Source organism: Vagococcus salmoninarum (assembly GCF_003987495.1).
Taxonomy (GTDB): Bacteria; Bacillota; Bacilli; order Lactobacillales; family Vagococcaceae; genus Vagococcus_D; species Vagococcus_D salmoninarum.
This window is the reverse complement of sequence record NZ_NGJU01000003.1, coordinates 1-57,671: the sequence shown is the minus strand read 5'-3', so window position 1 is coordinate 57,671 and position 57,671 is coordinate 1. Positions and strand designations below refer to the sequence as shown.

Annotated in this window: 54 protein-coding genes and 2 pseudogenes; 50 read left to right on the top strand and 6 right to left on the bottom strand. The window is 37.2% G+C overall.

Going from position 1 to position 57,671, the window contains the following annotated elements; translation table 11 throughout:
• The first annotated feature begins 181 nt into the window (after window positions 1-181).
• The 6 genes from CBF35_RS02895 (at window position 182) to thrB (ending at window position 6,652) form a co-directional block, all read left to right on the top strand.
• Entirely contained in the window at window positions 182-562 is a 381-nt protein-coding gene (locus CBF35_RS02895; RefSeq protein ID WP_126778416.1) for a MerR family transcriptional regulator, read from the top strand.
• Window positions 563-632: 70 nt separating this feature from the next.
• Window positions 633-1,973, top strand: a complete 1,341-nt coding sequence (gene glnA / locus CBF35_RS02890) for a type I glutamate--ammonia ligase (RefSeq protein WP_126778414.1) — start codon at window positions 633-635, stop codon at window positions 1,971-1,973.
• A 199-nt stretch (window positions 1,974-2,172) separates the two neighbouring features.
• Window positions 2,173-3,894, top strand: coding sequence for a phospho-sugar mutase (locus CBF35_RS02885; RefSeq protein ID WP_126778412.1), 1,722 nt, complete (start codon window positions 2,173-2,175; stop codon window positions 3,892-3,894).
• A gap of 107 nt (window positions 3,895-4,001) precedes the next feature.
• The gene (locus CBF35_RS02880; protein WP_126778411.1) at window positions 4,002-4,310 is read left to right on the top strand and encodes an ArsR/SmtB family transcription factor; all 309 of its coding nucleotides are present in this window, start codon (window positions 4,002-4,004) and stop codon (window positions 4,308-4,310) included.
• A 170-nt stretch (window positions 4,311-4,480) separates the two neighbouring features.
• A complete protein-coding gene (locus CBF35_RS02875; protein WP_126778409.1) occupies window positions 4,481-5,767 on the top strand; it encodes a homoserine dehydrogenase in 1,287 nt (428 codons plus the stop codon).
• 24 nt (window positions 5,768-5,791) lie between these two features.
• Window positions 5,792-6,652, top strand: coding sequence for a homoserine kinase (thrB, locus tag CBF35_RS02870; protein ID WP_126778407.1), 861 nt, complete (start codon window positions 5,792-5,794; stop codon window positions 6,650-6,652).
• Between the two features lie 68 nt (window positions 6,653-6,720).
• Here thrB and CBF35_RS02865 read toward each other — a convergent pair whose 3' ends face one another.
• Window positions 6,721-7,548, bottom strand: a complete 828-nt coding sequence (locus tag CBF35_RS02865; RefSeq protein ID WP_126778405.1) for a pyruvate, water dikinase regulatory protein — start codon at window positions 7,546-7,548, stop codon at window positions 6,721-6,723.
• A gap of 72 nt (window positions 7,549-7,620) precedes the next feature.
• Here CBF35_RS02865 and CBF35_RS02860 point away from each other — a divergent pair, with 72 nt between their 5' ends.
• The 25 genes from CBF35_RS02860 (at window position 7,621) to clpB (ending at window position 34,536) form a co-directional block, all read left to right on the top strand.
• Complete coding sequence (locus CBF35_RS02860) at window positions 7,621-8,055, top strand: Fur family transcriptional regulator (RefSeq protein ID WP_126778403.1); 435 nt, start codon at window positions 7,621-7,623, stop codon at window positions 8,053-8,055.
• Window positions 8,056-8,208: 153 nt separating this feature from the next.
• A complete protein-coding gene (gene rpsU, locus CBF35_RS02855; protein ID WP_023605663.1) occupies window positions 8,209-8,385 on the top strand; it encodes a 30S ribosomal protein S21 in 177 nt (58 codons plus the stop codon).
• 25 nt (window positions 8,386-8,410) lie between these two features.
• Entirely contained in the window at window positions 8,411-8,860 is a 450-nt protein-coding gene (locus CBF35_RS02850) for a GatB/YqeY domain-containing protein (RefSeq protein WP_126778401.1), read from the top strand.
• Window positions 8,861-9,027: 167 nt separating this feature from the next.
• Window positions 9,028-9,990, top strand: coding sequence for a PhoH family protein (locus CBF35_RS02845; RefSeq protein ID WP_170174700.1), 963 nt, complete (start codon window positions 9,028-9,030; stop codon window positions 9,988-9,990).
• 75 nt (window positions 9,991-10,065) lie between these two features.
• Window positions 10,066-12,267, top strand: coding sequence for an HD family phosphohydrolase (locus tag CBF35_RS02840; protein WP_126778399.1), 2,202 nt, complete (start codon window positions 10,066-10,068; stop codon window positions 12,265-12,267).
• Between the two features lie 2 nt (window positions 12,268-12,269).
• Window positions 12,270-12,746: an rRNA maturation RNase YbeY gene (ybeY, locus tag CBF35_RS02835; protein WP_126778397.1), complete on the top strand. Its 477-nt coding sequence runs from the start codon at window positions 12,270-12,272 to the stop codon at window positions 12,744-12,746.
• A complete protein-coding gene (locus tag CBF35_RS02830; RefSeq protein WP_170174696.1) occupies window positions 12,724-13,134 on the top strand; it encodes a diacylglycerol kinase family protein in 411 nt (136 codons plus the stop codon). Before ybeY ends, CBF35_RS02830 begins: the two co-directional genes overlap by 23 nt.
• A gap of 37 nt (window positions 13,135-13,171) precedes the next feature.
• Window positions 13,172-14,077, top strand: a complete 906-nt coding sequence (gene era / locus CBF35_RS02825) for a GTPase Era (protein WP_126778395.1) — start codon at window positions 13,172-13,174, stop codon at window positions 14,075-14,077.
• A gap of 103 nt (window positions 14,078-14,180) precedes the next feature.
• A complete protein-coding gene (gene recO, locus CBF35_RS02820) occupies window positions 14,181-15,005 on the top strand; it encodes a DNA repair protein RecO (RefSeq protein ID WP_126778393.1) in 825 nt (274 codons plus the stop codon).
• Window positions 15,006-15,524: 519 nt separating this feature from the next.
• Window positions 15,525-16,427: a glycine--tRNA ligase subunit alpha gene (gene glyQ, locus CBF35_RS02815; protein ID WP_126778389.1), complete on the top strand. Its 903-nt coding sequence runs from the start codon at window positions 15,525-15,527 to the stop codon at window positions 16,425-16,427.
• A gap of 1 nt (window position 16,428) precedes the next feature.
• Entirely contained in the window at window positions 16,429-18,516 is a 2,088-nt protein-coding gene (glyS, locus tag CBF35_RS02810; protein ID WP_126778387.1) for a glycine--tRNA ligase subunit beta, read from the top strand.
• A gap of 22 nt (window positions 18,517-18,538) precedes the next feature.
• Window positions 18,539-18,919: a RidA family protein gene (locus CBF35_RS02805; protein ID WP_126778385.1), complete on the top strand. Its 381-nt coding sequence runs from the start codon at window positions 18,539-18,541 to the stop codon at window positions 18,917-18,919.
• Window positions 18,920-19,100: 181 nt separating this feature from the next.
• The gene (locus CBF35_RS02800; RefSeq protein WP_126778384.1) at window positions 19,101-20,663 is read left to right on the top strand and encodes an ABC transporter permease; all 1,563 of its coding nucleotides are present in this window, start codon (window positions 19,101-19,103) and stop codon (window positions 20,661-20,663) included.
• A 13-nt stretch (window positions 20,664-20,676) separates the two neighbouring features.
• On the top strand, window positions 20,677-21,351 hold the full coding sequence (locus CBF35_RS02795) for an ABC transporter ATP-binding protein (protein ID WP_126778382.1): 675 nt from the start codon (window positions 20,677-20,679) through the stop codon (window positions 21,349-21,351).
• The gene (locus tag CBF35_RS02790; RefSeq protein WP_126778380.1) at window positions 21,344-22,906 is read left to right on the top strand and encodes a PASTA domain-containing protein; all 1,563 of its coding nucleotides are present in this window, start codon (window positions 21,344-21,346) and stop codon (window positions 22,904-22,906) included. The genes CBF35_RS02795 and CBF35_RS02790 overlap by 8 nt, the downstream gene beginning before the upstream one ends.
• A 235-nt stretch (window positions 22,907-23,141) precedes the next feature.
• Window positions 23,142-25,001 carry a DNA primase gene (dnaG, locus tag CBF35_RS02785; protein ID WP_126778378.1) on the top strand — a complete coding sequence of 620 codons (1,860 nt, stop codon included), beginning with the start codon at window positions 23,142-23,144 and terminating at the stop codon, window positions 24,999-25,001.
• A 20-nt stretch (window positions 25,002-25,021) separates the two neighbouring features.
• Window positions 25,022-26,137: an RNA polymerase sigma factor RpoD gene (rpoD, locus tag CBF35_RS02780; RefSeq protein ID WP_126778377.1), complete on the top strand. Its 1,116-nt coding sequence runs from the start codon at window positions 25,022-25,024 to the stop codon at window positions 26,135-26,137.
• Window positions 26,138-26,293: 156 nt separating this feature from the next.
• A complete protein-coding gene (locus CBF35_RS02775; RefSeq protein WP_126778375.1) occupies window positions 26,294-26,752 on the top strand; it encodes a hypothetical protein in 459 nt (152 codons plus the stop codon).
• 63 nt (window positions 26,753-26,815) lie between these two features.
• Window positions 26,816-27,517, top strand: coding sequence for a tRNA (adenine(22)-N(1))-methyltransferase (locus tag CBF35_RS02770; protein WP_126778373.1), 702 nt, complete (start codon window positions 26,816-26,818; stop codon window positions 27,515-27,517).
• Window positions 27,514-28,635 (top strand): Nif3-like dinuclear metal center hexameric protein, encoded by a 1,122-nt coding sequence (locus tag CBF35_RS02765; protein WP_126778371.1) that lies wholly within the window; start codon window positions 27,514-27,516, stop codon window positions 28,633-28,635. Before CBF35_RS02770 ends, CBF35_RS02765 begins: the two co-directional genes overlap by 4 nt.
• Before the next feature lie 21 nt (window positions 28,636-28,656).
• The gene (gene pepT / locus CBF35_RS02760) at window positions 28,657-29,898 is read left to right on the top strand and encodes a peptidase T (protein ID WP_126778369.1); all 1,242 of its coding nucleotides are present in this window, start codon (window positions 28,657-28,659) and stop codon (window positions 29,896-29,898) included.
• Window positions 29,898-30,173 carry a DUF1294 domain-containing protein gene (locus tag CBF35_RS02755; protein ID WP_126778367.1) on the top strand — a complete coding sequence of 92 codons (276 nt, stop codon included), beginning with the start codon at window positions 29,898-29,900 and terminating at the stop codon, window positions 30,171-30,173. The genes pepT and CBF35_RS02755 overlap by 1 nt, the downstream gene beginning before the upstream one ends.
• 113 nt (window positions 30,174-30,286) lie before the next feature.
• The gene (locus CBF35_RS02750; protein WP_170174695.1) at window positions 30,287-31,306 is read left to right on the top strand and encodes a lysylphosphatidylglycerol synthase transmembrane domain-containing protein; all 1,020 of its coding nucleotides are present in this window, start codon (window positions 30,287-30,289) and stop codon (window positions 31,304-31,306) included.
• 24 nt (window positions 31,307-31,330) lie between these two features.
• A complete protein-coding gene (locus CBF35_RS02745; protein ID WP_126778363.1) occupies window positions 31,331-31,786 on the top strand; it encodes a hypothetical protein in 456 nt (151 codons plus the stop codon).
• A gap of 146 nt (window positions 31,787-31,932) precedes the next feature.
• Window positions 31,933-34,536 carry an ATP-dependent chaperone ClpB gene (gene clpB / locus CBF35_RS02740; RefSeq protein ID WP_126778361.1) on the top strand — a complete coding sequence of 868 codons (2,604 nt, stop codon included), beginning with the start codon at window positions 31,933-31,935 and terminating at the stop codon, window positions 34,534-34,536.
• Between the two features lie 38 nt (window positions 34,537-34,574).
• Here clpB and CBF35_RS02735 read toward each other — a convergent pair whose 3' ends face one another.
• The gene (locus CBF35_RS02735) at window positions 34,575-35,795 is read right to left on the bottom strand and encodes a GNAT family N-acetyltransferase (protein WP_126778360.1); all 1,221 of its coding nucleotides are present in this window, start codon (window positions 35,793-35,795) and stop codon (window positions 34,575-34,577) included.
• 159 nt (window positions 35,796-35,954) lie between these two features.
• On the opposite strand from CBF35_RS02735, the gene lepA reads away from it, so the two are divergent.
• Window positions 35,955-37,790 carry a translation elongation factor 4 gene (gene lepA, locus CBF35_RS02730; RefSeq protein WP_126778358.1) on the top strand — a complete coding sequence of 612 codons (1,836 nt, stop codon included), beginning with the start codon at window positions 35,955-35,957 and terminating at the stop codon, window positions 37,788-37,790.
• A 107-nt stretch (window positions 37,791-37,897) separates the two neighbouring features.
• On the opposite strand, the gene CBF35_RS02725 is transcribed toward lepA, so the two are convergent.
• Together CBF35_RS02725 and CBF35_RS02720 are read right to left on the bottom strand one after the other, a co-directional pair.
• Entirely contained in the window at window positions 37,898-39,040 is a 1,143-nt protein-coding gene (locus CBF35_RS02725) for a tyrosine-type recombinase/integrase (RefSeq protein ID WP_126778356.1), read from the bottom strand.
• 399 nt (window positions 39,041-39,439) lie between these two features.
• Window positions 39,440-39,784, bottom strand: a complete 345-nt coding sequence (locus CBF35_RS02720) for a helix-turn-helix domain-containing protein (RefSeq protein WP_126778354.1) — start codon at window positions 39,782-39,784, stop codon at window positions 39,440-39,442.
• A 133-nt stretch (window positions 39,785-39,917) separates the two neighbouring features.
• On the opposite strand from CBF35_RS02720, the gene CBF35_RS02715 reads away from it, so the two are divergent.
• The 12 genes from CBF35_RS02715 to CBF35_RS02660 all read left to right on the top strand — a co-directional run bounded on the left by CBF35_RS02715 (window position 39,918) and on the right by CBF35_RS02660 (window position 50,615).
• Window positions 39,918-40,157 carry a helix-turn-helix transcriptional regulator gene (locus CBF35_RS02715; protein ID WP_126778352.1) on the top strand — a complete coding sequence of 80 codons (240 nt, stop codon included), beginning with the start codon at window positions 39,918-39,920 and terminating at the stop codon, window positions 40,155-40,157.
• Window positions 40,157-40,414 carry a MerR family transcriptional regulator gene (locus tag CBF35_RS02710; protein WP_126778351.1) on the top strand — a complete coding sequence of 86 codons (258 nt, stop codon included), beginning with the start codon at window positions 40,157-40,159 and terminating at the stop codon, window positions 40,412-40,414. Before CBF35_RS02715 ends, CBF35_RS02710 begins: the two co-directional genes overlap by 1 nt.
• Window positions 40,415-40,418: 4 nt before the next feature.
• Window positions 40,419-40,988 (top strand): hypothetical protein, encoded by a 570-nt coding sequence (locus CBF35_RS02705; protein ID WP_126778350.1) that lies wholly within the window; start codon window positions 40,419-40,421, stop codon window positions 40,986-40,988.
• A gap of 139 nt (window positions 40,989-41,127) precedes the next feature.
• Window positions 41,128-41,331, top strand: coding sequence for a hypothetical protein (locus CBF35_RS02700; protein ID WP_126778349.1), 204 nt, complete (start codon window positions 41,128-41,130; stop codon window positions 41,329-41,331).
• Between the two features lie 70 nt (window positions 41,332-41,401).
• Complete coding sequence (locus tag CBF35_RS02695) at window positions 41,402-41,857, top strand: phage holin family protein (protein WP_126778348.1); 456 nt, start codon at window positions 41,402-41,404, stop codon at window positions 41,855-41,857.
• Window positions 41,850-42,785 carry a LysM peptidoglycan-binding domain-containing protein gene (locus CBF35_RS02690; protein ID WP_170174694.1) on the top strand — a complete coding sequence of 312 codons (936 nt, stop codon included), beginning with the start codon at window positions 41,850-41,852 and terminating at the stop codon, window positions 42,783-42,785. Before CBF35_RS02695 ends, CBF35_RS02690 begins: the two co-directional genes overlap by 8 nt.
• 110 nt (window positions 42,786-42,895) lie before the next feature.
• On the top strand, window positions 42,896-44,092 hold the full coding sequence (locus CBF35_RS02685; RefSeq protein ID WP_126778346.1) for an SIR2 family protein: 1,197 nt from the start codon (window positions 42,896-42,898) through the stop codon (window positions 44,090-44,092).
• Entirely contained in the window at window positions 44,085-45,932 is a 1,848-nt protein-coding gene (locus CBF35_RS02680; protein ID WP_126778345.1) for an ATP-binding protein, read from the top strand. The genes CBF35_RS02685 and CBF35_RS02680 overlap by 8 nt, the downstream gene beginning before the upstream one ends.
• Before the next feature lie 892 nt (window positions 45,933-46,824).
• On the top strand, window positions 46,825-46,929 hold the full coding sequence (locus CBF35_RS02675; protein WP_126778344.1) for a putative holin-like toxin: 105 nt from the start codon (window positions 46,825-46,827) through the stop codon (window positions 46,927-46,929).
• A 276-nt stretch (window positions 46,930-47,205) separates the two neighbouring features.
• Window positions 47,206-48,273: an ABC-three component system protein gene (locus tag CBF35_RS02670; protein ID WP_126778343.1), complete on the top strand. Its 1,068-nt coding sequence runs from the start codon at window positions 47,206-47,208 to the stop codon at window positions 48,271-48,273.
• The gene (locus CBF35_RS02665; RefSeq protein ID WP_126778342.1) at window positions 48,274-48,747 is read left to right on the top strand and encodes an ABC-three component system middle component 2; all 474 of its coding nucleotides are present in this window, start codon (window positions 48,274-48,276) and stop codon (window positions 48,745-48,747) included. It abuts the gene before it with no gap.
• Between the two features lie 11 nt (window positions 48,748-48,758).
• Window positions 48,759-50,615: an AAA family ATPase gene (locus CBF35_RS02660; protein WP_126778341.1), complete on the top strand. Its 1,857-nt coding sequence runs from the start codon at window positions 48,759-48,761 to the stop codon at window positions 50,613-50,615.
• A 336-nt stretch (window positions 50,616-50,951) separates the two neighbouring features.
• On the opposite strand, the pseudogene CBF35_RS02655 reads toward CBF35_RS02660, so the two are convergent.
• Window positions 50,952-51,149: pseudogene (locus CBF35_RS02655) on the bottom strand (tyrosine-type recombinase/integrase); the annotation flags it as partial.
• A gap of 75 nt (window positions 51,150-51,224) precedes the next feature.
• Window positions 51,225-51,887 (bottom strand): helix-turn-helix transcriptional regulator, encoded by a 663-nt coding sequence (locus CBF35_RS02650; RefSeq protein ID WP_126778339.1) that lies wholly within the window; start codon window positions 51,885-51,887, stop codon window positions 51,225-51,227.
• Between the two features lie 175 nt (window positions 51,888-52,062).
• On the opposite strand from CBF35_RS02650, the gene CBF35_RS02645 reads away from it, so the two are divergent.
• From CBF35_RS02645 to CBF35_RS02620, 6 genes and pseudogenes are all read left to right on the top strand, one after another.
• A complete protein-coding gene (locus CBF35_RS02645; RefSeq protein ID WP_126778338.1) occupies window positions 52,063-53,334 on the top strand; it encodes an MFS transporter in 1,272 nt (423 codons plus the stop codon).
• Window positions 53,335-53,340: 6 nt separating this feature from the next.
• Window positions 53,341-54,315: a sugar phosphate isomerase/epimerase family protein gene (locus tag CBF35_RS02640; protein WP_126778337.1), complete on the top strand. Its 975-nt coding sequence runs from the start codon at window positions 53,341-53,343 to the stop codon at window positions 54,313-54,315.
• On the top strand, window positions 54,315-54,689 hold the full coding sequence (locus CBF35_RS02635; RefSeq protein ID WP_126778336.1) for a RidA family protein: 375 nt from the start codon (window positions 54,315-54,317) through the stop codon (window positions 54,687-54,689). Before CBF35_RS02640 ends, CBF35_RS02635 begins: the two co-directional genes overlap by 1 nt.
• Window positions 54,690-54,913: 224 nt before the next feature.
• The gene (gene cysK / locus CBF35_RS02630; protein WP_126778335.1) at window positions 54,914-55,855 is read left to right on the top strand and encodes a cysteine synthase A; all 942 of its coding nucleotides are present in this window, start codon (window positions 54,914-54,916) and stop codon (window positions 55,853-55,855) included.
• Between the two features lie 101 nt (window positions 55,856-55,956).
• Window positions 55,957-56,499, top strand: a complete 543-nt coding sequence (locus CBF35_RS02625; RefSeq protein ID WP_126778334.1) for a GNAT family N-acetyltransferase — start codon at window positions 55,957-55,959, stop codon at window positions 56,497-56,499.
• Window positions 56,500-56,573: 74 nt separating this feature from the next.
• Window positions 56,574-57,002 (top strand): annotated as a pseudogene (locus CBF35_RS02620) (Fur family transcriptional regulator).
• Window positions 57,003-57,671: the final 669 nt, after the last annotated feature.

Here is a 57,671-nt window from a genome sequence, read left to right as displayed (position 1 = left end):
AGTTGTTACCTTAATAAATCAGGCTTCAAGCTTTTGATAATAATTATCAAAAGCTTTTTTTATTTAATTGGTCTACCTTAATAAAAACTTTATTTTTTGATGTTAGAAAAGCTAACATCAAAGGTTGACAGCTTTTTTAGTAACTGGTATTCTTTTATTATTAATTGAGCGGAGGGATGTTGTGAGTGAAAAAGAATTACGGAAGTCGATGTCAGTTTTCCCAATTGGAACAGTCATAAAATTAACTGATCTAACTGCTAGGCAAATTCGTTACTACGAAGAACAGGAACTAGTGAAACCGGAAAGAACCCAAGGCAATCAACGAATGTATTCTTTGAATGATGTGGATCGTTTGTTAGAAATTAAAGATTGGTTAGCTGCTGGTTATAATATGGCAGGTATTCAGGATATTTACGAACAAGCTCAAATCAAACAACGTCATTCTCAACAAACTCTCCACTTAACGGACAATGATGTGCGGAGGATTTTTTACGATGAATTGCTTTCTGAAAGTGGTTTAACGGGGGCCAATCCTTTCCAATCTGAAGGCCCACGCTTTTAAAGTAACTTTGTTTACTTTTGGAGATGTTTAATGTAAGGAATTAAAATCTAGCAAAAATGGGGACGACACAGTGGAAAAAAATGAAAAAAGAATCAATGAAATTGGAAAAATCGCGAAAGAAGAAAACGTCAGATTTTTACGCTTAATGTTTACTGACGTCATGGGAACAATTAAAAATGTGGAAGTCCCAATTAGCCAATTAGACAAAGTTTTAAGTAATAAGATGATGTTTGATGGGTCATCAATCGAAGGCTTCGTCCGCATTGAAGAAAGTGACATGTACTTATTTCCAGACTTAGATACGTGGTTAATCTTCCCCTGGGAAAACGGTGAAGGCAAAGTTGCTCGTTTAATTTGCGACATTTACACACCAGAAGGCTTGCCTTTTAAAGGTGACCCTCGTGGCAATTTAAAACGAGTCGTCAAAGAAATGGCTGATTTAGGCTTCACTTCATTTAACTTAGGGCCAGAACCAGAATTCTTCTTATTCAAATTAGATCAAGCTGGTAAACCAACCTTGGAATTAAATGACACTGGCGGTTACTTTGATTTCTCACCTCAAGATCTAGGGGAAGACTGTCGTCGTGATATCGTTCTGGAACTTGAAAACTTAGGCTTTGAAGTTGAAGCCTCTCATCATGAATGTGCTCCTGGCCAACATGAAATTGATTTTAAATACGCTGACGTCCTTGAGGCTTGTGACAATATCCAAACGTTTAAGCTCGTTGTTAAAACAATTGCTCGTAAACATGGCTTACATGCTACTTTCATGCCGAAACCCTTACATGGAATTGCTGGTTCAGGCATGCACTGTAATATGTCATTATTCACCGAAAAAGGCAATGCCTTCTTTGATGAAACTGGCGATCGTCAATTAAGCCAAACAGCCTATCACTTCTTAGGTGGCTTATTAGAGCATGCCCGTGCTTACACAGCAGTTTGTAACCCAACAGTCAATTCATACAAACGTTTAGTCCCAGGCTTTGAAGCCCCAGTCTACGTTGCTTGGAGTGGTCGCAACCGTTCACCGTTAGTTCGAGTTCCGGCAGCTCGCGGTGCTTCTACTCGGCTTGAATTACGTTCAGTTGACCCGACAGCTAATCCTTACTTAGCGATGGCGGTCTTACTAGAAGCAGGCTTAGATGGTATTCGTAAAGAAATTGAACCACCAGCAGAAGTGAATCGTAACATCTACGTGATGAACGAAGAGGAACGAGCAGCAGCTGAAATTACCGACTTACCATCAACGTTACACAATGCGTTAAAAGCGATGACTAAAGACGAAGTCGTCAAAGGGGCTTTAGGCGAGCATATCTACGCTAACTTCGTAGAAGCTAAACGTTTAGAGTGGCATGCCTTCCGTCAACAAGTGTCTGAGTGGGAAAGAGAACAATATTTAGAATTGTATTAAGAGTCGATAAATTTAAAAGACCTCTGAAGCTAATTTAGTTTCAGAGGTTTTTTTGCTAGTCTGAAAGACAAGCTGATTATTGTGAAAGACATAAAGTTGGAGAGTGAATTTTAGTACTAAATGCTGACAGGTGAGCTGTGCTTTTTTTGTAGTTAGTGCTATACTTTAAGAAACAATATGTGATGAAAGAGGTGCCTTAATGACTTGGAAGCAAGTAGTTAAACAATGGCAAGAATATGAAGCATTAGATGATAAATTAAAAATAGAATTAACTGAGTTAAGTCAACACCCCCAAGAACTTGAAGAGGCTTTTTACGCTCCTTTAGAATTCGGAACAGCTGGTATGCGGGGACTGATCGGACCAGGGATTAACCGAATGAACATTTATACCGTTCGCCAAGCAACAGAAGGACTGGCTTTGTTTATTGAAGAGGCTAAGTTAAAAGAGACATATAAAGTCGCAATCGCTTACGACAGCCGTCATCAGTCGGAAGTTTTTGCTTTGGAAGCCGCTCGTGTTCTAGGGGCTCATAATTTTGAAGTCTTTCTATTTGAAAGTTTACGACCAACACCGGAACTATCATTTGCCCTTAGAGAATTAAACTGTGATGGTGGAATTATGATCACAGCTAGTCATAATCCAGCCAGTTATAACGGATTTAAAGTTTATGGCTCAGACGGTGGTCAACTGCCACCAGCTGAGGCAGATCGTTTAACTGCCTACGTTCGCCAATTAGATTCACCATTGGAAATTCAAGTCATGGCGGCAGAAGCAGTGGCGAGCTCACCATTGATTCATTATTTAGGTGAAGAGATGGACCAGCGTTATTTAGCAGCCTTAACAAGTGTTAGTTTAAACAAAAAATTAATTGCAACACATGGTCAAGAGTTAAAGATTGTTTATACACCACTTCACGGGACTGGCGGTATGCTAGTTAGTCGCGCTTTAGCCCAAGCTGGTTTTACTGCAATGACGATGGAGCCTGCTCAGGCTAAAATTGATCCAGATTTTTCAACAGTGCCTTCGCCGAATCCGGAAGAGTTTTCCGCCTTTGAATACGCCATCCGTTTAGGTAAGACGACTCAAGCAGACTTGCTGTTAGCGACAGATCCAGACGCTGACCGTCTCGGAGCGGCAATTAAATTAAGTAACGGTGACTATGACATTTTATCAGGTAATCAAATCGCAGCCCTATTAGTTGATTACTTATTGAATTATTATCAAGAGCAGCAATGTCTTCCTGCTCAAGGAGTCGTTCTGAAGTCGATCGTCTCGACTGAATTAGTAACTGGAATTTGTGAGGCCTACGGTGTTAAGTTAGAAAATGTCTTAACGGGCTTTAAATTTATTGCCGAACGAATTAAAGGTTATGAAGAAAACCACAACCAAGAGTTTTTGTTTGGTTTTGAAGAAAGTTATGGTTACTTGATTAAACCTTTTGTCCGGGATAAAGATGCGATTCAAGGGCTCTTACTTTTATCGGAAGTGGCGTTGTTCCATAAAAAACAAGGACACAGCTTATTAGAAGCTTTAAATAATATTTATGAAAAGTATGGCTATTACGCTGAAAAGACTGTTTCGATTATGATGGCAGGTCAAACGGGGCAACAAAAAATTGCCGAACTAATGGCTACTATTAAAGCTCAACCGTTAACGGAAATCGCTAATCTGCCAGTTGAAATAATCGAAGATTACAGTCAACAACGACGAACCTTTGCAAATCAACAAGTCGAAGTAATCGATTTACCCCAAGCAGATGTCTTGAAATATTATTTAGTTGACGGAAGTTGGTTAGCCATCCGTCCTTCAGGAACTGAACCTAAAATCAAGTTTTATATTGGAGTTAAAGGTCAAAGTTCCCAAGAGGCGACAAACAAAATCGCGGCAATTGAACAGGCGATTCAGTCCTTAATTAAATAAAACGGAAAGATTTCACTTTGTAAGTTAAAATTCTAGACATTTTATTGAAAAAGGCTTAGCATAATAACAACTAGTCAACTTGTTTCAAGTGGAGGAGGAAAATAACCATGGCTGAGTTAACGGCAACACCAGAGATGATTGAAAAAGTCAGTCAATTATATAAAGCCCTCAGTGACCCAACCCGGATTAAAATCTTAACGTTGTTAAGTCAATCTGAATTAAATGTGAGTGCAATTGTTGAACGGATTGGTTTAGAACAATCGGCAGTCTCTCACCAATTAAAATTATTACGCTTAAATCATTTAGTTAAAGCTCGTAAAGAAGGAAAAACGGTTTTTTATTCATTAGACGACCAACATGTTGTTGATATTTTAGGTCAAAGTTTCAAACATATCACCCATCAAGGGGAGCGATAAAAAAATAAAACTTTTAGTCTAAGGGCTGGAAGTTTTATTTTTTTTAGTTAATTTAGTTGAAAGTCGAAAGAGTGCTAGCATTAGCTTGAAATTTTAGTTATACTGATAAATGAATATTTGATTAGAAGTCTGTGAAAATCATTTAATGTCTAATGAAATGAGGGTTATTAATGGAAAAGTTAAAAGTAGCAGTTTTAGGATTAGGAACAGTTGGGGCAAGTGTGCCACTCATTTTAAGGGAACATCAAGAAAAAATATCCCAAGTGACCGGAGTTGAAATTCTAGTCTCAAAAGCACTCGTTAGAAATATCCCAGCTAAAAAAGCCTTAGCAGAAGAATATGACATTGAACTTACTACGAATTATGAAGACATTTTGAATGATTCGGAAATTAAAATCGTCGTTGAGTTAATCGGTCAAATTGAACCGGCTAAAACGTATATCTTAGAAGCCTTAGCTAAGGGCAAACATGTTGTTACAGCTAATAAAGATTTGTTAGCGTTACACGGCAAAGAATTAATTAGTGCGGCTAAAAAAGCTAAAGTGGATCTATATTATGAAGCGAGTGTAGCAGGCGGGATTCCGATTTTGCGGACGATAGCTAATAGCTTAGCCGCGGACAATATTACGAGTGTTAAAGGGATTTTGAATGGGACAACTAACTACATGTTAAGTAAAATGGCAACGGAAGGAAGCACCTATGAGGAAGCCTTAGCAGAAGCTCAAAGTCTAGGCTTTGCTGAAAGTGATCCGACCAATGATGTTGACGGCATTGATGCAGCTTACAAAGTCGCAATCCTTAGCCAATTTGCTTTTGGCATGAGTTTAGAAGTAGGTGATATTGAACAACAAGGGATTCGCGGGATTGCTCAAGCTGACATTCAAATGGCTCAACAACTTGGCTATGAAGTTAAATTAATAGGCTCAGCGGAAAAAAATCAAGGCAGCGTTTCTGCTAATGTAGGGCCAGTCTTAGTTGCTAAGTCCCATCCGTTAGCCTCAGTTCAAAATGAGATGAATGGTGTTTACGTTAAAAGTTCTGGGGTACGAGAGTCGATGTACTATGGGCCGGGTGCAGGTGCTAAACCAACAGCAACGAGTGTCGTCAGTGACTTAATCACAGTAGCTAAAAACAGTCGTTTGGGCATTAATGGCTATTTATTTAATAGTTATGTGAGTGACACGAAGTTAACCTCAGCAACTGAAATCAAAGGGAAGTTTTATTTATCGATTCAAGTAGTAGATAAAGTTGGCCAATTTTTAAAATTAACTGAAATTATTACTGGGACAGGTGTTAGCATTGATCAATTAATTCAACAAAAATCAGCAAATGATTCAGCTCGAATTGTCGCGATTACGCATGAAATGACTAAAGCGCAATTAATGACAGTTATCGACCAGATTAACGACGTAACAGAATTTAAATTAATTGCCGCTTATGAAGTTTTAGACAAATAAATGAATGAAAGCATGTGATAATAGATGAAAATTAGAATACCAGCGACTAGTGCCAATTTAGGTTGTGGTTTTGACTCATGTGGCATAGGCTTATCTTTATACTTACATTTAGACACAGGTGATTTGGCTGAAACATGGCATATCGAACATAGTTTGGCAGGGATTCCTAGTGACGCCAGTAATTTAATTATTGAAACAGCCTTGAAATTAAAGCCAGACTTAGCCCCTCGATCAATGAAAATGCAAACGGATATCCCACCTTCCCGGGGCTTAGGTAGTAGCTCCAGTGCAATTATTGCCGGTATTGAACTAGCTAATCGAGAAGGCGGCTTAGGCTTGTCTCGCAGTGAAAAATTACGAATTGCGACAGAGTTAGAAGGTCATCCTGATAATGTCGCTCCAGCAATTTACGGCGGCTTTGTTGTAGCAAGTTATGATCAACGGGAAGTTAGCAGTGTCAAACATCATTTTCCAGATTGTGATTTAATTGTCTTTATTCCAAACCAAGAATTATTAACGAGTGAAAGTCGAGACGTCTTACCGAAAACTCTTGATTACCAAGAAGCGGTAACGGCTAGTAGTATCAGTAATGTGATGATTGGTGCGGTCTTAAATGGTAACTTACCTTTGGCAGGTAAAATGATGGAACGGGACTTGTGGCATGAAAAATATCGAGGACACTTAGTACCTTATTTAGCGCCAATTAGAAAAGTCAGCCAACAAGTCGGCGCTTACGCCACGGTCTTAAGTGGCGCAGGGCCAACGATTTTGACATTTTCACCTTATGAAAAAACTGAAGCCTTAGTTGCTCAGATTAGAGAATTAAAGCTTAAAGGACGAGTGGAAGTTTTAGCCATCGATAAAGAAGGCATTCAAGTTTATTAAGTAGCAAAAAAGCTGTGACTATTAGAAGTCACAGCTTTTTTTATGAATTAATATAGTTAGATGGTAACTTATCCGTAATAACTATGTTCTTGTAAATCTAAGCTGTCAAGAATGATAGAGGCTGTTTCTTCAATTGATAAGTCAGCCACATTGATGACGAGGCAATCAAGTTTCTGATAGAGGTCAGCTGCGAAAGTTAACTCTTCTTTAATTTTATCAATGTTTGAATAAGCAGTTTCAGGATTTAAACCGTAAGCTTTCATGCGTTCTTGGCGAATTTTGTTTAAAATACTCGGATTGTTTGTGAGACCAACAATTTTTTTAGGGTCAACTTCCCAAAGCTGTTTAGGAATATGGGCTTGAGGAATTAAAGGTAAGTTGGCAACTTTTAAATTTTTATTTGCTAAAAATAAGCTTAAAGGTGTTTTAGAAGTCCGAGAGACTCCTAATAAGACGATGTCAGCTTCTAAGAAACCTTTTGGGTCTTTCCCATCATCATACTTAACAGCAAATTCCATTGCATTAATGCGGCTGAAATAGTTTTGATCCAGGGAATGTACGGCACCAGCGACGCGATTAGGCTTAATATCTGAACGACGAGCAATCTCATTAACTAAAGGCGACAATAGATCCATGCAAAATAAATTATGTTCATGGCAAAAACTATTGGCGATTTTAACAAACTCTTCAGAAATCATCGTATGGACGACCATGGCGTTATCAGCTAGGGCATCTTCTAAAGATGTTAATAAATCGGCTTCTTCTTGAACGAAAGTGTTGCGGACTAAGGTAATATCTGATGTTTCATACTGGGCCACTGAAGCTTGAGCCAATTTTGAGGCTGTTTCCCCAGCAGAATCAGAAATAATATAAATAAAAATCGGTTTTTTAGTCATAAGTAAGTCCCTTCCTTGATTTTATTCAATTAATATTATAGCATAGTTGAGAGAGGGAAGGGCTGATTTCAAATGGAAGATAATCGAATTGTTGAAGCACTAGCCGTTATGAAAGAACAAGGCTATAAATACACAAAGAAACGTGAAGCAATGCTAACTTTTTTAATGAGTGAAGATAAGTACACGAGTGCTAAAGAAGTTTACGAGTTTATGAATCAGCAATATGCTGGAATTAGTTATGATACCATTTACCGTAACTTAAAAGATTTTTCTGATATCCACTTATTAGAAGAAACAGAGCTAAGTGGTGAAAAAAAGTTTAAATTTCATTGCAATCATCACGAACACGGCCATCATCATCATTTTATTTGTACGTCTTGTGGGGCGACCCGAGAAATTGCCATGTGTCCGATGGATTACTTTAAAGAGCAATTAGCCGGCTGTTTAATTGAAAGCCATCGCTTCGAAATTTTAGGGAAATGCGAAAAATGTTTAAAAAATAACTAAAAAAACTAGAAATAATTAAAAAGATCGCGAAAGATAGTTGACGTAAAAAAATAGATTCGCTATAATGTTAAGAGAACAGTTTTTTGTTGTCCGGTTTTATGACTTGTGACAGGAAAAACGGTTACTTTTTAAGCACGGGGGGAGGGAATTTGTATGTCAAAAACAGTTGTTAAGAAAAATGAATCTCTTGATGATGCTCTTCGTCGCTTCAAACGTTCCGTTTCAAAAACTGGTACTTTGCAAGAATACCGCAAACGTGAGTATTACGAAAAACCAAGTGTGAAGCGTAAGAAGAAATCTGAAGCCGCGAGAAAACGTAAGAAATTCTAGTTTTCAATGATTGGAGCTGATCCTAATGTCGCTTCTTACCCAATTGAATGAAGATATAAAAACAGCTATGAGAGCTAAAGATAAACCAGCTTTAGATGTTCTTAGATTGTTAAAAGCTTCTGTTCAAAACGAACAAATCGCTAAAGGCGAAGATTTAACGACCGATGAGGAAGTGACAGTCTTAGCTCGAGAGATGAAGCAACGCCGTGATTCAATAACTGAATACGGAAAAGCTGGTCGAGATGATTTGATTGAAACAGTAAAAGCGGGCATCACTATTGTCGAAAACTATTTACCAAAACAACTAGATGAATCTGAGGTTCGTCAAATTGTCAGTGAGGCGATTGCCGCGACTGGAGCAACCTCTCAAGCAGAGTTTGGGAAAGTCATGGGAGCCGTTATGCCGAAAGTTAAAGGCAAAGCTGATGGTAACTTAGTCAATGGGATGGTCAAGGAATTATTACAACAGAAATAACATAGAAACCAATGGGAGTAATCCTGTTGGTTTTTTTGATGCAATCATAGCTATTTCATGAGGAAAGCAAGCTAAAAAAAGAAAGATTCTTTTAGGATAATCGAAAGTGTGGTATTATTTGAGGTAGTATCGCGATTATTATAAAAAAAGGAGCTGTTCTTTTTTTGATAGAACAAACAAATGTGTCTTTAGAAATTAAATTAAATAGTCAGGATGAAGCTGCCCAACTTTTGGGGACTCATGATAAACATTTAAAATTGATTGAAGAGAATCAGCACGTTACTATTCTGACTCGTGGAGAAATTATTCAAGTGACCGGCTCTGAATTACCTGTTCAAATTGTGATTGATATTTTTAAAAAATTACAGCAGTTAATTTTACGAAAAATTCCAATCAGTACACCGGATGTTGTCACGGCATTAAAGATGGCTGATAAAGGAACCCTTGAGTACTTTACAGATATGTACGACGGTGAAATTATTAAAGATAAAGATGGTAAATCTATCCGGGTGAAAAATTATGGGCAAAAACAATATGTGGAAATGATTAAAGCCCGGGATGTGACTTTTGGTATCGGACCAGCTGGAACCGGCAAAACTTTTTTGGCAGTTGTTATGGCAGTTGCGGCTTTAAAGCGGGGCGAAGTTCAAAAGATTGTCTTAACGCGACCAGCCGTTGAAGCAGGGGAAAGCTTAGGCTTCCTACCAGGGGACTTGAAAGAGAAAGTGGATCCGTATCTACGACCAGTCTATGACGCCTTACACGCTGTTTTTGGCATGGATCATACGAATCGCTTAATGGAACGAGGGGTCATCGAAATCGCCCCCCTAGCTTATATGCGTGGGCGAACACTTGAAGATTCTTTTGTTATTTTAGATGAGGCGCAAAATACGACAATTGCTCAAATGAAGATGTTTCTTACGCGCCTTGGTTTTAATTCCAAGATGATTGTCAACGGCGATATTTCGCAAATTGATTTACCGCGAGGCGTTACTAGTGGCTTAGTTCATGGCCAAAAAACATTAAATCACATTAAAAAAATTGGTTTCGTAAAATTTGAATCAAGTGATGTTGTGCGACACCCAGTTGTAGCAGAAATAATTGACGCTTATGAAGAAGAGACTAAATAACTGGCAACTTTCAGTGAAAAACTTGAAAGGTGCTCGTATTTATTTTTTTAGAATGGAGCAGTAAGGAGTTTAATCATGAAATTAGATTTTAGTTCAATGCAAAAGAAACTTGGCCGTAAATACATGATTGGCTTAGGTGTTGTTTTTGCTGTCTTGTGTTTTGTGTTGTTATACAATAACGTGCGACCAAAAGCTGTCTCAATCAATGAAGGCCAACTGGCAGAAGAAACGATTAGAGCGAATAAAACAATTGAAAACCGTTATGAAACAGAAGAAAAGAAACGGTTAGCCGCTGAAGCAATCAGTCCAGAATACAATTACGACAAAGAAATCGGCAAGAAACAAGGGGAATTAATTAACCAATTATTCGCTTTAGTTTCGGAAGTCAATGTTGATGCAGATAAAGAGTATCAGCAAAAACGTAATGCCGCTAAAGAAAAAGAAAAAGACGCTGTTCGACCAGCAACGAAAGAAGAAAAAGTTGCAGCGTTAAAGAAGAAGTTCGAATCGATTAACCAAGATGACATTGCCTTTTATCAAGGGTTCCCCACCGTCTTTTATGAAGGGATTTTTGATATTACTGAAGATGAGCTCAAAGCTGTTCGGGAAAATGGCGTTAAGCTAGTTGAAACGAATATGTCAGAACCGATTCGCAGTAGTACTCTAGGGGTAATTCGTCAAAAAGCGACAGATGACATTCAATATTTAGAATTAAATACGCAACTCCAACAGTTAGTTAAATACATTGTGAACCGCGGCTTAGTTGTCAATGAAGCCGCCAATGATAAGAAAACCGAAGAACTGCGAGAACAAGCAAAAAGCAATATTAAGCCAGTGATGATTTATCAAGGGGAAGTGATTGTTCGTGAAGGGGTCCAAATCGACACTCGAGCCATTCAAAAACTTGAATTACTCGGCTTAACTAGTCGGGAACCGTCAATCTTTCCAATCGTAGCCTTAGGTTCTTTAATTGCCTTACAATTAATTGTTTTAGGCTACTTAGTTTTTCATACAACAGGTGTTGAGAAGAAAGTCCGCTTTACGACGTTTTATGTCTTTATGATGTTAGTCGGGATTGTCGTAATGAAAGCTTTGCAGTTATTTCAAACCGAAGCCTCTTCATTTGTCCCAATGCTCTTTCCAGCAGCCTTTACACCCCTCGTCTTAAACTTATTCATCAATCGTCGGGCAAGTATCATGGGGGCCTTGTTTCAAGTTGCCTTTTCGATGTTTGTTTTCTATGATTTATTAGGAACGAGTACTATGGTGTTAATTACTATTACTTATATGTTCACTGGTTTAATGGCGACATTAATTAAACGGGAACGAATTGGTCGTCAATTAGGAGCAGCTGCTTTATGGTTGATTGTCTTTCCAACGTTGTTCGTCTTTGTAGTAGCAACCTACCAAGGGATGGAATTTGCTGATCCTAAAACGTTAACGACATTACTTTGTTCACTACTAGGTGGCGGCTTTGCTTACTTGATGTCAGTCGGTCTCCATCCGTATATTGAGTTAATGTTAAACGATGACAGTGTCTTAGTTTTAAATGAATTAAGTAATCCAAATCATCCTTTACTTAAAAAGTTACTAGAAGAAGCACCGGGAACTTATCATCATAGTATGATGGTAGCTAGTTTAAGTGCGAATGCAGTTGCTGATATTGGTGGTCGCTCATTATTAACACGAGTGGCTTGTTACTACCACGACATTGGCAAAATCAAGCATGCTAACTTCTTCGTTGAAAACTTACCTGACGGGGCAGAAAATCCTCATAATTTCTTGTTGCCAGAAGACAGTAAAGAAATTATCTTTAGCCATGTTACTGAAGGAGTTAAAATTTTACAAAAAGAAAACATGCCTCAGCTAGTTATCGATGTTTGTCAACAACATCATGGGACAACGTTGATGGGCTTCTTTTACTCAAAAGCCAAAGAGCGTAATCCAGAGACAGAAGAGCAAGAGTTCCGTTATCCAGGGCCACGGCCTTTAACTAAAGAAGCTGGGGTAGTTAGTTTAGCTGACACTTGTGAAGCTGCTGTGCGAGCAATGGATCACCCTACGAATGATAAAATCAAAAAATTTGTTAATGACTTAATAAAAAACCGGTTATTAGACGGCCAGCTTGATGAGACAGGCTTAACAATGGCTGAAATTAGAATTGTTGAAAAGTCATTAATCAATGGCTTATGTAGCACGTTCCATTCAAGAATTAAATACCCGAAAATGAAGTCGGAAGCTGAAGAAATGAAGAAAGAACAGGAAGCGAGAGTATAATTATGGACATCACAATTATTGACGAAACAGGAAGTGTGACTGAGGAACTTTTAGCCCAAATTGAAGCTATTTTAAGTTTTTCAGGCAAAGCCTTAGCTTTAGAAGCTAATACCGAGATGTCTGTAACACTAATGGATAATCAAGGCATCCAAGTAATTAATCGTGATTATCGTGGCAAAGATCAAGCCACTGATGTCATTAGTTTTGCTTTAGAAGAATTAGGTGAAGATGAAGTGCCAGTCATTTTCCAAAGTGAGGATGAACAATTGCCGCGAAATATTGGCGACATTATGATTTCAATCGATAAGGCTAAAGAGCAAGCCGAAGAGTACGGACATTCTTTTGAAAGAGAACTAGGTTTTTTAACGGTTCATGGTTTTCTCCATCTGAACGGCTACGATCATATGACGCCAGCAGATGAAAAAGAAATGTTTGAATTACAAGGAAAGCTTCTGAATGATTATGGGCTTGCAAGATAAAGAAAAAAAAGAACAGATTGTTAAAAATAAGAGTTTTATCTCTTCTTTAGAATTTGCTCTCCAAGGCTTTAAAACGGTGTTTAAAGAAGAGCGAAATATGCGGAGCCATGTGATTTTTGGGGGACTGGCCTTGTTAGCCGGTCTAGTCTGTCAGTTAAGTTTACCTGAGTGGCTTTGGTTAGTTTTAGCGATCTTTTTAGTCGTTGTCATGGAAATAATTAACACAACAGTCGAAAATATTGTCGACATGGTTACAGATTATCATTTTCATTCCATCGGAAAGAAAGTCAAAGATATGGCTGCAGCTGCCGTGTTATTAACAGCCGGTTTTGCAGTCTTTGTCGGTTTACTACTATTTCTTCCGAAGATTTGGCAATGGTTTTTATAAATAAGCGTCATACTTAAGTTAAGAAAGAGGAAACTAAATGAGTTCACAAGAACATAAATCAGGATTTGTTGCCATTATCGGCCGTCCAAATGTAGGAAAATCAACATTACTAAATAGAATCGTTCGTCAAAAAATTGCGATTATGAGTGACAAGGCCCAAACGACTCGTAATAAAATTCAAGGAGTCTATACGACGCCTGAGTCGCAAATCATTTTTATTGATACACCAGGTATCCACAAACCAAAGCATCGCTTAGGTGATTTCATGGTTGAAACAGCTTATAGTGCTTTACGAGAAGTGGATGCCATCATCTTTATGGTAAGTGCTGAGCAACCACGGGGACGTGGCGATGATTTTATCATTGAACGCTTAAAGATGAACCAAACACCGGTATACTTAGTCATCAATAAAATTGACACGATTCATCCTGATAAATTGTTCCCAATTATTGAAGATTATTCACAACAAATGACCTTTAAAGAAATCGTGCCGATTTCTGCTACAGAAGGCAACAACGTGGAAAAAATGATTGAGTTGTTAGAAAATGAAATGCCAGAAGGGCCGCAATACTTCCCAGAAGATCAAGTGACGGATCACCCAGAATATTTCATCGTCTCAGAATTAGTTCGAGAAAAAGTTTTATTGTTAACTCGAGAGGAAGTTCCACATTCAGTAGCCGTTGTTGTTGAAGACATGCGTCGTGATGAAAATGATAAAATTCATATTCAAGCCACAATTATTGTTGAACGCTCAAGTCAAAAAGGCATCATTATCGGTAAAGGCGGCAAGATGTTGAAAGATGTCGGTATTAAAGCCCGTAAAGATATTGAAGACTTATTAGGAAATGGTGTTTATTTAGAACTGTGGGTTAAAGTTCAAAAAAATTGGCGTGATAAACAAAAACACTTACAAGATTATGGTTACCGTGAGATGGATTACTAAGATAAAGTGGGAGTTGATGCTAAATCAACTCTCTTTTCTTTCTCTTGTTTTATGTGACTAAAAGAGAGTATGATAGAGAGAGCAATAGAAAGAGGTGAGTGGGTTGAGTAATAGTAGTGGTGAGTCGAAAGGCTTAGTTTTATTCGCCCGAAATCATCGGGAAAAAGACAAATTAGTCAAAATATTTACTGAAAAATACGGTAAGTTAATGTTTTTCGTGAAAAATGCGAACCGACCAAATAATAGTATTACAGCAGCTATCCAACCTTTTACTGAAGCCTTGTATGTTGGAGAGTTTCGAATAGATGGCTTGTCTTTCTTAAATGATTCGAAAGAGACAACCTCTTATACTTTGATTCAACAAGATATCTTCGTTAGTGCTTATGCCACTTACATGTTAAATCTCGCTGATGTCGCAATTGAAGATCGGGTGTATGATCCAGCTTTATATGGTTTTTTAAGACAAGCCTTAACTTACTTAAACGAAGGCTTAGACCCAGAAATTATTACTAATATTTTTGAAATTCAATTATTAAGTCGCTTCGGCTTTAGTTTTAATTGGGAAAAATGCGGGGTTTGTGGTGAAACTCAAGGAGCTTTTGATTTCTCTTCTCAGTATTCAGGTGTTCTGTGTCAAAAACATTGGCAACTAGATGAGCGGCGTTATCATGGCAGCCCAAGAGCCATTCATTTTATGCGGTTGTTTGCTAGTATTAGTTTAGATCAAATTAAAAGTATCGAACTAAAAGAGGAAACTAAAGTCGATATCCGTCAAACGATTGATATGATTTACGAAGAGTTTGTAGGCATTCATTTAAAAAGTAAAAAATTTATTGATGAGATGAAAGATTGGGAAAAAACAATGACGATTCCTAAACGGAAAGCCCCTGAAAGTCATCAAGAACCAACTAAAGAAATCGATAGTTGACAAATAGTAGTTAGAAGAGCTATCATAAAGACAATTAAATAGTTACAATGACAGAGAATAGTAAGTAAGCCGTTGTGTCAAAGCGAGATTGGAAAAGTGCGAGCCAATCAAATCAACCATTACTGAAGGCACTCTCGAGTAACCTCAACGAAGCTGCTGGTAAATTACCAGAAGTAGGGTGGAACCGCGATTATACTCGTCCCTATGTCTAACAGAACCCCTGTCAGACATAGGGACTATTTGCTTTGAAACACTACGAATAACGAGACTTGGCGAGGCAGTGAGTAGATGTTGAGAAGTACAAGGGATTTTCCTTTAGGAAAATGCGTTGTCACCTCTCTCTGAGGAAACACTACGAATAACGAGACTTGTTTTCGGCTGTGAGTAGATGTTGAGAAGCGCCTTGACTCTAGTATTTTTAATACGTAGAAGTCTAAGACAAGGGCGTACAGGGAAACTAAGAGAAGCTACTGTGAGTGATTTCTCAAAAAATGAAAGAATAAGCAAAGGAGAATAGTAATGAAAAAGAAATTAACAGTACAAGAAATGATTTTAACACTTCAAAAATTTTGGGCTGACCAAGGCTGTATGTTAATGCAAGCATATGACACAGAAAAAGGGGCAGGGACGATGAGTCCTTATACATTCTTACGGGCGATTGGACCAGAGCCGTGGAATGCGGCTTACGTTGAACCATCACGCCGTCCAGATGACGGTCGTTATGGGGAAAACCCTAACCGGTTATTCCAACACCATCAATTCCAAGTGGTGATGAAACCGTCCCCGGATAACATTCAAGAGTTATACTTGCAAAGTTTAGAACTAGTAGGGATTAATCCCCTAGAACATGACATTCGTTTCGTTGAAGATAACTGGGAAAATCCTTCAATGGGCTGTGCTGGTCTTGGCTGGGAAGTTTGGTTAGATGGCATGGAAATCACCCAGTTTACTTATTTCCAACAAGTCGGTGGCTTAGAGTGTAAACCAGTTACTAGTGAGATTACTTTCGGGATTGAACGCTTAGCTTCTTACATTCAAGAAGTTGAAAGTGTCTATGATTTAGAGTGGACAGATGGCGTTAAATATGGTGAAATCTTTATTCAACCAGAGTATGAACATTCTAAATATGCTTTTGAAGAAAGCAATCAAGAAATGCTCTTTACTTTATTTGAAATGTATCAGAAAGAAGCCCAACGCTGTATTGATGCAGGTTTGGTCCATCCAGCTTACGACTATGTCTTAAAATGTAGTCACGCTTTTAACTTATTAGATGCACGAGGAGCAGTCTCAGTAACGGAACGAGCTGGTTTCCTCTCACGGATTAGAAACATGGCCCGTCAGTTAGCGAAAACCTTTGTCGCTGAACGGGAAAAACTAGGATTCCCATTATTAAATCAAGCCGATGTTAAGGAGGCAAAATAAGATGACCCACAATTTTTTATTAGAAGTTGGTTTAGAAGAAATGCCAGCCCGAATCGTGACGCCAAGTATTAAACAATTAACAGAGAAAACAGCGGAATTCTTAAAAGCAAACCGTTTAGACTTTGAATCAATTGAACACTTTTCAACACCAAGACGTTTAGCAATCCGCATCAATAACTTGGCTGAGAAACAAGCCGATATTGAAGAAGAAGCTAAAGGGCCAGCGAAGAAAATCGCCTTAGATGCTGAAGGTAACTGGTCAAAAGCCGCTCAAGGTTTTGTCCGGGGGCAAGGGATGACTACCGATGATATTTTCTTTAAAGAGATCAAAGGCGTTGAATACGTCCATATTAATAAATTTGTTCCAGGGAAAACAGCTGGGGAAGTCCTAGTTGAGATTATGACAGTTGTTAAAAAAATCAACTTTCCAGTAAGCATGCATTGGGGTGCTAATGACTTTAAATACATTCGCCCAATTCATTGGTTAGTCGCTTTACTAGATGAGACTGTTTTACCGTTGGAAATTTTAGACATTAAAGCTGATCGTTTGTCACGGGGCCACCGTTTCTTAGGAAAAACAGCCACGATTGCTAATGCGAAAGACTACGAAGCTGCTTTATTAGCGGAATCAGTTTACGTCAATGGTGAAGAGCGTCAAGCCTTAATCGTTAAACAAATTGCCGAACTTGCTACTAATAATCAGTGGCAAATCGATTTAGACGAAGGATTGCTTGATGAAGTTAATAACTTAGTTGAGTACCCAACAGCCTTTGCAGGAGCCTTTGAAGAAAAATATTTAAGCATTCCTGAAGAAGTCTTAGTAACGTCAATGAAAGAACACCAACGTTATTTTGATGTTCGTGACACGGCAGGTCAGTTATTGCCACATTTCGTTTCTGTTAGAAATGGTAATGAGGATCATCTTGAAAATGTCATTAAAGGGAATGAAAAAGTGTTAATGGCTCGTTTAGAAGATGCTGAGTTCTTCTACAAAGATGATCAAGCCTTGACAATTGAAGACTGTTTAACGAAATTAAAAAATGTGACATTCCATGAGAAAATCGGTTCAATTTCCGAAAAAATGGAACGAGTGGCAGCAATCGCCCAACTAATCGGTCAAGAAGTCGGTTTAAGTGAAACTGAACTAGCTGATTTAAGCCGAGCAGCCGCTATTTATAAATTTGATTTAGTGACGAATATGGTTGGAGAATTCCCAGAATTACAAGGAATTATGGGAGAGAAGTATGCAATTATGAAAGGTGAAAAAGCAACTGTTGCCCAAGGCATTCGGGAGCATTATTTACCAACGTCTAGTGAAGGTGAACTGCCCCAATCAAACCTTGGCGCGGTCCTAGCGATTGCTGATAAAATAGATTCAGTCGTCAGTTTCTTCAACGTCGGCATGATTCCAAGTGGGTCTAACGATCCTTATGCCTTACGTCGTCAAACTTATGGCATTATCCGAATTGTTGCTGATAAAGGTTGGAATTTCCCGATTTTACGCTTACAAAAAGAAATTTCAGAAATTATCAATCGTGATGTCGAACGCTATGGTATTGAATTGGCAGATACAGAAGCCGGTGTTACGGACTTTGTTAAAGCTCGGATGAAACAATTCTTATCAATTAAAGGCATTCGTCATGACATCATCGAAGCAGTGACGAATTCTGAACAACAAGACTTAGTGAAAATGATTGACGCTGCAACAATTTTAAGAAATCGTCACGAAGAAGTTGAATTTAAGCCAACAGTTGAAGCCTTGACTCGTGTCATGAACTTAGCTGTTAAAGGGGAAGAATTATTCCCAGGCACGATCACTGAATCGGTGGCACCTGAGTTATTTGAAAACCAAGCTGAGAAAGACTTGTATCAAGCGGTAGCGAAAATTGAAGACAATGTCTTAACCCAAACGTTACCAGAAAGTTATGAAGCCTTAAAAGACTTACACCCATTAATTGAAGCTTACTTAGCTGAAACGATGGTTATGGCAGACGATGAAGCAGTTAAAGCCAATCGCCTACGTCAACTTTTCAAAATTGCCCGTCTTGTCTTATCTTTTGCAAGTTTAGATTTATTAGTTGTCAAATAAAAATTTCTGAAGGAGCCCTGAGATGAAAGTAATTAAAACGACTAAAGCACCAGCTGCGATTGGACCATACGTCCAAGGGAAAGTTGTCCAAGGAATCTTATATTCATCGGGACAATTGGGTATGAATCCAGTTACCGGCGAGTTAGTTAGTCCACTGATTGAGAAACAAACAGGTCAAGTCATGGAAAACATTAAAGCACTCTTAGCTGCAGGGGATAGTTCTTTTGAGAAAATTATCAAAACCACTTGTTTTTTATCAGACATGGAAAATTTCGGGATTTTTAACGAAGTTTACAGCTCCTACTTTGAAGGTGAGTTTCCAGCGCGATCTTGTGTCGAAGTTGCCCGTTTACCAAAAGACGCCCTAGTTGAAATTGAATTTATCGCGGAAACGAATAGTTAATTTGAACTGCACTCTGAAAAAGACGTTATTCACTAGAATAACGTCTTTTTTAACGCAGATTATTTTTGAAAAGTACATGACAATATTGCAAGATTTCTCTTAATGAATATCGTAGTATTTGGAATTTGACTATGGTATAGTCAAATTAACATAAAATGTGATGAAAATGGAGGAGCTATCTATGAATTATTTCAAACGAGCACTGGCTAGTGTGACTCGCCGTAAAGGAAAATCTATTATCCTTTTTGCAGTAGTGTTTATTTTAGGTAACGTTATTGCCGGATCTATCTCAATTCAACAAGCGACTAAAAGTGTTGAGAAAAACATAAAAAGTCAACTAGGTGGAACAGCAACAATTACGATGGATTACGCAAGATATGAAAAAGAAATTGACCAAAGTGGCGAAAGCGAAATCGATGACAAATATTTTGAGTCAGTTAAGCTTAAGGAAATTGAAACAATTGGTCAACTGCCTTATGTAAAATATTATGATTATAGTATCGGTGACTACCCTGGTACAAATAAACTTAAAATGTATAATTCAGACCCTGAGTCAATGTCATTTGGTGGACCAGCAGGGGTGTCAAACTACTTAAATCTTAAAGGTGTTAACTACCCTAAAGTCTTTGATATTGAAGAGAAAAAGATTGCTTTAAAAGAGGGACGAGTATTTGAAGAAGCTGAAATAGAAAGTGGCAAAGCCGTTGCTTTAATTTCAACTAAATTTGCAGAAACGAATAATTTAAAAGTCGGCGACACGATGGTCATTGACGCCACCGGTTCAAATGACATGGGCATGGACATGTCTAGTGGTGAAGAAGATGAAGAGGCTAAAAAAGTTGAAGTATTTGTCCAAGATCAACCTTATGAAGTCATTGGTATCTTTAACTTAGTTCAACAAGAAAAGTCAAAGAAAAAAGATGATAAGAACAATATGGGCGGCGAGCAAGAGTACATGGACAACGAGCAATACAATACAATCTATGCTCCGAACAAAATTATTTTTGAAAACCAAAAAAATTATCGCGCAGGTTTAATTAATAAATTCCCAGAAATGAAAGAAATGTATGGTGAAGAAGAAAGTGAACCAGAAGATAGTAAGATTGATGATTACTTAACGCCTTACTTTGTTTTGAAAACACCAGAAGATGCTGAAGCTTTCAGAACGGAAGCAACGCCATTATTAGCCAACAAATATAATAAAGTGCTTTTATCAACGGATCAGTATGATTCAATTGCAGGCCCAGTTAAAAATATGTCAAAAATTGCTAATTATGTCATCATCGTATCAGTAGCAGCGACATTGCTAATTATTTCTTTAGTTGTCTTACTATTCTTACGTGACCGTAAACATGAATTAGGAGTTTACTTGTCACTAGGTGAAAAACGGACAAAAGTGATTGGCCAAATTGTGATTGAAGTAGCTGTGATTGCCTTTGTCGCGATTTCTTTATCAGTCTTCACTGGTAATGTGCTAGCGAAAGGTGTTTCAGGTTCATTGATGGAAACCCAAATGAAAGCTCAAGAAGACAATCAAAATCAAGGTGGTTATGATGATTGGCAGTTACAAAACTTAACTGGTAATCAAATCGGCAACTCTGAAGTAGCTGATTCTTACAAAGTCTCATTATCACTAGGCTATATTATTAGCTTCTATATTGTTGGTATCGGCACAGTCTTATTATCAACAATTATTCCATTGATTTATATTTTACGACTTAATCCGAAGAAAATAATGATGTAAGGGAGGAATACTAATGGCGATTATTGAAACTCAAAAAGTGAATTATTATTACCAAGATGGAGACAAACGACGTTTTATCTTAAAAGACACAAGTGTGTCCTTTGAACAAGGAAAGTTTTATACAATTCTAGGTCAATCTGGTTCTGGAAAAACAACCTTCCTTTCATTAATTAGTGCTTTAGATAGTCCAAAAGAAGGTAAGATTCTTTTTAACGGCAAAGATATTAAGGAAATTGGTTATGAAAACTACCGTCGTAACAACATCGGAATTATTTTCCAAAGTTACAACTTGATTCCTTATTTAACGGCAGCTGAAAATGTCCAAGTACCGATGTCAATTACTGAAAATGACTTACCAGACAATGAAAAAGAAGTAGCTTATAACTTACTAGACTACATTGGCATTGTCCGGACTAAAGCTGACCGTCTTGTTAACAAACTTTCAGGAGGAGAACAACAACGGGTAGCGATTGCTCGCGCTTTAGCGACTAACGTTGATGTCATCTTAGCCGATGAGCCAACTGGGAACTTAGACGAAGAGATGGAAGAGGAAATCGTTCAAATCTTTAAAACTTTAGCACACGAACATAATAAATGTGTCATTGTAGTTACCCACTCCAATGAAATTGCTGAAAAATCAGATGAAACATTTTATTTGAGAAAAGGGATGTTGAAAAAAGATGAGTGATTTTCTTTCGAATTTTGACCAATCAAATTATAAAAAAACATTAAGTGAAAAAAAAGGTAAAAAGACTGAGGGGACGACTCAAACTGAAGAGACTTCCGCCAGTCGGAAAAAGCGTAGTCAAGTAAAAAAATCAACAGAAGAAGTAAAAGTTGAAGTTGCTGATGTTAATGAAGGGGCAACGAATGAAGCTAATTTAGAAGCTCCACTTGTTGACAGTAGCGATGGTGGCATTGAAGATCAAGCTTTTATTAAACCTGAAGACTTATTACTTGAGGAAGTTAGCGAGCCAAAAGCCCCTTCTAACGAAGAAGAAACAGTGATTGATCCAACCTATAAAAAGCGGCAACAACGGAAAATCATTATTGCTTCAACTTTAGGTGTTTTAGCGGCACTTCTGCTATTCTGGGTGTACTACGCCATGAGTCATGTTAAAATGCCTGACTTTGTTGGTAAAACCACAGTTGAAGCCCGGGAATGGGCATCAGAGAACAATGTGACGATTGACTTAAAGCAAGAGTATGATTTTGATAAAGATGTGAACGTCATTGTTAAGCAAAATGCGAAAGCTGGCAAACAAGTCAAGAAAAAATCAACAGTCAAATTAACGTCTAGTTTAGGCCCTGACCCAGAAGAAGTTATTCCTTTACCTGATTTCGCGAAAATGACGAAACAAACTGCTGATGAGTGGGTAGAAGAGCATAAGGCAGAAAATTTATCAGTTTTAGAAGAATACAATGATAAAATCAAAAAAGGTGATTTCATTAAACAAGAAATTACTAACAAAGAAGTTAAAGCTGAAACATATAAACGGGAAGATAAGGCGATTATTTATTTTTCTAAAGGCAAAGAAGTTTTTGAAAAAGATGTGGAAGTGCCAGATTTTGCTAAAAAAGCCAAATCTGATGTGGAGACATGGGTTAAAACTAACGAAATTAAGATGACGTATAAAGAAATCGATTCAGACACCATTGAAGAAGGGGGCGTTGTTTCCCAAAGTATTCCGAAAGGCACTAAAGTAGCGAAACGAGACAGTATGTCAGTTGAAATTTCAATTGGTAAAGCTGTAACTATTCCGAACTTTGCTGAAAAGAATCCGGAAACAGCTAGTACTGTTGATGGTCTAGTCGTAACAGTTAAGACCGTCTTTAATTCAGAGATCCCTTATGGTCAGTTGATTTCTCAAAGTGAAGAAGCTGGTACAAAAGTTAAGATTAAAGAACCTAAACCAATTACGGTAGTTTATTCTGCCGGGAAACCTTATTTAAGAAGTTACTTCGGTCAACTTGAAGGGGATCTCGATAAATTATTCTTTGACGATTACCGTTCTAAAGGCGCGAACATTAGTTATACTACTTACTATGTTGATTCAGCGGAAACGCGTGGAACAGTCGTTGACATGGGGGCTTATAACCAATTTGTAGCCATGGATTATGTCGTTAGTATTGCTATTAGTAATGGCAGTAAAGCGGGCAAACCAACTGATAGTCCACGACCTGAAAGTGGTGGCGACAAGGAAGTCCCAGAGGAAACACCTGAAGAAGACAGTGGCGAATAATTAAAAAGGTAACTACTTTAAAGCAAATCAGTCACTGATTAGGCTTTAAAGTAGTTTTTCTGTTCTAGCCGAGCAGAAAGTTTTCTGAAAGGTTAAGATTGATAATCTTCCTAATTGTGCTATAATAGACTATGTATATTTGTGTACGTTTATATAGGTCGTGCTAAACGAATCATTGTTTAGTGCGACCTTTGATAACTGGTGACTGCATCAGTTAGATTGTGGGGTGAAAAATATGGCACAACGAATTCCTCAAGAAGTGATTGAGGAAGTCAGACGACAATCAAATATTGTTGACGTTGTTGGTCAACATGTCCAGTTGAAAAAATCAGGTAAAAACTACTTTGGTTTATGTCCTTTTCACGAAGAGCGTTCCCCTTCCTTTTCAGTAGCTGAAGACAAACAAATGTATCATTGTTTTGGCTGTGGTAAAGGTGGAAATGTTTTTAAGTTTTTACAAGAGGTTGATGGGATTTCCTTTCCAGAAGCAGTTAGTAAAGTTGCTGATATTGCCCATGTGGCAATTGATTTTGATTTAAGTGCCGACGCTGGCCCTGAGGCAAGTCCTCAGCAACGGCAAAACCAAGAATTAATCAAACTTCACGAAAAAGCCTCAGAGTTATATCACCATATCTTGTTAAATACGCAAGCTGGGGCGGAAGCCTTAACTTACTTAGAAGAACGGGGATTGACAACTGAGTTAATCGAAGAATTCCAAATTGGTTTTGCACCAAATGAACGCATTCTTTTACAAAAAGTCTTTGAAAATGAGCAAGTTTCAGATGAACTGATTGAAAGTTCTGGTTTGATGACCCAACGGGAATCAGGGGAACGTCTCGATCGCTTTTATCAGCGTATCATGTTTCCAATTCGTAATAGCCAAGGTAAGATTATTGCTTTCTCTGGCCGCGTATTACCAACAGAAACAGTTGATACGAGTCGGATGCCTAAGTATTTAAATAGTCCAGAAACAGACATCTTCAATAAACGGCAAACCTTATTTAACTTTGACAAAGCGAAAGCTGTGGCACGTAAAGATGGGGAGCTACTTTTGTTTGAAGGCTTTATGGATGTTATCGCTGCTTGGAATGCTGGAGTTAAGTCTGGTGTTGCTTCAATGGGAACGAGTTTGACAAATGAACAAATTCAAATGATTCAACGTGCGTCGAAATCTTTAGTCTTTTGTTATGATGGTGATAGTGCGGGGATCGAAGCAACTAATCGAGGCTTAGAATTACTTAGTGAAGTGTCAACCCTCGACTTGAACATTGTCAGCTTTCCTGAAGGGCTAGACCCTGATGATTATATTCGGAAGTATGGTGCTGATGGTTTTGTTAGTTTAGTCAAAACTGGTCGTGAAACTCGCTTCACGTTTAAAATGAATTACTTGAAAAAAGGTAAAAATTTACAAAATGAGCAAGAGCGGTTTAATTATCTCCAAGAGTTAGTTAAAGAGCTTGCCAAAGTCCCTTCAGTGATTGAACGGGAAGTTTACGTCAATCAGTTATCGCAAGAGTTTGGTGTCTCAGTTGACGCGATTCAGAGTGAAATCAAAGGTCAGAAACAAGAAGGCCGTGAAACAGAACGGGCTAACCGGCAAAGAACGAAGCCGGAGCAGCGTCGAATTGAACCCCATCAGCCGAAAGAATATCAAGTTAAGAGCTTATCTTTAGGTGAAAAGGCGGAACAAATGTTACTTTATCGAATAATGCATGAACGAGCCGTTCAAGGGAAAGTGAGTCAGTTAAAAGATTTTTCTTTTATCCGAGACGTTTACCAAGAGTTATATAATCATTTCAACGATTATATGTTAACCCAAGGGTCCTTTTCAGCAGCGGATTTTGTTGATTATTTACGAGCGGATTATTTAAAAGAAACCTTCGTCAAAATCTCTTACATTGAAATGTCAGAAGAAAGTTCTTTGAAAGAAATCGATGATTACATTGTCGCTATTCAAAAAGATCGTTTAGAGGCTATCAAACAATTAAAAATTAGTGAACAGAGAGAAGCAAGTCGTTTAGGGAATAAACAGTTAGAACAAGAACTAGCTGTTGAAATTATAAATATTCAAAGAGAATTAAAAAGTGTACGATAATATAAAGGGGGCTTTCTTCCGTGGCAAAAGAAGTAGAAGTAAAAAAAGTAACTTACGCAAAAGCAGTCACAGCATTTATTAAAGAATACAAACCAAAAGGTGAAGTATTATATGATGAGTTAACAAATAAAATAGCAACGCCTTATGAACTTGATTCAGATGGTATGGATAGCTTGATTCAAAAAGTTGAAGACCAAGGAATTAGTGTTGTTGATGAGTCAGGTGAACCGGCTGAGCGTAGTCTGAAAAAAGAAGAAAAAATCAATAAAAAAGAAGTGCAAGAAGACCTTTCAGCCCCAGCTGGTGTTAAAATTAATGATCCAGTTAGAATGTACTTGAAAGAAATCGGCCGAGTGTCATTACTAACAGCTGAAGAAGAAGTGCAATTAGCTTTAAGAATTGAAGAAGGGGACCAAGAAGCTAAGCAAAAATTAGCTGAAGCTAACTTACGTTTAGTTGTCAGTATTGCTAAACGTTATGTTGGACGTGGCATGCAGTTCTTAGATTTAATTCAAGAAGGTAATATGGGACTAATGAAAGCCGTTGAAAAATTTGACCATACGAAAGGCTTTAAATTCTCAACGTATGCTACTTGGTGGATTCGTCAAGCGATTACACGTGCGATTGCTGACCAAGCTCGAACAATTAGAATTCCAGTCCACATGGTTGAAACGATTAATAAATTAATCCGCATCCAACGTCAATTACTCCAAGATTTAGGGCGGGAACCTACGCCAGAAGAAATCGGTGCGGAAATGGATTTACCAACTGAAAAAGTTCGGGAGATTTTAAAAATCGCTCAAGAGCCAGTTTCTCTAGAAACGCCAATTGGTGAAGAAGATGATTCTCATTTAGGTGACTTCATTGAAGACCAAGATGCTACTAGCCCTGCTGAACATGCAGCCTATGAGTTATTAAAAGAACAATTAGAAAGTGTTTTAGATACATTAACTGACCGGGAAGAGAACGTTCTACGTCTCCGTTTCGGTTTAGATGATGGTCGTACTAGAACCCTTGAAGAAGTTGGTAAAGTCTTTGGCGTAACCCGTGAACGGATTCGTCAAATTGAAGCGAAAGCCTTACGTAAACTACGCCACCCTTCACGTTCTAAACAATTAAAAGACTTTTTAGAATAAAATATCCGAACAAATTATGCCTTTAAACTTGGTTTAGACAACAAGTTTAAAGGTTTTTTTTATGTTTTCAGTCTAAATATTTACAATTCAATTTTAAGTATAGTAAAATAACAAGTAAGAGGTGCTCAAGTAGCATTCAAAAAAGGAGTGGTTAAATTGAAAAAGAAAATCTTAATCGTCAGTACTTTAATAGTAGCAGGGCTAGTTATCGGCGCCTGTGGCAATCAAAATGCTAAGACCCCAGCAGCTTCAAGCCAGGAGGAAAGTTCAGTGAAAGATAGTAGTTTAGAAAGCTCAAGTGCAACAACAGAAAAAGAGTCAATCATCAAAGGGAAATTAAAAGATGACGTAACAGTTGATGGTGAGAATGTTAGCTTTTTCTTAGTTGATGTTGAGAGTGTTGAAGATCCAACTGAGATTGCTAAAGGAATCGGTGAAGAAGGGGTGGTTTTAAACGCTGAAATCAAGCAAGTCGACGGCGAATTTAAAGCTGAAGATTTTAAAGCCGGCGATTCGATTGAAGTTACTTTACCAGAAAATCCAATGATGGCTCGTTCAATGCCGCCACAAATTCCAGGGGCTTCAATTGTTTTAATTAAAAAATTAGGAAACTAAGCAAGTAAGTCTTAAAAATGTTATAATGGCTAGTAAATAAATAAAAGATCTTGGAGTGTTTTTATGAATGAAGAAAAACTATCAGCCAGACTAGCCAAAGTAGCCGAATATGTTGTTGAAGGAGATCGGATCGCTGACATAGGGTCCGATCATGCTTATTTACCGGCATGGTTATGGTTGAATAAAAATATCACCTCAGCAATTGCCGGTGAAGTTGTGCAAGGGCCTTTTGAAGCCGCCCAAGGCTTAGTTTCAGCCTTAGGTCTAAGTGCTCACATCAGTGTCCGCTTAGGTAATGGTTTAGAAGTAATTAACAAAAAAGACGATGTCTCAGCAATTACAATTGCCGGCATGGGTGGCTCTTTGATTAGTCAAATCCTTCAAAGAGGTTTCGAGCAAGACATTCTAACTGGTCGGGAACGCTTGATTTTACAACCAAACATTGGTGAAAAGACACTGAGAAAATGGTTAGTGGCTCATGCTTATCACATCATTGCTGAAGACATTTTAACTGAAGATGGGAAATTTTATGAAATTATTGTAGCTGAAAAAGCCACAGAGGCACCAGAGTATAGTCAACGTGAATTGACATTTGGCCCTTTCTTACTTTTAGCTAGGGGAACGGATTTTGTTGCAAAGTGGCAGTCTGAGTTAGTTCACCGTGGCTATGTCTTACAACAATTGGAAAAAGCTAAGAGTTTACAACAAGCTAAGATAGCAGAAGTGACCCAAGAAATTGCTGAAATTAAGGAGGTTATTGGATGAGTATTTTAGGAACAACTTTTATCAAACGTTTTGAAGAACACTTTCCTTTAGCTTTAGCTGAAGCTGGGGATCCTGTTGGTTTGAATCTTGGCAGTTTAGATAAGCCGATTCATAAAGTCATGTTTACTTTAGATGTTCGACCAGAAGTCGTTGCTGAGGCGATTACTAAGAAAGTCGACTTAATTGTTGCAAAGCACCCGGTCATCTTTCGACCAATTAAAGAATTAAGCTTAAGTAACCCCCAAAACAAGATGTATGCTGATTTATTAAAACATGACATTGCAGTTTATGCCGCCCATACGAATATGGATATTGTTGAAGATGGGTTAAATGATTGGTTTTGTGATGTTTTAAAAATTCAAGAACCAGAATTTGTGAGTCTGACTCATGAAATCCCTTATTTAAAGTTAGCTGTTTACGTTCCGGAAGCAGCTGCTGAGCATTTACGGGAAAAATTAATTGAAGCCGGTGCCGGACAAATTGGTACAAACTATGAAGGGTGCAGTTTTACCTCGCAAGGAGAAGGCCGCTTCACACCAATTAACCAGGCCGAACCAACTATCGGAAAAGTTAATCAAAGAGAAGTTGTTTCAGAAGTTAAAATTGAGATGATTTTATTGGAAACTGTTCGAAAAAATGTTCTAGCAGCCCTAATGACACATCACCCTTACGAAGAACCTGGTTATGATTTGTACTACTTAGCAAATCCCCCTAAACAATATGGCTTAGGCCGCATTGGTAATTTAACTGAGGCGATCACTTTAGAAAAATTTGTTGAAAAAGTAAAAGAGAGCTTTAAGTTAGATGGCGTGCGTTTAATCGCAGATAACCCTGGAAAAATGATTCAGCGAGTGGCAATCTGTGGTGGGAGTGGTGAGAAGTTTTACCGTGATGCTCTGAAAGCTGGGGCTGATGTTTACATTACAGGTGATGTGTATTATCATACCGCCCATGACATGTTAGCAGAAGGTTTAGCGGTGATTGACCCTGGTCATCACATTGAAGTCTTATGTCAGTCAAGAATTTTGGCAATGTGTCGTGAATGGCAACAAACTGAAAATTGGGATTTAGAATTAATTGAATCAACTGAAAATACAAATCCTTTTAAATTTTACTAAACTGAAAGAGGCGATTTTTTTATGAAATATGAAAATTTAGTACCCCGTTTTATCCGTTACATTAAGACCGAAACTCGGTCAGATAGTACTAGTACAACAATCCCTTCAACACAGACGCAAGTTGATTTTGCCCAAACTTTAGTGGCAGAGTTAAAAGAGATTGGTTTAAGTGATGTGAGTTATAATCCTAAGAATGGTTTTGTCACGGCGGAATTACCAAGTAATACGACAAAAGCCAATGTCCGTAGTATAGGCTTTATTGCCCATATGGATACAGCAGATTTTAATGCTGTAGGGGTTAACCCACAATTTGTTGAAAACTATGATGGCAAGTCAACTATTAAACTAGATGACGCTGGCAAATACCAGTTAACAGTTAAAGACTTCCCTAACTTGAAAAATTATGCAGGTCAAACTTTAATTACAACAGATGGCTCAACTTTACTAGGTTCTGATGATAAATCAGGCATTGCCGAAATTATGACGGCAATGGAGATTTTAGTTAATGATCCAGGGATCAAACACGGTAAAATTAAAGTTGCTTTTGGTCCTGATGAAGAAATCGGTACTGGGGCCAATAATTTTGATGCTGAAGGCTTTGACGTTGATTTTGCGTATACTTTAGACGGCGGACCAGTAGGGGAATTGCAATTTGAAACCTTTAGTGCTGCTGGAGCAGAAGTCACGATTCAAGGTAAAAACGTTCACCCAGGAACAGCGAAAGATACGATGATCAATGCCTTAAAACTAGCCATTGATTTTAATAATGAATTACCAGTAGACGAAGTTCCAGAAAAAACCTCAGGTTACGAAGGGTTCTTCCATTTACAACACATGAGCGGTAACGAAGAAGAAGCTCGTCTAACTTATATTATTCGCGATCATGATCGGGAAAAATTTGAAGCTCGTAAAGCCTTAATGACGAGTATCCAAACTAAACTAAACAGTCGCTTTGACGAAGAGCGAGTTGTTTTAGAAATGGCAGATCAATATTACAACATGTCTGATGTCATTGCTAAAGATATGAGTATTATTGATTTAGCAAAAGCGGCGATGGTTAATTTAGACATTAAGCCGAATACTGAACCAGTCCGTGGCGGAACAGATGGTTCTAAAATTTCTTACATGGGTATTCCAACGCCGAATATTTTCGCAGGTGGCGAAAACATGCACGGCCGTTATGAATTTGTAGCAGTCGAAAGTATGGAAAAAGCGACTGACGTGATTGTTGAAATCGCTCGTCTAAATGAGGAGCAAGTCTAATGTTTGGCAGTTCACCGATTCCTTTTTACTTATTACTAGTTAATAGTTACTTATTTCTTCTAATGCTCTTTGATCAATACCAAGAAAAAAAGAAAAGTTGGCGCATTCCAGAATGGCAAATGCTTTTCTTAGGAGTGATTGGTGGCGGTCTCGGCGGGTTAATGGGCCAAGCTTTCTTAAAACACAAAGAAGAAAAATTACGCTTTCGGGTGATTTTTCAAATGGGTGCCCTTTTAGCAGTTGTGTTATTCTTATCAACTCGAGATTGGAAATAAAGCTATCAAGTCAGGGCTGTGGCGGGAAGTCACAGCTCTTTTCATTTAGTCGTAGGGAAATCACTGATAATCTGTTAGAATTAGAAGAGTTATCAACCTCAGAGGAGGACAGTATGAAAAAACAACCGGCTAGCCGTCTACTTTTAAATTTTTTGCTATTATTGTCAGTCTTAGTTATTTTGATTTACTTATTAAAAAATTCATTAGGGGAAATCATTCGTGAAATCAGCTTAACGCCAATCAGTATTTTACTGATGGTCGTCTTCCTTGGTTGTGGCTTTGTCGTAGTTGAAGGCTTTAATTATCAGCTGCTAATTAAACCATTTAACCCGAAGATTAACTGGCGGAAGAGCGTCTTTACTTATTGTTACAGCGCCTTTTATCGGGTGATAACATTCGGTGCCGGAACCTTAGTGGCTGAAGTCATGTTTGTCAGGCAACAAGGCTTAACGACTTCTCAAAGCATGGGGGTGACTTCCCTCCATATGATGTTGTATAAAGCTGGCGTCATATTTTTTAGTTGCTTAAGTTTAGGGTTACACTTCAACTATTTAACTAGTATTTCCCCTTACTTAATCGCGGCAGTTTTACTAGGGATTGGTGTGACAATCCTTGCTTGTTTATTTTTATTACTTGTCTCATCTAGTCAGTGGTTTCATCAACAACTAATCAAACTAGGCCGCAAATTATCGGCTAAAGGTAAGTGGCAGTTGAAATTAGATAGTTTCAATGAACAGATTATTTCATTGCGAGCGACAATCAAAGAAATTACGACTGAAAAAACTTCTTCCTTAAAGCTGTTAGCTTTGAATATCTTAAAACTAATTCCGTGGTACAGCCTACCTTATTTTATTTTTAAAGAAGAAGGCAATCTTAGTTTTATCTTATGTTTTAGTCTCGTATCAATGGCTTCAGTCTTAGCGGGGATTATTCCAAGTCCAGCTGGGATTGGTTCTTTCGATTTTATCTTTGTCTTACTATTTAGCCCCTTAGTTGGTAAAGTCAGTGCTGTTTCAGGTTTATTGTTATATCGCTTTGCAACTTACTTTATCCCTTTTATAGTTGGCTTAATTTACACAGCTAAACGGAAAAGAGTAGAAATAGTTGAGGAAATACATGAATTAAAGAAATAAAAGAAAATAAAAGGTGGATGTCCGATGTTATCATTTGAAGAAAAAAAAGCAATTTTTGATAGTGTTCCAGAATTAACGATGCAAGAAGTTTCGCTGAATCGTTTAAATTACCATTTTGAAGACAGTGCTGTTCCGAAAACAACTGTTGTTAAATTTTTACACCCTAAAAGTGGCAATGCCTTTATTTATGCCGGTTACTTAGGAGCTGAAAAAACCAAGGACGGCTATGTGTCAGTCATTGATAGTAGTAAAGAAGAAATCGAAGAAATGATTCAAAACAGTTTGGAATATTTACGTTTAACAGAAGATGGCTATGCTGATGGGTATGAAGAAGAGTGGTTTGACGATCATCAAGATGTCTTAATCTTACGTTACAGCAACTACATGTGGTCAGTTATTATGAGTAGTGGCAATGTTGAAGGGGTCTTTAAAACGAAAGAAGCAGCAGAAGGCTATCTTCTAGATGAAGGATTCGATTAAAAAGTGAAAAGGTAGTTTAAGGTTTCCTAAAGTGCTTTAGGAAGCTTTTTTATTTACAAAAATCAGTCTCAAGTCTGAGTTGTTTTTCTTTGACCTTTACTGACCAAGAGAGTATAATAGTAGTTGTAATGAAGGAGGTCGATACTATGAATATCGAAAAAATGACAACAACTTTACAAGAGGCTTTAGCAGCAGCCCAACAAGTGGCAGTGACCCGTCATCATCAAGAAATTGACGTGGCTCACCTTTGGAAAGTTTTTTTACAGCCTGACCATTTTGCTTATCAATTATATCAAGATGCTCAAGTTGAAATGTCTGGTCTGATTGCTGAAGTCGATCAAACCTTAGACAAGTTACCGACAGTCGAAGGCAATAATATTCAGTATGGCCAAGGCTTAAGTCAAAACTTGTTTAATTTACTTCAAGAAGCGGATAAGCTAAGAGTCGCCTTTGAAGATGATTACTTATCAACAGAAATACTCTTATTAGCCTTAATGGATTTAAAAAATCATCCGCTGACTGTCTATTTAAAAGCTCAAGGAATAACTAAAAAAACATTAACGACAACGATTAAAAATTTAAGAGGAGGGGATCGGGTGACTTCACAAAATCAAGAAGAACAATATAAAGCCTTAGAAAAATACGGCATTGATTTAAACAAAGCCGTCAAAAGTGGCAAACAAGACCCAATTATTGGTCGTGATGAAGAAATACGTGATGTGGTCCGGATTCTTTCACGGAAAACTAAAAATAATCCCGTCTTAATCGGGGAACCAGGTGTCGGTAAAACGGCGATTATCGAAGGGTTAGCCCAACGAATTGTTAAACGAGATGTTCCCGAAAACTTGAAAGATAAAACAATCTTTTCATTAGATATGGGCTTGTTAATTGCTGGTGCTAAGTACCGGGGAGAATTCGAGGAACGGTTAAAAGCTGTTTTAAAAGAAGTTAAAAAAAGCGATGGCCGGATTATCTTGTTTATCGATGAAATTCACAATATTGTGGGAGCCGGTAAAACAGAAGGTAGTATGGATGCCGGTAACTTATTGAAACCAATGTTAGCCCGGGGAGAGTTACACTGTATTGGTGCGACAACTTTAGATGAGTATCGGGAATACATGGAGAAAGATAAAGCTTTAGAAAGACGGTTCCAACGAGTTTTAGTTAAGGAACCAACCGTAGAAGATACGATTAGTATTTTGCGAGGGTTAAAAGAGCGTTTTGAAATCCACCATAGCGTTAATATTCATGATAACGCCTTAGTGGCCGCAGCTACTTTATCTCAACGTTACATTACTGATCGCTATTTACCTGACAAGGCGATTGATTTAGTCGATGAAGCTTGTGCTACCATTCGGGTTGAAATGAACTCGATGCCGACAGAATTAGATCAAGTCACTCGGCGCTTAATGCAATTAGAAATTGAAGAAGCTGCTTTGAAAAAAGAACAAGACGAAGCGAGTAAAAAACGTCTTGATATTTTACAAGCTGAATTAGCCGAACTACGTGAAGAAGCTAACTCAATGAAAATGCGTTGGGAAACTGAAAAAGAAGAAGTTAACAAAGTTAGCACAAAAAGAGAAGAGTTAGATAAAGCTCGTCATGAATTAGAAGAAGCTGAAAGTAACTATGACTTAGAAAAAGCGGCTGTCTTAAGACATGGAACGATTCCTCAATTAGAAACTGAGTTAAAAGAATTAGAAAGAAGTAATGAAGCGATTGAGGGCAGATTAGTCCAAGAAGCCGTAACTGACAATGAAATTTCTTTAGTTGTCGGTCGGATGACGGGAATTCCAGTAGCTAAACTAGTGGAAGGAGAACGGGAAAAAATTCTTCGCTTAAATGAGACTCTACACAACCGAGTAATTGGTCAAGAAGAAGCCGTTGATGCAGTCTCAGATGCGGTGATTCGCTCAAGAGCAGGTTTACAAGATCCTAACAGACCTTTAGGTTCTTTCCTCTTCTTAGGACCAACCGGGGTTGGTAAGACGGAACTTGCTAAAGCTTTAGCAGAAGATCTCTTTGATTCAGAAGATCACATGGTCCGAATCGACATGAGTGAGTATATGGAAAAACATAGTGTTTCTCGCTTAGTGGGTGCTCCTCCAGGCTATATTGGCTATGAAGAAGGTGGCCAACTAACTGAAGCTGTTCGTCGTAGTCCTTATACGATAGTTTTACTTGATGAAATTGAGAAAGCTCATCCAGATGTTTTCAATATTTTATTACAAGTGCTAGACGATGGTCGTTTAACGGATTCCAAAGGTCGGGTAGTTGATTTTAAAAACACTGTCTTAATCATGACAAGTAACATCGGTTCTCACTTATTATTAGAAGGTGGCAACGAAGATGGTAAAATTACCCAGGAAACAACAGGGCAAGTCATGAGTTTATTACAAAGTCATTTTAAACCGGAATTCTTAAACCGGATTGACGACACGATTCTCTTTACACCGTTAAGCATGAGTGATATTAAAGGAATCATCGTTAAAATGACTAACAACTTAGCTGTGCGACTAGCGGATCAAGAGATTGAACTAGTCATTGATGAAGCTGGCCAAGAGTGGATTGCTGAAAAAGCGTACGATCCAATCTATGGCGCTCGGCCAATCAAACGCTTCTTAACAAAAGAAGTTGAAACACCATTAGCTAAAGAGATGATAGCTGGTCATGTTGGTCCACATTCACGGGTAACTGTGACAGTTGAGAATGACCAATTAACCTTTAAAAATGAGCAACTATCAGAATAAGAAAAAGCCCAAAATCTAAGATTTTGGGCTTTTTTATTTTAGAAATAATCACTAAAGTAAGCTGTTTCTAGAGGAATCAACCGTTCTAAGGAACGTAAGGTTTCTTTATCCGTAGTGAAACGTTCAATGCGGTGTAAGTATGTTGGACGCTTATAACTCATAAACATCGTCGTTAAGGTTTGAATATCAATGTAGACGGGATTACCTAAAGCTTCATCGGTAATCGTTACTTGGTCAGCCTCGTCCCAAATTAAGCCAAATGTTCGATTGTTCCACTGAGCAATGGGGTCATTCACTACAAGATGAAAGGGTTTAACCGTACTGTCAAAAGGATAATTTAATAGAAATTGTTCAACATCGACAATTCGTGCCATAAAGAAAGGGGACAGTGTTTCTTCCATGTCGCTATCTTCAAACAAGAAGGCAATTGGTTCATTTTTAAAGACATCACCTTCGACGTAATTAATCATTGAAAAATGGGCAGCAATAAAATTCCATAAGCCTTTACGAGCTTCTTGGTTTAAATAGACCATTTCTTTAATATGAAAGACTTCTTCGGCAATCCAATACAAACAATAACCAGTCGGCTGATTTTCAACATTATAATAGACAGCGGCGACTCGTTCTTCTTCGTTTTCCCAACGCCAGTATTCGTCCCAGTTTAACTGATTACGAATCATCGCTCCGTGATTTTTACGAGCAAACTCATCGTAGACAGCAATCACATCAGGGTGATCACTGACTTGTCGTTCAACCGAACCAGGAACAGTTAGTTGTTTTGGTAGTTGAGAATCTTTGACTTTAAAATGGATTTTATCAGACATAACTTCCCAGCCTTTGCGGCGATAGTAAGGAATGCTGTAGGGGTAGAGATAAGAAATCCATTGTTTTTGATTACGCATTTTTCCAAGGGCGATCTCGATGAGGTCTTGCATTAAGCCTAAGTTGGCATACTCAGGGTAAGTGCCAACACCAGTCACCCCACCCATGGCATATATTTCACCGTGGATATTAACTTCACACGGGTAAATGGCTAATTGTGAGATTAAAGACTCTCCTTCAAACCAGCCAATCACATCAGCTGATTTTAAGACAGGGCGTTTGGCCCGGGTGATGTCTGATTCATCTTCATAACCACTTTCTTCAATGTCAGAATCCGTTACTTGGAAGACATAACGTAGTAGTTCGTTAAATTGTTTTAAATGTTCTAATTCGACTGGTTTAATTTTAAGTTTTTCCCGAATTTTATCACGATTCATAATGATACCTCACTTTATTAGTCTCATTATAGCAAATAACTCTAAAATAGTATAAAAATGTGGTATTGTAGTAGAGGAAGAAAAATGAAAAGTCTTTTCAAGTCACCAGAAGATTGTTATAATCAAGAGTGCTGATTGAATAGAAAGTAGGAGTATATAATGAATTTAGAAGAGATGAAGAAGCGACAGGAAAAAATCCGCAATTTTTCAATAATTGCTCATATTGACCATGGTAAGTCTACTTTGGCTGACCGAATTTTGCAGAAGACTGATACGGTGTCAGACCGTGAAATGCAAAATCAATTATTAGATGCCATGGATTTAGAACGTGAACGTGGTATTACTATTAAGTTAAACGCTGTAGAGTTAACATATTCTGCCCAAGATGGCGAAGAATATATTTTCCATTTAATTGATACCCCTGGTCACGTAGATTTTACTTACGAAGTGTCTCGGAGTTTAGCCGCTTGTGAAGGTGCGATTTTAGTTGTTGATGCGGCACAAGGAATTGAAGCGCAAACGTTAGCCAATGTTTATTTGGCATTAGATAATGATTTAGAAATTATTCCCGTCATTAATAAAATTGATTTACCTGCAGCAGATCCAGAACGGGTCCGTGGTGAAATTGAAGATGTGATTGGAATAGATGCCAGCGACGCAGTATTAGCTAGTGCCAAAGCCGGCATTGGGATTGAAGATATTTTAGAACAAATCGTTGAACGGGTGCCAGCACCAAGTGGCGATATTGACGCGCCGTTAAAAGCCTTGATTTTTGATTCGGTTTACGATAGTTACCGTGGAGTTATTTTAAACATCCGGGTCATCGATGGTGTTGTCAAACCAGGTGACACAATAATGATGATGAACAACAACAAGACTTTTGAAGTAGCAGAAGTTGGTATCTTTTCACCAAAACCAATCGGTCGAGACTTTTTAATGGTTGGTGATGTTGGTTATATTACGGCAGGAATTAAAACAGTCCGTGATACTCAAGTAGGAGATACAGTAACTTTAGCTGATAATCCGGCTTCGGAAGCCTTAGACGGTTACCGGAAAATGAACCCAATGGTATATTGTGGTTTGTATCCAATTGATAACTCACGCTATGTTGAATTACGTGAAGCCTTAGAAAAATTACAATTAAATGATGCAGCCTTACAGTTTGAAGCTGAGTCCTCTCAAGCCCTAGGTTTTGGGTACCGTTGTGGCTTCTTAGGCTTACTACACATGGACGTAATTCAAGAACGTTTAGAACGTGAATTTAATTTAGACTTAATTACGACAGCTCCCTCAGTTATTTACCATGTTACGAAGACTGACGGATCAGTAGTTGTTGTCGATAACCCTGCTGAGTTCCCAGAACAAAGCACAGTTGATTTTGTTGAAGAACCATATGTTAAAGCGACGATTATGGTACCAAATGAATACGTTGGTGCAGTAATGGAAATCTCTCAACGTAAACGTGGCGAGTTTGTGACTATGGATTATTTAGATGAATATCGGGTTAATGTGGTTTACGACATGCCTTTATCAGAAATTGTTTATGATTTCTTTGATCGCTTGAAATCTGGAACGAAAGGCTACGCTTCATTGGATTATGAGATGATTGGCTACCGTCAAAGTCGTTTGTCGAAGATGGATATCTTATTAAATTCAGAAAAAGTCGATGCTTTAAGTTTTATTGTCCACAAAGACTTTGCCTTTGAACGTGGTAAAATCATTGTTGAAAAATTAAAGAAACTTATTCCGAGACAACAATTTGAAGTGCCGATCCAAGCTGCGATTGGTCAAAAGATTACCGCTCGTTCAACGATTAAAGCTTTACGTAAAAACGTCTTAGCTAAATGTTACGGTGGGGATATCTCCCGTAAACGTAAATTATTAGAGAAACAAAAAGATGGTAAAAAACGGATGAAACAAATTGGCTCTGTGGAAGTACCTCAAGACGCCTTCATGGCCGTTCTGAAAATGGACGAGGATGAAAACCAGAAATAGCAAGGGGTTGTTAAGTCACCCTCTTAAAAAAAGCGGTCATTTATCGAAAACTTCCGCCATTCTTCCGCCCAAAACTATTATTTTTATAGTTTTGGGCGGAAGTTTTTTTAGTTATTATTACGAATCATCTCTTCTAAAATATTGACGGTTTCTTCCTTCATTTTTTGGGTAACGTGAGAATAGGTGTCAAGGGTTGTCGCTATCCGAGAATGACCTAGACGAGCTTGGATCGCTTTAGGCTTTGCCCCATTTTCCAATAGTAAGGTTGCATGGGTATGCCTGAAAGAATGGAAATTAAATTGAATCCCCGTGTGTTCACGAATATGAGAGCAAGACCACTTGATACTGTTTGGCGTGACCGGCTTGCCATTTTCTTTCGTGCAAACATAATCAGAGTGATTAAAAAGCTGACCGTAAAAAAGTTGGTTTTCTTTTTGGCGTAAACGATGACGTTTCAAAATATCGACTAAGGTCTCGCCGATTGAAATAGTCCGATAAGAAGATTGGGTCTTAGGTGTTCCAAAAGCGATGTCGCCATCAATATGCAACATGATCTTTTCAACTGTCAAAGTCCCTTTTAATAAATCGATGTTATCCCAAGTTAAACCACAAACTTCAGACCGACGGAGACCAGTATGAAAAGCAATCATCATAGGCAGATAAAAAGAGTTACTTGGTTGAACAAAGGCTTGCATCACTTTGAAATCGTTTAAGGTGAAAATTTTTAAGTCCTCACGATTTTTTTTCTTTTGCATATCGTACTTAGGCATTTCAACATAAGTCATTGGATTTTCGCGAATCAGCTTATAAGGATGAACGGCCTTTTTGAGCCCGCCTTTTAAGACCGAAGCCATAATAACAATTGTTTGTTTAGCATAGCCTTCTTTATACTTTTGGTTAATTAATTCCTGTAAACTAGTTGGGCTAAGTTGTTTTAATTTATAAAAACCTAGCGTAGGTAGAATATGCTTATCAAGTGTATTTCGGTAGTTCATTTGTGTGTTATGTTTTAAATTTATTTCGACATAGTTTTTAAACCAGTAATCAAAATAATCTTTCACAGATAAGTCAGTCGATTCAAAAACGTTGCCGGCATTTTCATAATCTTTAATTGCTTGGCGTAACTTTACTTGGGCTTCGCCTTTAGTTTTTCCACCGTAACGTTCGATTCGATGGCGCTTGCCGTTAATTCGGGCTGTTTCCATCGTGTAATACCAATTATTACCTTTTTTTCGCACAGAACCGCGCATAATAATTCCTCCTTAGAAAATCACTGAAATTTAACAAGAAACTATGAGGGAGCGTTGGGCTGACTGAGTAAGGGCAGGCGTTCGCTGATTAATAGCTACCAGCGTTAAGTAAGGGGGACATTTGAAGGGCAAATAATTACAAGCAAAAGAAAAAGACAGGCAATTGACTGAGTGAACAGAGCGTTCGGTAAGAGTCAGGTCGGCTGTCTTTTTGACTAAATGAAATGTTAAGTGATAAGGAATTAAAGCAGGATGAGGCAGAGGTGGACGGGCATAAAGGGTGTCATCGAGGATAAAACAATTAAGACCAGTGGGCAGATAACAGTCATAAATAATTGGGATGATAGATAATGCCTTGGTGATTCGCTGACTAGTCACGATAATGTCACCTACTTCATTTTATTTTTTCTCATTAAGGCTATTTTCTAATTTAAGTAAATCAATGTAACGAAGAATCTCCTTCAACTGTTTGTCGGTCACAGAATCATCGATGTGGGCAACAATTTTACGTTGCTTGTGAGTCACGAAGGTTGGTTCAGAAGGGGCAGATGTAGAATAACCTAGTAAGTAGTCAGTAGACACGTTAAAAAAGCTAGCAAGATTAATGAGCGTTGCGTAGTCAGGTTGGCGTTTACCCATTTCATAGGCGCTATAAGCTGGGCGAGTAATACCTAAATAAGCAGCAACCTCTTTTTGGAGGAGGTTTCTTTCAGTTCTCAAGGCTTTAATAATTTCGGGGAACATGGCGACACCTACTTTCTTTTTTTATTGTAACATAATGTTACGGTTTTGGTGGTAACAATATGCTTCTTATTTGTTGACAAGTTTCATTTAGTTACTTTATACTGGAAGCAATTAGAAGCGAAGGAGGCCGGTTATGCGCCAATGGTTAGGGGATAAACGTTGTCAGAAAGAATACACCCATGCAGATGTTGCGAATAAAACTGGAATTCAACGAGCCTATTATACGATGATTGAAAATGGTCGCCGTCAACCAAGTGTGAGAGTTGCTAAACGAATCGGACAGGCGTTGGAATTTGAATGGACCTTGTTTTTTGAGAACAGTCAGAACCAATCTGGAGTTAGTGAGCCAAAGGAGTTTAAAGGAGGAGCATAATGACTAGAATGAACTATTTAGTTAAAGAAGCCGCCAAAGAACTAAGATGTAGCGAAAATGTCGTCCGCAACTTAATTCACGATAAACGTCTCCGAGTCATGCGGATGCCGACAATGATCGTCCCTGATTTTGAATTGAACCGCTTTCGTCAAGAAGTCCTTAATACCCAAGAAGATTTAAGTAAATACTCAGATAAGCGTTTCGTTAAAGTTGAAGGGGTTGTGGGGAACATCAGTCACGTAAGTATGAAAGGCTAGGCAGATGGGCAGTGGGTTCATTCAAGTCCATCGGAAAATGCAAAGTAGTCTCGTCTTTCAAGACCCTTATTATTTAAAACTGTGGATGTGGTTATTGTTTCGAGCAAGGTATCAACCAGGGGAAGTCATGATTGGCAATCAAATAATTTTTCTCGAGATTGGTCAACTCGTCTGGGGACGTCAGAGTGCCAGCCAAGAATTGAACGAAGGGCTCCGAGGGAAAAACAAGCGATCAGTAAGTACGTGGGAAAGTTATTTAAAAAATTTAGAAAAGATGGGTAAGCTTCACCGTAAAGCTAACAACAAATTTACGGTGATAACTATTAGAAACTACGGCTTTTATCAATTTTTAGAAACTAAGACTCAACTGCAAGTTCAACCGCAAGTAAACCACAAACTAACCCCAAAGCAACCGCAAACTAACACAAAGAATAAAGAGAATAAAGGGAATAAGGATAATAAGGCGAATAAAGCGACTAAATATAAATATAAACAGACACAGCTCAAGGCTGAGCCACGGGCAGAACTCCCCGTTGTGCCACTTTACAATTGGTTACATCCCGATGAACACTGAGTAACCTTTGGCTAAGTCTAAGTTAGCCGATAAGTCGCTTCACGCTTTTTTAATAGTATAGCATAAAATTTTCAGCCCAAGCCCGTCAGTCAAGGAGAAAGAAGTTGTCTTTAGTCAAGGGAATGGAAAGGATAAGGCGATGCGTTTAGTCGGCATGTATTCAAAAAAAATTTATCTTGAAACAGAAACGGAAGCTCAGTTGCACCGGTTGATGAATGTACATTTTAGGCGTGTCAGTTTAAGTCAAGGTGGTCAAGGGCGTCATGATTATCAAACCTTACCGGAACCGATGATGATTAAAGGTGGTCGAGGGCAGAGGGGTCGAGTGATTGTACGGATTTAGTGAATACAAGTAAGTCAGGAATCTATTTCTTATGAGATAGGTTCTTTTTTTTAGAAAAAAGGAGGCAGTGATGAAAGTAGTCTGGGTATCAATGCTCGGCAGTCAGCGAGGGATCAGTCAATGGGTGGTGCTCCTTGTCAGTTTAATTGGTGGCAGTTTAGGTGGTTGGGATCACGGGTTGCAATTTTTAAGTGTGATGATGGTGACGGATTATCTTTTAGGGGTGCTAGTGGCAGTCAAACTAAAAAGGTTAGATAGTTCGATTATGTTTTGGGGCGTGATTCGCAAGGTGGTGATGTTTGTTGTTGTGGCAGTGGCGTTCCAAGCTCAGAGTTTATTGCCAGCGAGTTTGCCGTTACGGGAGTTGACGTTGTGGTTTTACATTGGCAAGGAGGGGTTATCCTTTATTGAGCATACGGGGAAGATTATTCCGTTGCCAGTTGTCTTGAGCCAATTTTTTGAACAATTAAAAACGGAAGAGCCGAGGAAAGGTCTTGAAAGAAAGGGGCTAGATGAGGATGAGTAAGGTGATAGTGGACTTGTCAGAGTGGCAACGTCCTTCGGCGATAGATTATTCATTGTTGGCGCAAGGGGTCTCATATGGGATTATTCGGGTGCAGTTTGGTGGGGAACGGCGGGATAAACATTTCGTGACCCATATTCGGGAGTTGCAAAAGCGAGGGGTGCCGATTGGGGTTTATGCGTGGGTGCGAGGACGGAGTGTGGCAGAGATGAAGGCAGAGGCAAGGCGGTTTTATCAGCGTGGCAAAGACTTTGCCCCAAGCTTTTGGTGGTTAGATGTGGAGGAGGAGTCAATGCCTCAGATGGCTCAGGGGGTGGAAGCGTATCGGTGGGAATTGAAAAGCTTAGGTGCTGAGCGAGTGGGGGTTTATGTGAGCCATCATTTGTACCAACGGTTTAAGCTTGAGGTTAGTAAGTTTGATGGTGTTTGGTTGCCCCATTATGGTGTGAACGTGAACAATGGCAGTGTGACGAGTCAGCCGAGTTATCCTTGTGATGTGCATCAATACACAGATCGTGGGCGGTTACGTGGTTATGGTGGTAATCTCGATTTGAACCGGTTAATGGGTGGTCGGTCGTTAGGTTTTTTGACAGGTGGCAGCGGGCTTACGAGTCAAGGGTCTGGAAGGCATAGCCACCTAGTCCGGCGAGGTGAAACAGCTAGTCAGATTGCTTTGAGGTATGGAATGAGTTTACGGGAGTTGCAAGGGTTAAACCCTAATCATCGGAATTGGGATGTGATTATTGTTGGCCAAGAGTTAGTGATTAACAATGGCAAAGTTAAAGAGCGGGTGTACCTTGTGCAAGAGGGGGATAATTTGTGGGACATTGCCTTTAAGTTATACGGTGATGGGGCTAGTTTTAACCGCTTAAAGGAGTTGAATGGGTTAAGTGGGAACCGAATTTATGGGGGGTTGAGGTTGAGGTATTGAGGAATATCTTTGTTTCTTATGGACTTAATAAACCATAATATCACTTTTATACTAAAAATATATATATGCGTGGTATAATTAAGGCATATTTTTAGAAAAGGGTGATAAGGATGGCAAACGAGCAAAGCACAGATAAAATAAATTTTTACCAAGGAGCAGTTAAATTAGATAAATCTGTTCAAGATGGTAAAAAGGTTATCTCTCAGGCATTACAAATGGAAAACTTGTCAGTTCTTATGGGAGCTGGCTGTTCTAGCTATTATAAGAACGGTGAAGAGACAGCCATTTCAACTATGGCAGGCCTTTTTAGTGATTTTATAGAAGAAAACCCCAATTTTACAATATTAGGCACAAAAATTGAGGATAAAGTCAATAAAAATTTAGAAGAGCTAATGGATTTTATGAATTCTGTCAAGCAAGTCAATTTAATTAGTGAAGTGGAAAAAGAAATTGATGAAAAAATTGAAATTGTAAAAGCTTTTATTATAAAAAAAATATTAAGTGGCATGAATTGTGATGAACTAAAAAATGTATATAAATCATTTTATTTGAAAACTATTTCGACCAATCGTAAAACCCCTATTAATATAGTGACAACTAACTATGACATGTATAATGAAAAAGCTTTAGATGAATTAAGTTTTATTTACAATAATGGCTTTACCGGGTCATATACAAGAACTTTCAACCCAAATATTTACCAGTATATGTATGTAGACAATATGAATTTAAATAAAGACGTCTGGAATCGTGCTGATCATTTCTATAATTTATATAAAATACACGGATCAATATCGTGGAGAAAAAACAATGACACAATAACCGAAGTTCCAATTAAAAATGAAGAGATGACAACACATGAGCGAGTAATGATTTACCCTACGCCGTTGAAAGACAGAAGCACATTAATGGTTCCGTATACTGATTTAATGCGGTCTTTTCAAGATAATCTTAAGCGCAAGAATAGCGTCTTGGTAACATTGGGGTATAGTTTTGGTGACGACCATATCAACAGAATAATACTTAATAACCTATCCATACCATCTTTTAGACTGATTATACTAGGCGAAACGGAGTACAATGAAAATGGTGAATTATTTAATACGAATATTGGGAAAATTAAAGAAATGAATGATAGTAGAATTACAATAATTAACTCTGACGATAAAATTCACTATTTCAATAATTTTGTTGAGAAATTAATGCCATTAATCCCTGGTGAAGAAAGTGATAAGCAGGAAATGACTGAGAAGTTGAGCAAACTATTTGATAATATTAAATCAAATGGAGGAGAAGAGGATGAGTGATCGTGCAATTGGTAGACTAATCTTAATAAAAAACTCGATAATATTGGGCGAGATATACAATGGGATTGACAATCATATTAATACATTTGATGGTACGAGATTTGTTGGTGAAATTGGTACATACGTATCTATATATGAAATTGGTAGAACGTTAATTGCTGAAGTATTGTCTGCTGAAAGTTCGCAGCACGTTAGTAGTGCGCCACTCGCAAAACCTAATTCTAGTCGTATGATTTCTTTAAAATTAGTAGGTGAAATTGTTGATGAGAATTTTTACTTTGGCGTTTCAAAAATGCCTCTACTTTATTCGGAGGTCCATATTGTAACTAATGATGAATTGGATATTATGCTTGCTGTAAAGGATTCAGAAGTCATAGTCGATGGAAGCAACACAAGATTAACATCATTTTCATTAGGAACATCAGTTTTATTTTCAGAATATGATGTCAAAGTGGATGTAGATCAATTTTTTGGTCATCATTCCGCAATATTTGGAAATACAGGTGCGGGTAAATCTAATTCAATTGCCCGTATGATTCAGAATGTATTTTTGAAAAAGGGCTACTCTGCTAGTGGTGCCAGAATAATACTAATTGATTCTAATGGAGAATATGAACAAGCTTTTTCAGAAGTGAAAAATATTAATAATGATATAGCTTGCTCTTTTGTTAAACCATTATCGGGAGGGGAAAAATTTGAAATTCCAGTGTGGTTATTATCAGTTGACGATTGGGCAATTTTATTAAATGCATCTGAGAAAACTCAAATTCCAATTTTAAGAAAATCAATGGAAATAGTTAAAGTGTTATATTCACAAAAAGATGATTCGTTAAAGCTTAGAAATCATATGTTAGCATCTACTGTTATTGGTTTATTAACTAGCTCTGAATCTTCGCCGTCCACATCAGATAAAATTAGTACCTTATTGCTTAATTTTGGAACTGATGAGATAAATTTAGAGGTGAAGATTAATGCAAAAGAAACTATTGCAGATTGTATTGTTGTAAATTATGGACAAATTACAAGTATCAAGGACGTTATTGCGTTTATGAAGGAGTATCTAGATACACAGTTAATTGAAGAGATAAAATATGAAGAAGAGATTCGTTTTTCAACATCAGAATTTTTAGATGCTATGAAATTTGCGGTTTTATACGAGGGAAGTATGAATAGTCAGCGTGTGCAAGAGTATACAGCCCCATTAGTATCAAGAATGCAAAGTCTAGTAGAATCATCCTTTAGCAATATTTTTTGTAAAACAGAATATCCTAGTAAAGAAGAATTTTTTGTAGATATAATAAAAAAATATAACCTGATTAATATAGATATTAGTTCTCTCGATGATTCAACTTCAGAAGTGTTAGTAAGAGTGCTATCTAAAATCATTCTTGACTATCAAAAGAATCATGCAGTAAAGGCAGATAGCCCAATTAATTTGTTTATTGAAGAGGCGCATAGATACATCAAAGAAACCAGTATTGGATCAGCAACATACGATTTTGATATCTTTCAACGGATTTCAAAAGAAGGAAGAAAGTTTGGGTTTCTATTGTGTGTATCTACCCAAAGACCGAGTGATCTATCCAAAACGGTGGTTTCACAATGTAGTAATTTTATAGTTCACAGGATCCAAAATCCAGATGACTTGGCTTATATATCTAGAATGGTTCCTTATATTGATAGAGAAACTATCGATAGACTAACTTTTTTACAAACGGGGAATGCATTAGTTTTTGGTTCTGCAATTAGAATACCAATGTTGACAAGTTTTGCTGAAGCAAAACCAAATACAGATGGCAATAGTGCTAAGATTTCAGAAAAATGGTATATAGAAAATTAAATAATTGAAAGCCCCAACCGTCAACTGACGTTTCGGGCTTTTTATCATAAACGGCAAGAGCTTTAAAGCACTCGGCTGAACACCGATCACTTTAAGCCTCTTGCCTAAGGGCCTGTCCTTGTAAATGCCCAAGGACTTGTCACCGAAAGCAGCCGCCAAAAAGCAGACAGATAGTAGCTGATTAGCTAAACTTCCGGCTCTGTTGTCCCCCTTCCCCCCTCGCCCCCAAACCCCCGAACTCCCCCCATCCCCCTGCTCAATATGTAGTATTGTCATGGGGCGCTTGAGGGGGGAAGGGGGACAATTTTTTCTAGAAGTTATGACATAACTTCTAGAAAAAATCAGCCATGAAAGTTTAGCCATCAGCCCCACGTAAACAGGTCTTACATGCCTGAGTTTTAGCAAGCTGTGCCAGCTTCTTAAAACTCAGACATTTCAGAAAAGAAAAGACCGTTCCTTTTTCCAAAAAGGAACAGCAAAAAAGCCTTCGCCAGGGGGCATCTCAACACCAGGGGTTGAGAGCCAATCAGCATAAGGCTAAAAAATGCGTCAATTCCTTAAATTCCCTCAGTTCCTTCGGTCAGAGATTTACCATTGACCCAACAAAAAGAACTAAAAGGGCCGCGTAACACAACTTAGGTATGTTTTGTGTTTGCAAATTAGTTACGTGGCTCTCAATTAGCTCTTCATTACTAAAGTACGCAGAAAAAGGATAAGCTTTTATTTTTTTATTACTTAATATATAAACAGGTTGAAAGGACAGTAAATTCTAGGAAAAACCTTTCAAATATGGTATGTTAAAAACGTAGAAAAGTTATGACGGTGGCTATCTCGGAAGGGAGGTGGTGCTTATGAAAGTAAGTGCTGTACTCTTCAGAAAGGAAATGCCTTTTTGTCTGCATATGAGACAATTAAAGTGATATTAGGCTTTGGTATGTTTACCATTGCTTTAATTACTTTAATGGTTAAATTGCTAAAAAATGACGAAAAAAAATAACCGCGCATTAACTTTACCCAGTTAGCGGTTATTTTTTTAATCTAAAAAAGTCACCGTCTTACACGGTTCTACACAAAGGGAGTCTGGCGAAAGCTAGGCTCTCTTTTCACTTGTAGTATAGCAAGAAAATGGTGGTAAGACAAGATAAAAAGAGTTGTTTTTTGAAAATATATATTGAAGTTATACAAAAAGATGGATAAAAGTCAGCTTAATTAATTTATTATTGGTATAATGAATATAATATTAAAAAACGTTTTCTAGGATAGGTGATTGTTGTTGGGAAATATTAAGAAAGTAGACATAGAAGAACCTGAAATTCCACTAATCTATGATTTAAACATGGGGATACCAGTAACTCCAATTGATAGAATTAGCCTTATGAGTCCAGATGATTTTGAAAAATTTGTATCAGAATGGGCTTATGGCTATTTGAAGCCAATATATAGTATGGTTAAATTATATGGTGGTGCTGGAGATAAAGGGCGAGACGTTGTAGGATATTTAAAAAATGGTAAAATAGATATCTATCAGTGTAAACATTATGACAATAAATTAACCCCTACGCAGTATTGGACTGAATTAGGAAAGTTATGTGTTTATACTTATGAAAAGCATTATGGAGTACCTGAAAACTATTATATAGTAACGAGTAAGGGAATAGGTACAAAATTATCTGATTTAATAAATGACCCAAAGGGTTTAAAACGACAATTAATAAGCAATTGGAAAAAACACTGTGAAACTAAAATTAACAGTGATAAAGTTCACATATTAGAGGGCGAACTATTAAAACATGTTGAAAAATTTGATTTTTCAATTATTAAAGAGGTTTCGATAAATACAATAATTGATCAGCATAGTCAAACCATTTATTTTAAATTTCGTTTTGGAGGGGGAATAAAAAAAAGACCTCGCTTAATAATGGAAGATCCACACGTGGATGAAGAAAATAATAACTACGTAGTTGAGTTATTCGAAGTATACAGCCAGGACTTATCAAAAAAAATTGAAACAATTTCAGAGTTGAAAAAACATAAGAAATACTATAACCATTTTGTTAGACAACGGGAAGCCTTTTTTTCAGTTACTGCACTTAAACGGTTTATTCGAGATGAGTACATAGGAGATAATGTTTTTATGGATTTTAGAACATCAATATATAAAGGTATTATTGATGTTTTGGAAACAGATCATATAAGCAATTATGCAAAAGTAAACCAAGTACTACAGATAGCTAGATCAATACAAATTGATTCAAGAAATTTACCTGATATATTCGTAGATGACAGGTCGGGCGCGTGTCATGACTTAGTCAATGATGAAAAAGTGAGTTGGTTAGATTAAATGACAAATAAAAGAGAACTATACAATAGTGATATTGAGATTGGCGTACGAGTATTATTAATTTTAAAATTTTCAAAAAAGTCATTAACATCTGATGAGCTTAACCTGTATGATTTTTTGTCTTTACACTCTGATTTAGTGAAAGAGGATATTGATATTAGACCGAATATACATCCAAGTAACCCATCATTTGGTCTAGAATTATATTCCAAAAAAAATATTTTAAATGAGGCAATTCATATGCTTATCCATAAAGGATTGGTTGATGTAGATATTTCAAATGATGTTATAGCTTACAAGGCAAACCAGTTAACACATTTATTATTAACATATTTTGAAAGTGAATATTTTAGTATTTTAAGTCGTGAAACATTACTAGTAGTTAATGAGATGTCAAAGTTCACAAAAAATGAACTTCAAGAATTTGTAAATGAAAAATTAACAACATGGCATACTTTTATAGAGTTTGATTGAGAGGGTTAAAGATGGCTAAAACAGATAATTATATAATTAATAAGTTAGTTGTATCAGGAAATGGTTTAGAAGATGCGGTTATAAAATTTTCAAAAGGTGTTAATGTAATTTATGGTGCATCAAACACAGGTAAAAGCTATATTTTTTCTTTAATTAATTTTATGTTAGGTGGGAATGAAACGCCTCCAAGTATTGATGAAGCAAAAGGCTATGAATTTATTTATATGGAACTTAAAACGGCTAATAAATATGTCACACTTGAAAGAAGTCTTTATGACGGTAAAACAGCTTGCTATTATTCAGAATACAGTAATTTATCAAAAGAATTAAAAAAAAGTTTCAGTAAAAATCACACTACTAAGCCAAATAATATATCAAAAATGATGCTCAATAACATTGGTGCTACGTATGAAAAAAATTTAAAAAGTAAAGACGGTAAAAAACAAAATTTTACTTTTAGGTCATATACGGGTTTAACTTTATTAAGTGAGACTGCTATTGTAAATAGAAAATCAATTATTAGAGAAGCAGCAGGAGGTTATCAAAAAACAGCTTCGGTTTCTGCATTTGAAACTATTGTTACGGGGAGCGATTACATTCATTCTGCAGTAGATGATAGCTCAAAAATAGATATTAATTCGATAGAGATAGAGCTCAACTTATTAGAAGAAGAACTGAAAACCTATAGATCTGATTATGAAAAGATTGTGAGTAACTCAGTATTTGAAAATGAAATAGATGTGTCTAATGAAATAAACATTTTATTAGAAGATATTGAAAGAGATAAAGAGTTTCTATCAGAACTTCAGCAAGAAAAAAAAGAGTTCAGTAACAAGGAAGAGAAACATAAGGAAGAGTTAAATTATTATTTAAAACTAGAAAAAAAATTCAAATTACTCCAAAGTAACTATCAATCTGACTATAGTAGAATTGATTTTATTGGAGAAACAAGATACTACTTCGATCAATTAGATAATGTTATTTGCCCAATATGCGGAATACAAAGTAAACCAAAAGGGCAAATAGAATCTTCAGATGATTTCTTAAAGATTATCTCAATAGAAAAAAAAGATATTGAAAATAAAATGTCAGATCTAGAGGTTACTATAAATATACTTCAAGAGAAAACTGCTTTACTATTAGAAACACAAGACAAGAATCAAGCACAAATTTTTTTGCTAGAAAACACTATATCTGAATTAAGTTCAAATGAAATTGAGAAAAAATTAGAGAGACTACAAAAGCGTTTAATTGATAGAGATAAGTTGAATCAAGGGAAATATATAGACAATAAGATTGCTGATAAAACAGTAAGAAAAGAAGAACTTCTTAAGAAAAAAGAAAATGGTTCAAAAGTATCTACTTCAAAAAATAATACTAGACTTACAATGGCAATCAGAGAAAGCATTTGTGAAATAGTTTCTGAGCTACTTACAAAATGGAAATTATTTGAATCAGCAAAAGTCAGTTTTGATATTGAGGATAATTATGACTTGATAATTAATGGAAAAGCTAAGAATAGCTTTGGTAAAGGATATGCGGCGATTATTAATTCCGCATTATCGATAGCGATAATGCTCTATTGCAGAAGGAATGACTTACCATATCCTAAAATACTGGTACTTGATTCGCCACTACTTAGTTTCGATGGAAAACGAAAAAATGATATTGGGGAAAAAGTTCCCGATGAACTTAAAATTAGCTTTTTTAAGTATTTGAATGAAATAATTAAAGAAGAGCAAATCATTATTATTGAAAATCTCAGAACAGCGCAACAAGAGCTTAATACAATTAAAGGGTTAAAACTAAACTTTTTTACTAATGGAGAAGAAGAAGGACGAGTTGGCTTCTTTCCTAATAGAAGTTAAAGAAATCAAATTTATACCTTCCGCCATTTTTACGCCCGTGAGTAAACTTTTATAAACCATTATAGGAGTTTACGACTTGTGCTGAGAGTAAAAGAATCTTTTAAAAGCTTGATATTACAACGTTTTAAAAGGTTTTGGGAGCAGATGAGAGTTTATAAAATAGAGTGTTCATGCAAGACGCCTTCATGGCCGTTCTGAAAATGGACGAGGACGAAAACCAGAAATAGCAAGGGTTTGTTTGAAAATGAGTGAAAGATATTCGCCGTTTTCATCAATTCTTCCCCCATTCTTCCCCCCACGAAATAAGTTTAGGGGGAAGATTTGGGGGACTTTTTTTCATAATCTGTTTTCATTAGCTAACATTTGTTCCAACAGGTCAACAGTTTCCGACTGCATTTTTTTAGTCACATGGGCATAAGTGTCCATGGTAGTTGCTAACCGAGAATGACCTAAGCGATCTTGAATACTTTTGATTTTGGCGCCGTTTTCTAATAACATCGTGGCATGGGTATGCCGGAAAGAGTGGAAATTAAATAAACCCCTCTAAACTTTGTAGAAAGTAACAACTACAAAGTTTAAAGGGGTTTTTCTGATTGATGAGTTATGAAATTAATCTTGCTTGATTTTGGCTAAGTAACGGTAAACACTAGGTTCTGACATATCAATAGATTTCGCTACTTCGGCTACTCCACCTTTAAGTAGAAAAACACCTTTTTGATTGAGCTCAGTAATAATTTCTTCTTTCGCTTGAATAGACAGAATTTTAGTTGAAGTATCGTACTTTTCAAGGACATCTTGAATGAGGGAACCCATTAGGTCATCAAGGTTTTGCCCTAATTTTTCATCATTAGAATGAGCTAGTTCACTGTTAGGAGATGTCGCACCTGTGGATAGGCCAATCATTGAATCAACTAAGTCCCGCATTTCAATTAAATCGGAAACTAGGATATTAATACAAAGCATAGCAATCAAGGTATCGTCCTCGTCTTTAATGAAAAAACTTGAAGAACGACAGGTTTTTCCATCCACAGTATAAGATTTATAATTTGTAACAGCCGGTTGTGTGAGATATTTTTTGTTTTTTAGCTGTTTTAATGCCATATCAGTTAATGGACCGCCAATGTTGCGGTTGCTTAAGTTGCCTGCTAAGGCAACGATTGAAGCTTCGGGTTTGCTAATATCATGTAAGAGAATTTCACTTTTGGGACCCAAAACATCGTGTAAAAAAGGGACAAGATTTTTATAGTAAGAAAAAATTGTATGATTCTGCATTAGAAATCTCCATTCTTGTATATTTAAAGATATATCTGATTATAATATGTAACGTGTTAAGTTGCTAGTTAAAAAAGTATTGACATTTAAAATGATACCCCTTACAATAAAAACAACAAGTGATAATAATTTATTATCATCTGTAATAATTTATTATAGATAAGGAACGTGAAAAATGGAAACAGCAAAAAAACTGCAAAGAAAGAAATGGTTTACTTTAGCGATACTAATCTTAGCTGGTGGTACAATCTTTAAGTTATCTTCTTTAAAAGACGCTTTTTATATTCCAATGCAAGAGTACTTTCATCTAACACATACTGAAATCGGTGTAGCGCTATCTGCCTACGCAATTGTTCAAACAATTGGTTATGTTTTCTCGATTTATATTTCTGATCGTTTTTCTAAACGAATCTTAATACCAGTAGGGTTGATTGGTGTTGGTATTATTGGCTTATACTTAGCAACTTTCCCAGGTTATTATGGTATTTTAGCTTCATGGGCAGGGATGGCCTTATTCGCAGAAGTTATTTTTTGGCCAGTATTGATTAAAGCTGTTCGATTATTAGGTAACTCAGACGAACAAGGACGGATGTTTGGTTTTTTAGAAGCGGGTCGTGGAGTTGTTGATACGATCATTGCATTTTCAGCCTTAGGTATTTTTATCAAACTAGGTAGTGGCCTAGTTGGTTTTAGAGCGGCAATTTTATTTTTTGCAATTACAGCGATTGTAGTTGGAATTATTACATACTTTTTCGTTGAAGATGATGCTCCAGTCATTGATACTGAGAATGGCCAAGAAATAAGCAAAAAAACTTTGGCGATGGCAGGTGCTAAACAAGCAGTGAAAATCCCCGAACTTTGGATTGCTTCATTTATGATTTTTGCAGTGTACAGTGTTTATGCGGGGTTAACTTACTTTATTCCCTTTTTGAAAGACATTTACGGCATGCCAGTTGCACTAATCGGTGCTTATGGAATTATTAATCAGTATGGCTTAAAGATGGTAGGAGGCCCTGTTGGCGGATTCTTAACAGATAAAAAATTTAAATCAGCAACAGGATATTTAAAATTCACCTTTTTATTATCAGCAATTGTAATGGTAGGCTTTATCTTACTGCCACATGGTTCAATGAATATTTATTTAGGAATGGCATGTACATTATTATTTGGTAGTATTATTTTCAGTCAAAGAGCAATCTTCTTTGCACCAATTGATGAAATAAATATTCCAAAAGAAATCAGTGGTGCAGCTGTTTCTGTCGCTTGCCTTGTAGGATATTCACCTTCAATGTTTGCTTTTACTCTTTACGGTAGTATTTTAGATAAGTATCCAGGGTTAATGGGCTATCGAATTGTTTTTTCAATTATGGCTTGCTTTGCCTTAGTTGGTTTCTTTATTAGTTTGTATTTAAGTAAAAGAATTAAAAAAAATAAACTAAAGGGGTAGATAACTGTGAAATTAGGTCTTGAAACAGAAAGTTATCATTTGTTTTTCCAACACGGGTACATGGATATTTTTGATTTCATTGATAAAACAGTTGAACTCGGTTTAGATGGGGTTCAAATAAACATTATTGAAGATTTAAACCTTGATCCAGATTGGGGGACCCTGGGTTCAAATAAACCAGAGCATTTACGGTCAGTTAAAGAAAAATTAGAGGCACATGGATTATTTTGTGAAATTGATATGCGAGGCGTCGAAGAAGAGCGGATGTTAGCGGTCATTGAAGTAGCCGACTACCTAGGCGCTGATGTGATTCGAACATATATTAATAAAGGCGAGTTTGACCAAAAGAAAACCAGCGCAGCAATCGCAAAAATTAAGCTGATTGAACCGGTCTTACGAGCTAAAAATATTCACTTAGCAATTGAAAATCATGAAGAGGAAGTGGCTGAAGAAGTGATTGCTGTTATTAAAGCGGTTAATAGCCCGAATGTAGGCTGTTTATGTGACATTGGTAATGGCATGATGGCTTGGGAAGACCCTAAAAAAACAGTAGATCTATTAGCCCCTTACGCTAAAACGACTCATTTTAAAGACCATATCGTGATTCATGATGGCGATCAATTAAAAGTCAGTGGTTGCCCCATCGGTCAAGGAAACATTGACACTGATTACTGTTTTAAAAAATTAGTTAAAGACACTAAGTTAACACGAATAAATATTGAGATGTGCCACCCTTACGTTTCAACTTTTAAGCGGCCTTTAGGTTTTGGTGGTGTTGAGTATCTTGGAACAGGAGCGTTTAAGATTGAAAAACCTTACTTTGATCCTGAAATAGTTCAACCAATGGGGACCTATCACCCGGAATCTCACAATCTTGACTATTTATTAAAGGCCCAAGCTAAAGGTGTTGAAGAATCAGTGGAGTATGTCAAACAGTTACGAAAAAAATATTGTCAAACAATAGAAAAAGAGGAAAAATAATGAAAAAAGAAATGTTATCAAGCTACGCACCAGAACCAATTGGACCATACTCTCAAGGAATTCTTACAGAGTCAACAATTTACCTATCGGGACAATTACCGATTGATGCACTAACAGGGAATATAGGAACGACAATTGAGGAACAGACAAAATTATGTTTAGAAAACCTTAACCATATTTTAAATACAAATAATATGGACATGTCCAACATTGTAAAAACAACCATTTTTTTAGATGATATAAGTGACTTCGTAGTAGTTAATGACATTTATGGCTCCTACTTTACTGCGCCATTTCCTGCTAGAAGCACTATTCAAGTTGAAAAACTCCCGAAAGATGCTTTAATTGAAATTGAAGCCATTGCAGTAAAATAAATGAGATAACCTTACTATATTAAAATAGTAAGGTTTTTTTGATGTTAAGATTCGCCTTTTTTCTTATTTTAAGTTAGTATATATAGTAGAAACAAGTCAAAGTAGAGGAGATGAATGACATGGAAATCAAGCGTTTATCAGCCTTCTTTCCACGTTCGATTGTTGGCTGTTAATACTCTGTTAATAGTAAGAAAAAATTTGAAAACATAAATGGAGGCTTTATAATGACAAAAATAGTAAATTCAGTCTTAGATTTAATCGGTAGTACGCCGATTGTAAAATTAAATAGTTTAGTTCCTGCTAACAGTGCCGATGTTTACGTCAAACTTGAATTTTTTAACCCTGGTGGCAGTGTGAAAGATCGGATCGCTTTATCAATGATTGAAGCAGCTGAAAAAAATGGCGCCCTTAAAGAGGGGGATACGATAATTGAACCGACAAGTGGTAATACTGGAATTGGCTTAGCAATGGTGGCAGCTGCTAAAGGTTACAAAATTATCTTAGTCATGCCAGATACGATGAGTGTGGAACGTCAAAAACTAATGAAAGCCTACGGGGCAAGCTTAATTTTAACTCCTGGTAGCCAAGGGATGAAAGGGGCAATTGCTAAGGCAGAGGAATTAGTTGCTGAACCAGGCTACTTCATGCCGATGCAATTTGACAACCCAGCTAATGTGACAATCCATGAAGAAACGACAGCCCAAGAAATACTAACAGCCTTTGGGGACTTACCAATCGATGCCTTTATTTCAGGTGTTGGAACTGGTGGGACAGTGACAGGGGTTAGTCATATTATTAAAGAAGCCCAGCCTGGGGTTAAAGTTATTGCAGTTGAACCAACGGAATCACAAGTCCTCCAAGGGAAGACCCATCACCCTCATAAAATTCAAGGCATTGGAGCTGGGTTTGTACCGAAAGTTCTTGATGTTAAATCTTATGATGAAGTTCGAGGGGTTAGTAGTGAAGAAGCCATGTTAGTTGGTCGTAAGATAGCTAGTGAAGAAGGAATCCTTGTTGGAATTTCAGCTGGAGCTGCTATCAAAGTTGCTCTAGATGTTGCTAAAGAACTCGGCGTTGGTAAGAGCGTGTTAGCAATTGTTCCAGATAATGGGGAACGCTATTTATCAACAGCTTTATATGAAGAAGAAATAGTTCCTTCTATATAAGAGTCTTTATTAGGAAAAACTAAAACCGAGCATACCTCTAAGGCGCTCGGTTTTCTGTTGCAGAAGATGAGTTAGCATAATGAATAAGGGAGCTGAGACAGATGGTGACACTAAAAAAGATAACATTAGCTGAATTGCCATATTTATGGGAAATTAGTTACAAATCTAGCAGTCCACTCTGGGTAGAATATGACGCGCCTTACCTTCATACTTACGAAGCTTTGACTTGGGATAAATTTAACAAAGAGCAAAAACCATTTTTTTTAAGTGAGCAAGTTCAGGGCATCTATCATAATGGGCTGTTAATTGGCGCGACGACCTATTATTGGGAAAGCCGTGAAACGAGCTGGCTTGAAATTGGTTTAGTTATATTTGAAGAAAAGCACTGGGGACAGGGCTTTGGCAAATCTGCTGTTTGGCAACTGGTCGATCAACTCTTTAACAAGTTCCCTGAAATCCAACGATTAGGCTATACAACCTGGTCTAAAAATGTTGGCATGATTGCTCTAGGAGAAAGTTTAAAATTTAAACAAGAGGGCCGTCTTAGAAAAACCGTTTATTATGAAGAAACGTATTTTGATATAATCAAAATGGGAATTCTTCGAGATGAGTGGAAGAGAAAACTAAATGAGAACCATTGTTAGATAGGAATTATTCCTTGCTAATGCTCGAAATAAATAGTATATTATAAGTAATAACAGAGGAACGGAGGGGTTAGATGTCGCATTCAAAAGTTGAAGAAGCAATTAGTCGATTGAAAGCATCTGATATTAGAATTACACCACAAAGATATGCTATTTTAGAATTTTTAATCGAAAGTCATTCTCATCCAACTGCAGATGATATCTATAAAGCCTTAGTAGAATGATTCCCAAGTATGAGCGTTGCAACAGTTTATAATAACTTACGCTTATTTACTAAAATTGGTTTTGTCCAAGAAATGGCTTATGGAGATTCCTCAAGCCGCTTTGATTTTAGTTCTCAACGACATTATCACGCCATTTGTGAAAGTTGCGGAAAAATCGTTGATACATATTATCCAGGCTTAGAAGATGTGGAAGCAGCCACTGAACAATTAACTGGTTTTAAAATCAACGAACATCGAATGGAACTATATGGACTATGTCCAAGTTGTCAAAATAAATAAGATTTGAACAAGAGGCTCTAGTAACTTAGAGTTTCTTTTTTTGCAAATGTTTATCGTGACATAATAGTTATTATGAGCTGGATCACGAAGGAATATCTTAAATAGATAACTAACATTCGCCTTTCTTTTTTTTTATAATAATTGTGAGAATAATAGTTGCTTTTTGTCTCAAGACTTGGTATATTATTACATGTCGCTGAGATAACTCAGTTGGCCGAGAGATGTTACCGACTATTAATTAATAGTTGACAAGGTAAACAATCTTGTGTTATTCTAATAAAGTTGTCGCTGAAAAAACAATTCGTTTTGACAGAAAAACAAAATTAAATTAATTTTTAAAAGTAGTTGACAATGACAACTAACCATGATAATATTAAGAAGTTGTGAGGGACTGGTAAAACACCTGAGCAATTGACAAGTTAGCTAGACGCTAACGATTGGTTAAGAGCCAAAAAGTAGACCTTTGAAAACTGAACAAAGTAAGACGAACCAAATGTGTAATAGTTCTTCTTTAGTAGAAGAACACACAAAAGATTTTACATTTTTTTATGAAAAATTGATATAGTGAAGTAATTCGCTAGCAAACAAAATGAGCGAGACCTTCGGGTCTTATCAAAACTTTTATTGAGAGTTTGATCCTGGCTCAGGACGAACGCTGGCGGCGTGCCT

What these genes read in the sequence shown, in the direction of transcription:
- CBF35_RS02755 (WP_126778367.1), top strand. Translation starts at nt 29,898, where the DNA reads ATGTTTGGCAGTTCACCGATTCCTTTTTACTTATTACTAGTTAATAGT.
- CBF35_RS02745 (WP_126778363.1), top strand. Translation starts at nt 31,331, where the DNA reads ATGTTATCATTTGAAGAAAAAAAAGCAATTTTTGATAGTGTTCCAGAA.
- CBF35_RS02650 (WP_126778339.1), bottom strand. Translation starts at nt 51,887, where the DNA reads ATGCAGAATCATACAATTTTTTCTTACTATAAAAATCTTGTCCCTTTT.
- CBF35_RS02700 (WP_126778349.1), top strand. Translation starts at nt 41,128, where the DNA reads ATGCGTTTAGTCGGCATGTATTCAAAAAAAATTTATCTTGAAACAGAA.
- CBF35_RS02705 (WP_126778350.1), top strand. Translation starts at nt 40,419, where the DNA reads ATGGGCAGTGGGTTCATTCAAGTCCATCGGAAAATGCAAAGTAGTCTC.
- CBF35_RS02875 (WP_126778409.1), top strand. Translation starts at nt 4,481, where the DNA reads ATGGAAAAGTTAAAAGTAGCAGTTTTAGGATTAGGAACAGTTGGGGCA.
- CBF35_RS02765 (WP_126778371.1), top strand. Translation starts at nt 27,514, where the DNA reads ATGAGTATTTTAGGAACAACTTTTATCAAACGTTTTGAAGAACACTTT.
- CBF35_RS02715 (WP_126778352.1), top strand. Translation starts at nt 39,918, where the DNA reads ATGCGCCAATGGTTAGGGGATAAACGTTGTCAGAAAGAATACACCCAT.
- CBF35_RS02725 (WP_126778356.1), bottom strand. Translation starts at nt 39,040, where the DNA reads ATGCGCGGTTCTGTGCGAAAAAAAGGTAATAATTGGTATTACACGATG.
- rpsU (WP_023605663.1), top strand. Translation starts at nt 8,209, where the DNA reads ATGTCAAAAACAGTTGTTAAGAAAAATGAATCTCTTGATGATGCTCTT.
- ybeY (WP_126778397.1), top strand. Translation starts at nt 12,270, where the DNA reads ATGGACATCACAATTATTGACGAAACAGGAAGTGTGACTGAGGAACTT.
- clpB (WP_126778361.1), top strand. Translation starts at nt 31,933, where the DNA reads ATGAATATCGAAAAAATGACAACAACTTTACAAGAGGCTTTAGCAGCA.
- CBF35_RS02680 (WP_126778345.1), top strand. Translation starts at nt 44,085, where the DNA reads ATGAGTGATCGTGCAATTGGTAGACTAATCTTAATAAAAAACTCGATA.
- cysK (WP_126778335.1), top strand. Translation starts at nt 54,914, where the DNA reads ATGACAAAAATAGTAAATTCAGTCTTAGATTTAATCGGTAGTACGCCG.
- glyQ (WP_126778389.1), top strand. Translation starts at nt 15,525, where the DNA reads ATGAAAAAGAAATTAACAGTACAAGAAATGATTTTAACACTTCAAAAA.
- thrB (WP_126778407.1), top strand. Translation starts at nt 5,792, where the DNA reads ATGAAAATTAGAATACCAGCGACTAGTGCCAATTTAGGTTGTGGTTTT.
- CBF35_RS02665 (WP_126778342.1), top strand. Translation starts at nt 48,274, where the DNA reads ATGACAAATAAAAGAGAACTATACAATAGTGATATTGAGATTGGCGTA.
- CBF35_RS02690 (WP_170174694.1), top strand. Translation starts at nt 41,850, where the DNA reads ATGAGTAAGGTGATAGTGGACTTGTCAGAGTGGCAACGTCCTTCGGCG.
- CBF35_RS02695 (WP_126778348.1), top strand. Translation starts at nt 41,402, where the DNA reads ATGAAAGTAGTCTGGGTATCAATGCTCGGCAGTCAGCGAGGGATCAGT.
- CBF35_RS02720 (WP_126778354.1), bottom strand. Translation starts at nt 39,784, where the DNA reads ATGTTCCCCGAAATTATTAAAGCCTTGAGAACTGAAAGAAACCTCCTC.
- CBF35_RS02770 (WP_126778373.1), top strand. Translation starts at nt 26,816, where the DNA reads ATGAATGAAGAAAAACTATCAGCCAGACTAGCCAAAGTAGCCGAATAT.
- CBF35_RS02710 (WP_126778351.1), top strand. Translation starts at nt 40,157, where the DNA reads ATGACTAGAATGAACTATTTAGTTAAAGAAGCCGCCAAAGAACTAAGA.
- CBF35_RS02885 (WP_126778412.1), top strand. Translation starts at nt 2,173, where the DNA reads ATGACTTGGAAGCAAGTAGTTAAACAATGGCAAGAATATGAAGCATTA.
- CBF35_RS02865 (WP_126778405.1), bottom strand. Translation starts at nt 7,548, where the DNA reads ATGACTAAAAAACCGATTTTTATTTATATTATTTCTGATTCTGCTGGG.
- CBF35_RS02880 (WP_126778411.1), top strand. Translation starts at nt 4,002, where the DNA reads ATGGCTGAGTTAACGGCAACACCAGAGATGATTGAAAAAGTCAGTCAA.
- CBF35_RS02735 (WP_126778360.1), bottom strand. Translation starts at nt 35,795, where the DNA reads ATGAATCGTGATAAAATTCGGGAAAAACTTAAAATTAAACCAGTCGAA.
- CBF35_RS02635 (WP_126778336.1), top strand. Translation starts at nt 54,315, where the DNA reads ATGAAAAAAGAAATGTTATCAAGCTACGCACCAGAACCAATTGGACCA.
- CBF35_RS02625 (WP_126778334.1), top strand. Translation starts at nt 55,957, where the DNA reads ATGGTGACACTAAAAAAGATAACATTAGCTGAATTGCCATATTTATGG.
- CBF35_RS02645 (WP_126778338.1), top strand. Translation starts at nt 52,063, where the DNA reads ATGGAAACAGCAAAAAAACTGCAAAGAAAGAAATGGTTTACTTTAGCG.
- dnaG (WP_126778378.1), top strand. Translation starts at nt 23,142, where the DNA reads ATGGCACAACGAATTCCTCAAGAAGTGATTGAGGAAGTCAGACGACAA.
- CBF35_RS02830 (WP_170174696.1), top strand. Translation starts at nt 12,724, where the DNA reads ATGATTATGGGCTTGCAAGATAAAGAAAAAAAAGAACAGATTGTTAAA.
- CBF35_RS02805 (WP_126778385.1), top strand. Translation starts at nt 18,539, where the DNA reads ATGAAAGTAATTAAAACGACTAAAGCACCAGCTGCGATTGGACCATAC.
- glyS (WP_126778387.1), top strand. Translation starts at nt 16,429, where the DNA reads ATGACCCACAATTTTTTATTAGAAGTTGGTTTAGAAGAAATGCCAGCC.
- CBF35_RS02795 (WP_126778382.1), top strand. Translation starts at nt 20,677, where the DNA reads ATGGCGATTATTGAAACTCAAAAAGTGAATTATTATTACCAAGATGGA.
- CBF35_RS02685 (WP_126778346.1), top strand. Translation starts at nt 42,896, where the DNA reads ATGGCAAACGAGCAAAGCACAGATAAAATAAATTTTTACCAAGGAGCA.
- CBF35_RS02840 (WP_126778399.1), top strand. Translation starts at nt 10,066, where the DNA reads ATGAAATTAGATTTTAGTTCAATGCAAAAGAAACTTGGCCGTAAATAC.
- CBF35_RS02860 (WP_126778403.1), top strand. Translation starts at nt 7,621, where the DNA reads ATGGAAGATAATCGAATTGTTGAAGCACTAGCCGTTATGAAAGAACAA.
- era (WP_126778395.1), top strand. Translation starts at nt 13,172, where the DNA reads ATGAGTTCACAAGAACATAAATCAGGATTTGTTGCCATTATCGGCCGT.
- pepT (WP_126778369.1), top strand. Translation starts at nt 28,657, where the DNA reads ATGAAATATGAAAATTTAGTACCCCGTTTTATCCGTTACATTAAGACC.
- CBF35_RS02750 (WP_170174695.1), top strand. Translation starts at nt 30,287, where the DNA reads ATGAAAAAACAACCGGCTAGCCGTCTACTTTTAAATTTTTTGCTATTA.
- CBF35_RS02850 (WP_126778401.1), top strand. Translation starts at nt 8,411, where the DNA reads ATGTCGCTTCTTACCCAATTGAATGAAGATATAAAAACAGCTATGAGA.
- CBF35_RS02660 (WP_126778341.1), top strand. Translation starts at nt 48,759, where the DNA reads ATGGCTAAAACAGATAATTATATAATTAATAAGTTAGTTGTATCAGGA.
- lepA (WP_126778358.1), top strand. Translation starts at nt 35,955, where the DNA reads ATGAATTTAGAAGAGATGAAGAAGCGACAGGAAAAAATCCGCAATTTT.
- CBF35_RS02790 (WP_126778380.1), top strand. Translation starts at nt 21,344, where the DNA reads ATGAGTGATTTTCTTTCGAATTTTGACCAATCAAATTATAAAAAAACA.
- CBF35_RS02800 (WP_126778384.1), top strand. Translation starts at nt 19,101, where the DNA reads ATGAATTATTTCAAACGAGCACTGGCTAGTGTGACTCGCCGTAAAGGA.